Annotated in this window: 48 protein-coding genes, 5 tRNA genes and 2 pseudogenes (2 of these 55 cut by a window edge); 22 read left to right on the top strand and 33 right to left on the bottom strand. The window is 70.3% G+C overall.

The genetic code is table 11. The annotated features are described in order from the left end of the window. The 7 genes from rnc to M2283_RS33150 all read right to left on the bottom strand — a co-directional run. Positions 1–875 carry the 5' portion of a ribonuclease III gene (gene rnc, locus M2283_RS33120; RefSeq protein ID WP_280880156.1) on the bottom strand. It extends 46 nt beyond the left edge of the window, so only the first 875 of its 921 coding nucleotides appear in the window; the start codon lies at positions 873–875; the stop codon falls past the left edge of the window. A 7-nt stretch (positions 876–882) separates the two neighbouring features. After that, on the bottom strand, positions 883–1,056 hold the full coding sequence (gene rpmF, locus M2283_RS33125; RefSeq protein WP_073491177.1) for a 50S ribosomal protein L32: 174 nt from the start codon (positions 1,054–1,056) through the stop codon (positions 883–885). A gap of 2 nt (positions 1,057–1,058) precedes the next feature. Next, the gene (locus tag M2283_RS33130; protein ID WP_280880157.1) at positions 1,059–1,712 is read right to left on the bottom strand and encodes a YceD family protein; all 654 of its coding nucleotides are present in this window, start codon (positions 1,710–1,712) and stop codon (positions 1,059–1,061) included. Between the two features lie 133 nt (positions 1,713–1,845). After that, a complete protein-coding gene (locus M2283_RS33135; protein ID WP_280880317.1) occupies positions 1,846–2,922 on the bottom strand; it encodes a cell division initiation protein in 1,077 nt (358 codons plus the stop codon). 69 nt (positions 2,923–2,991) lie between these two features. Continuing rightward, on the bottom strand, positions 2,992–3,471 hold the full coding sequence (coaD, locus tag M2283_RS33140) for a pantetheine-phosphate adenylyltransferase (protein WP_280880318.1): 480 nt from the start codon (positions 3,469–3,471) through the stop codon (positions 2,992–2,994). A 26-nt stretch (positions 3,472–3,497) separates the two neighbouring features. Beyond that, entirely contained in the window at positions 3,498–4,085 is a 588-nt protein-coding gene (gene rsmD / locus M2283_RS33145) for a 16S rRNA (guanine(966)-N(2))-methyltransferase RsmD (protein ID WP_280880158.1), read from the bottom strand. 80 nt (positions 4,086–4,165) lie between these two features. After that, entirely contained in the window at positions 4,166–7,408 is a 3,243-nt protein-coding gene (locus tag M2283_RS33150) for a helicase-related protein (protein WP_280880159.1), read from the bottom strand. A gap of 169 nt (positions 7,409–7,577) precedes the next feature. On the opposite strand from M2283_RS33150, the gene M2283_RS33155 reads away from it, so the two are divergent. Together M2283_RS33155 and M2283_RS33160 are read left to right on the top strand one after the other, a co-directional pair. Next, entirely contained in the window at positions 7,578–9,455 is a 1,878-nt protein-coding gene (locus M2283_RS33155; RefSeq protein WP_280880160.1) for an HSP90 family protein, read from the top strand. Then, complete coding sequence (locus tag M2283_RS33160) at positions 9,455–12,388, top strand: tetratricopeptide repeat protein (protein ID WP_280880161.1); 2,934 nt, start codon at positions 9,455–9,457, stop codon at positions 12,386–12,388. The genes M2283_RS33155 and M2283_RS33160 overlap by 1 nt, the downstream gene beginning before the upstream one ends. 113 nt (positions 12,389–12,501) lie before the next feature. Here M2283_RS33160 and M2283_RS33165 read toward each other — a convergent pair whose 3' ends face one another. Further along, positions 12,502–14,205 carry a DAK2 domain-containing protein gene (locus tag M2283_RS33165; protein WP_280880162.1) on the bottom strand — a complete coding sequence of 568 codons (1,704 nt, stop codon included), beginning with the start codon at positions 14,203–14,205 and terminating at the stop codon, positions 12,502–12,504. Between the two features lie 210 nt (positions 14,206–14,415). Between M2283_RS33165 and rpmB the strand changes: the two genes are divergently transcribed. From rpmB to M2283_RS33180, 3 genes and pseudogenes are all read left to right on the top strand, one after another. Continuing rightward, a complete protein-coding gene (gene rpmB / locus M2283_RS33170; protein ID WP_004924906.1) occupies positions 14,416–14,601 on the top strand; it encodes a 50S ribosomal protein L28 in 186 nt (61 codons plus the stop codon). Positions 14,602–14,733: 132 nt separating this feature from the next. Next, a pseudogene (locus M2283_RS33175) lies at positions 14,734–17,755 on the top strand (BTAD domain-containing putative transcriptional regulator). Positions 17,756–17,825: 70 nt separating this feature from the next. Then, positions 17,826–19,040, top strand: a complete 1,215-nt coding sequence (locus M2283_RS33180) for an FAD-dependent monooxygenase (RefSeq protein ID WP_280880163.1) — start codon at positions 17,826–17,828, stop codon at positions 19,038–19,040. Here the strand turns inward: M2283_RS33180 and thiD are convergent. Next, positions 19,003–19,815 (bottom strand): bifunctional hydroxymethylpyrimidine kinase/phosphomethylpyrimidine kinase, encoded by an 813-nt coding sequence (gene thiD, locus M2283_RS33185; RefSeq protein ID WP_280880164.1) that lies wholly within the window; start codon positions 19,813–19,815, stop codon positions 19,003–19,005. The genes M2283_RS33180 and thiD overlap by 38 nt on opposite strands. Continuing rightward, positions 19,812–20,777, bottom strand: a complete 966-nt coding sequence (locus M2283_RS33190) for a thiamine-phosphate kinase (RefSeq protein ID WP_280880165.1) — start codon at positions 20,775–20,777, stop codon at positions 19,812–19,814. The genes thiD and M2283_RS33190 overlap by 4 nt, the downstream gene beginning before the upstream one ends. 206 nt (positions 20,778–20,983) lie before the next feature. Here M2283_RS33190 and M2283_RS33195 point away from each other — a divergent pair, with 206 nt between their 5' ends. Next, positions 20,984–21,217, top strand: a complete 234-nt coding sequence (locus M2283_RS33195) for an Lrp/AsnC family transcriptional regulator (RefSeq protein WP_003997603.1) — start codon at positions 20,984–20,986, stop codon at positions 21,215–21,217. Positions 21,218–21,237: 20 nt separating this feature from the next. After that, positions 21,238–21,729 (top strand): DUF3515 domain-containing protein, encoded by a 492-nt coding sequence (locus tag M2283_RS33200; protein WP_280880166.1) that lies wholly within the window; start codon positions 21,238–21,240, stop codon positions 21,727–21,729. A 12-nt stretch (positions 21,730–21,741) separates the two neighbouring features. Here M2283_RS33200 and M2283_RS33205 read toward each other — a convergent pair whose 3' ends face one another. The 3 genes from M2283_RS33205 to M2283_RS33215 are packed head-to-tail and all read right to left on the bottom strand — an operon-like array spanning position 21,742 to position 24,802. Next, the gene (locus tag M2283_RS33205; protein ID WP_280880167.1) at positions 21,742–22,899 is read right to left on the bottom strand and encodes a D-alanine--D-alanine ligase family protein; all 1,158 of its coding nucleotides are present in this window, start codon (positions 22,897–22,899) and stop codon (positions 21,742–21,744) included. A 59-nt stretch (positions 22,900–22,958) separates the two neighbouring features. Further along, positions 22,959–23,969: an NAD(P)H-dependent glycerol-3-phosphate dehydrogenase gene (locus M2283_RS33210; protein WP_280880168.1), complete on the bottom strand. Its 1,011-nt coding sequence runs from the start codon at positions 23,967–23,969 to the stop codon at positions 22,959–22,961. Further along, positions 23,966–24,802: a lysophospholipid acyltransferase family protein gene (locus M2283_RS33215; protein ID WP_280880169.1), complete on the bottom strand. Its 837-nt coding sequence runs from the start codon at positions 24,800–24,802 to the stop codon at positions 23,966–23,968. Before M2283_RS33215 ends, M2283_RS33210 begins: the two co-directional genes overlap by 4 nt. Positions 24,803–24,957: 155 nt before the next feature. Between M2283_RS33215 and cofC the strand changes: the two genes are divergently transcribed. Together cofC and M2283_RS33225 are read left to right on the top strand one after the other, a co-directional pair. After that, positions 24,958–25,596, top strand: a complete 639-nt coding sequence (cofC, locus tag M2283_RS33220; RefSeq protein ID WP_280880170.1) for a 2-phospho-L-lactate guanylyltransferase — start codon at positions 24,958–24,960, stop codon at positions 25,594–25,596. A gap of 261 nt (positions 25,597–25,857) precedes the next feature. After that, positions 25,858–26,061, top strand: a complete 204-nt coding sequence (locus M2283_RS33225) for a hypothetical protein (RefSeq protein WP_280880171.1) — start codon at positions 25,858–25,860, stop codon at positions 26,059–26,061. A 102-nt stretch (positions 26,062–26,163) separates the two neighbouring features. Here the strand turns inward: M2283_RS33225 and M2283_RS33230 are convergent, their stop codons facing one another. From M2283_RS33230 to leuC, 4 genes are all read right to left on the bottom strand, one after another. After that, entirely contained in the window at positions 26,164–26,817 is a 654-nt protein-coding gene (locus M2283_RS33230) for an HU family DNA-binding protein (RefSeq protein ID WP_280880172.1), read from the bottom strand. A gap of 137 nt (positions 26,818–26,954) precedes the next feature. Then, complete coding sequence (locus tag M2283_RS33235; RefSeq protein WP_123997506.1) at positions 26,955–27,185, bottom strand: hypothetical protein; 231 nt, start codon at positions 27,183–27,185, stop codon at positions 26,955–26,957. Between the two features lie 264 nt (positions 27,186–27,449). After that, positions 27,450–28,043 (bottom strand): 3-isopropylmalate dehydratase small subunit, encoded by a 594-nt coding sequence (gene leuD, locus M2283_RS33240; protein ID WP_280880173.1) that lies wholly within the window; start codon positions 28,041–28,043, stop codon positions 27,450–27,452. Positions 28,044–28,048: 5 nt separating this feature from the next. Beyond that, complete coding sequence (gene leuC / locus M2283_RS33245; RefSeq protein ID WP_280880174.1) at positions 28,049–29,473, bottom strand: 3-isopropylmalate dehydratase large subunit; 1,425 nt, start codon at positions 29,471–29,473, stop codon at positions 28,049–28,051. Between the two features lie 186 nt (positions 29,474–29,659). On the opposite strand from leuC, the gene ndgR reads away from it, so the two are divergent. Then, positions 29,660–30,376 (top strand): IclR family transcriptional regulator NdgR, encoded by a 717-nt coding sequence (gene ndgR / locus M2283_RS33250; protein ID WP_123997509.1) that lies wholly within the window; start codon positions 29,660–29,662, stop codon positions 30,374–30,376. A 193-nt stretch (positions 30,377–30,569) separates the two neighbouring features. Here ndgR and M2283_RS33255 read toward each other — a convergent pair. From M2283_RS33255 to M2283_RS33300, 10 genes and pseudogenes are all read right to left on the bottom strand, one after another. Beyond that, a tRNA-Glu gene (locus M2283_RS33255) sits at positions 30,570–30,645 on the bottom strand. Between the two features lie 28 nt (positions 30,646–30,673). After that, positions 30,674–30,745 (bottom strand) — tRNA-Gln (locus M2283_RS33260). A 20-nt stretch (positions 30,746–30,765) separates the two neighbouring features. After that, positions 30,766–30,838 (bottom strand) — tRNA-Glu (locus tag M2283_RS33265). A 62-nt stretch (positions 30,839–30,900) separates the two neighbouring features. Further along, a tRNA-Glu gene (locus M2283_RS33270) sits at positions 30,901–30,973 on the bottom strand. A 42-nt stretch (positions 30,974–31,015) separates the two neighbouring features. Further along, positions 31,016–31,087 (bottom strand) — tRNA-Gln (locus M2283_RS33275). Between the two features lie 91 nt (positions 31,088–31,178). Further along, positions 31,179–31,910, bottom strand: a pseudogene (locus M2283_RS33280) (HAD family hydrolase). 15 nt (positions 31,911–31,925) lie between these two features. Next, on the bottom strand, positions 31,926–32,417 hold the full coding sequence (locus M2283_RS33285) for a hypothetical protein (protein WP_280880175.1): 492 nt from the start codon (positions 32,415–32,417) through the stop codon (positions 31,926–31,928). A gap of 164 nt (positions 32,418–32,581) precedes the next feature. Beyond that, entirely contained in the window at positions 32,582–34,066 is a 1,485-nt protein-coding gene (gene gltX, locus M2283_RS33290) for a glutamate--tRNA ligase (protein ID WP_280880176.1), read from the bottom strand. Next, positions 34,059–34,844: a fumarylacetoacetate hydrolase family protein gene (locus M2283_RS33295; protein WP_280880177.1), complete on the bottom strand. Its 786-nt coding sequence runs from the start codon at positions 34,842–34,844 to the stop codon at positions 34,059–34,061. Before M2283_RS33295 ends, gltX begins: the two co-directional genes overlap by 8 nt. A 134-nt stretch (positions 34,845–34,978) precedes the next feature. Further along, a complete protein-coding gene (locus M2283_RS33300; RefSeq protein WP_280880178.1) occupies positions 34,979–35,167 on the bottom strand; it encodes a hypothetical protein in 189 nt (62 codons plus the stop codon). Between the two features lie 607 nt (positions 35,168–35,774). Here M2283_RS33300 and M2283_RS33305 point away from each other — a divergent pair. The 8 genes from M2283_RS33305 (at position 35,775) to M2283_RS33340 (ending at position 46,532) form a co-directional block, all read left to right on the top strand. Next, positions 35,775–39,680 carry a sensor histidine kinase gene (locus tag M2283_RS33305; RefSeq protein WP_280880179.1) on the top strand — a complete coding sequence of 1,302 codons (3,906 nt, stop codon included), beginning with the start codon at positions 35,775–35,777 and terminating at the stop codon, positions 39,678–39,680. 9 nt (positions 39,681–39,689) lie between these two features. Then, entirely contained in the window at positions 39,690–40,103 is a 414-nt protein-coding gene (locus tag M2283_RS33310) for a roadblock/LC7 domain-containing protein (RefSeq protein WP_030667329.1), read from the top strand. A gap of 111 nt (positions 40,104–40,214) precedes the next feature. Beyond that, on the top strand, positions 40,215–40,610 hold the full coding sequence (locus M2283_RS33315) for a DUF742 domain-containing protein (RefSeq protein ID WP_016432454.1): 396 nt from the start codon (positions 40,215–40,217) through the stop codon (positions 40,608–40,610). Then, on the top strand, positions 40,591–41,166 hold the full coding sequence (locus tag M2283_RS33320; protein ID WP_015657619.1) for a GTP-binding protein: 576 nt from the start codon (positions 40,591–40,593) through the stop codon (positions 41,164–41,166). Before M2283_RS33315 ends, M2283_RS33320 begins: the two co-directional genes overlap by 20 nt. Positions 41,167–41,557: 391 nt before the next feature. Then, complete coding sequence (locus M2283_RS33325; RefSeq protein ID WP_280880180.1) at positions 41,558–44,869, top strand: sensor histidine kinase; 3,312 nt, start codon at positions 41,558–41,560, stop codon at positions 44,867–44,869. A gap of 10 nt (positions 44,870–44,879) precedes the next feature. After that, on the top strand, positions 44,880–45,293 hold the full coding sequence (locus tag M2283_RS33330; protein ID WP_005479603.1) for a roadblock/LC7 domain-containing protein: 414 nt from the start codon (positions 44,880–44,882) through the stop codon (positions 45,291–45,293). A gap of 95 nt (positions 45,294–45,388) precedes the next feature. Then, entirely contained in the window at positions 45,389–45,970 is a 582-nt protein-coding gene (locus tag M2283_RS33335; protein WP_123997516.1) for a DUF742 domain-containing protein, read from the top strand. Continuing rightward, entirely contained in the window at positions 45,951–46,532 is a 582-nt protein-coding gene (locus M2283_RS33340; RefSeq protein WP_026248371.1) for a GTP-binding protein, read from the top strand. Before M2283_RS33335 ends, M2283_RS33340 begins: the two co-directional genes overlap by 20 nt. Positions 46,533–46,596: 64 nt before the next feature. Here the strand turns inward: M2283_RS33340 and M2283_RS33345 are convergent, their stop codons facing one another. The 3 genes from M2283_RS33345 to M2283_RS33355 all read right to left on the bottom strand — a co-directional run bounded on the left by M2283_RS33345 (position 46,597) and on the right by M2283_RS33355 (position 50,839). After that, complete coding sequence (locus tag M2283_RS33345; protein WP_280880181.1) at positions 46,597–46,791, bottom strand: acyl-CoA carboxylase subunit epsilon; 195 nt, start codon at positions 46,789–46,791, stop codon at positions 46,597–46,599. A 57-nt stretch (positions 46,792–46,848) separates the two neighbouring features. Next, positions 46,849–48,438 (bottom strand): acyl-CoA carboxylase subunit beta, encoded by a 1,590-nt coding sequence (locus tag M2283_RS33350; RefSeq protein ID WP_280880182.1) that lies wholly within the window; start codon positions 48,436–48,438, stop codon positions 46,849–46,851. Positions 48,439–48,592: 154 nt separating this feature from the next. Continuing rightward, positions 48,593–50,839, bottom strand: coding sequence for a polysaccharide lyase 8 family protein (locus M2283_RS33355; RefSeq protein ID WP_280880183.1), 2,247 nt, complete (start codon positions 50,837–50,839; stop codon positions 48,593–48,595). Between the two features lie 158 nt (positions 50,840–50,997). On the opposite strand from M2283_RS33355, the gene M2283_RS33360 reads away from it, so the two are divergent. From M2283_RS33360 to M2283_RS33370, 3 genes are all read left to right on the top strand, one after another. Beyond that, positions 50,998–51,606, top strand: a complete 609-nt coding sequence (locus M2283_RS33360) for a YceI family protein (RefSeq protein ID WP_280880184.1) — start codon at positions 50,998–51,000, stop codon at positions 51,604–51,606. Positions 51,607–51,697: 91 nt separating this feature from the next. Beyond that, the gene (locus M2283_RS33365; RefSeq protein ID WP_280880185.1) at positions 51,698–52,516 is read left to right on the top strand and encodes a helix-turn-helix domain-containing protein; all 819 of its coding nucleotides are present in this window, start codon (positions 51,698–51,700) and stop codon (positions 52,514–52,516) included. Then, positions 52,513–52,761: a DUF397 domain-containing protein gene (locus M2283_RS33370; protein WP_280880186.1), complete on the top strand. Its 249-nt coding sequence runs from the start codon at positions 52,513–52,515 to the stop codon at positions 52,759–52,761. Before M2283_RS33365 ends, M2283_RS33370 begins: the two co-directional genes overlap by 4 nt. Here the strand turns inward: M2283_RS33370 and M2283_RS33375 are convergent. The 3 genes from M2283_RS33375 to M2283_RS33385 are packed head-to-tail and all read right to left on the bottom strand — an operon-like array spanning position 52,742 to position 55,985. Continuing rightward, positions 52,742–53,497: an ABC transporter permease subunit gene (locus tag M2283_RS33375; protein ID WP_280880187.1), complete on the bottom strand. Its 756-nt coding sequence runs from the start codon at positions 53,495–53,497 to the stop codon at positions 52,742–52,744. The genes M2283_RS33370 and M2283_RS33375 overlap by 20 nt on opposite strands. After that, positions 53,494–55,047, bottom strand: coding sequence for an ABC transporter permease subunit (locus M2283_RS33380; RefSeq protein ID WP_280880188.1), 1,554 nt, complete (start codon positions 55,045–55,047; stop codon positions 53,494–53,496). Before M2283_RS33380 ends, M2283_RS33375 begins: the two co-directional genes overlap by 4 nt. Further along, positions 55,044–55,985 (bottom strand): ABC transporter ATP-binding protein, encoded by a 942-nt coding sequence (locus M2283_RS33385; protein ID WP_280880189.1) that lies wholly within the window; start codon positions 55,983–55,985, stop codon positions 55,044–55,046. The genes M2283_RS33380 and M2283_RS33385 overlap by 4 nt, the downstream gene beginning before the upstream one ends. A 155-nt stretch (positions 55,986–56,140) precedes the next feature. Between M2283_RS33385 and M2283_RS33390 the strand changes: the two genes are divergently transcribed. After that, positions 56,141–57,092: the 5' portion of a sensor histidine kinase gene (locus tag M2283_RS33390; protein WP_432423166.1), read on the top strand. 191 nt of this gene lie beyond the right edge of the window; the window shows 952 of its 1,143 coding nt (coding positions 1–952); it begins with the start codon at positions 56,141–56,143; the stop codon falls past the right edge of the window.

Here is a 57,092-nt window from a genome sequence, read left to right on the forward strand (position 1 = left end):
TCGTCGACTGCCGGTTCGGCAGCCTTCTCGGCCTCCAGCTCGGCGGCCTGTACGGCCGCCAGCTCGGCAGCTTCCACGGCGGCCTTCTCGACCGCCGCCTTGGCTCGCTCGTCCGCGTCGGCCCGGATGGACCTCCACGCGGACTCGGCGGCCTGCTGCTCCGCCTCCTTCTTGCTGCGGCCGGTGCCGGTGCCGTACGAGACGCCTCCGACGCGGGCGGCAGCAGTGAAGGTCTTCTCGTGATCGGGGCCGGTCTCCGTGACCAGGTACTCGGGCACGCCGAGACTTTCGGTCGCGGTGAGCTCCTGGAGACTGGTCTTCCAGTCCAGGCCGGCTCCCAGATTCGAGGACTTCTCGATCAGCGGGTCGAACAGGCGATGCACCAGTTCGGAAGCCGCGTCGAGGCCTCGGTCGAGATAGACCGCGCCGATCACCGCTTCAAGGGTGTCGGCGAGGATGGACGCCTTGTCCCGGCCGCCTGTGCCCTCTTCACCCCGGCCGAGCCGGATGAAGGAACCCAGGTCGAGACCGCGACTGACCTCCGCCAGCGCACGAGAGTTGACCACCGCGGCCCGCAACTTGGCCAGTTGGCCTTCGGGCAGGTCGGGGTGGGTCGTGTACAGCGTGTCCGTGACCACGAGGCCGAGCACGGAGTCCCCGAGGAACTCCAGCCGTTCGTTGGTCGGCAGACCGCCGTTCTCGTACGCGTAGGAACGGTGGGTCAGCGCACGCACCAGAAGGGCGGACTCGAGCTGGTAGCCGAGCCGCCCTTCCAGAAGCGTGTGGGACGAGGCCGTATTGTCCGACTTTTTCCTGGCGGTTGGGTCCGCCTTGGCGTCATCCGCCTTCTTGGCAGTGGACACGGTGCCTCTCACCAGCCGCTCAGACCTCGAGGACCTGGCGCTTGTTGTAAGTGCCGCAAGACGGGCACGCGATGTGCTGCAGCTTGGGCTCGTGGCAGCGCTCGCACGCAACCAGGTTGGGGACCGCAGCCTTCCACTGCGACCGGCGGTGGCGCGTGTTGCTGCGCGACATCTTCCGCTTCGGAACAGCCACGGCTACTTCTCCTGCTTCTCGGCGGCACGGGCTGAACGAGGCTCGTCGCCGCTCATCTTGTCCTTCTCGCCGTCTTCGAGTGAACCGGCGAGTCCCTGCAGTGCCGCCCAACGGATGTCGACGGCGTCGTGGTGGTGGTCCGGGTCGTCCGTGAGCCGCTCTCCGCACTCGGAGCACAGGCCCAGACAGCCGTCCTGGCACACCGGCTGCATCGGCAGTGCGAGCACCACCGCATCCCGCAGCACGGGTTCGAGGTCGAACAGGCCGTCCTCGATGAAGAGCCTGTCCTCATCTTCCTCGGCGTCGTCGACCGGCTCCGCTTTGGGGCGGCCCCGGTCATCGGCGTCGGGGTAGGAGAACATCTCCTGGAATTCCGCTACGAGCGCCAGCTCAAGCGGCTCCAGACACCTTACGCACTCCCCCTCGGCCTGTGCACGGGCGGTGCCTGTGACAAGCACCCCTTCCATGACCGACTCAAGGCGGAGGTCGAGCTCCACCGGGGCGCCTTCCGGCACTCCGATGACCCCCTGCAGACCGAGGTCCTTCGGGGCGTCGATCGTGCGGGACAACCGCTGCTGCGCGCCGGGTCGCCGCCCGAGCTCGTGTGTGTCGAACACGAGCGGGTCGCGATGGTCTAGGCGCGCGTTGGAGGTCATTCCTGCTTTCGATCTTCTGAACTCAGAGGGACGCTGCCCATCGGTGACTCCGGGCAGCGCTGATCGCGGACGTACACGCGACCGAAGAGCCAGGATACTGGACCTTTCGCTCTCGTCCCAATCCGGATGTCCGTTACTGGCCGCGGCCCTGCTCGTAGGCCCTCAACTGCTCCGGGGTGATCATGCCGGTGTCGAAGAGGCTGGTCTCGTCCAGGGCGTAGGACTGCTGGGCCTGCTGCGCCTGCTGCGCCTGCTGGGCCTGCTGATCCTGGTTCGGGTCGTAGCCGGCCTGCTGCTGGGCGTCGTAGCCCTGGTAGGCGTAGGGGTCGGCCTGCTGCTGGTAGCCGTACGCGTCCTGCTGGCCGTAGCCCTGCTGCTGGTACTGGCCGGCGTAGGGATCGGCCTGCTGCTGGTAGCCGTACGCCGGCTGCGGCTCGGCGTAGCCCTGCTGCTGGGCGGGCTGCTGGGGCGCCGCCGCGGCGTTCTCCTGCTCGGTGAGGGCGGTGAGGTCGGCCAGGTAGTCGGCGTCGCTGGAGTGCTGGAAGGTCGAGTGGTCGTCGGCCAGGGCGCCGAGGTCGTCGGTGGCGATCCGGCCGTGCAGCTTCTGGCGACCGCGGCCGACCGCCTCCAGGGTCTTGGCCAGCACCGCCTCGAAGGCGCCCAGCTTGACGTCCACGTAGGAGTCGGCGTCCTTGCGCAGGGTCTCCGGGTCGTGGCTGCGCTCGGGGGCGTCCTCGTCCTCGTAGCCCTGCTCGTCCAGGCCGGGGCCGGTGCCGAGCAGCTTCTCGCGGCCGCGGCCGACGGAGCCGAGGGTCTTGGTGAGGACGACCTCGAAGTTGGCCAGTTTGGAGTCGACGTAGTCGTCGGCCTCCGCGCGCACGTCCTCGGCCTCCTTGCGGGCCTCGGCGAGGATGCGGTCGGCCTCGGACTGGGAGCGGCGGGCGATCTCGGTGTCCGAGATCAGGGAGCCGCGCTCGGCGTGCGCGTGCTGGATGATCTGCTCCGCCTCCTGGCGGGCCGACTCGACCATGTGGTCGCGGTCGCCGATCAGTTCCTGGGCCTGGGCGAGCGAGCCGGGCAGGGCCTGGCGCAGCTCTTCGAGCAGCGCGAGCAGATCGGCGCGGTTGACCACGCACGACGCCGACATGGGCATGGAACGGGCGCCCGAGACCGAGGCCACGATCTCGTCGAGCTTCTTCTGCACGTCCACCTGTGCGTCCACCGGTACTCGCCACTCTCTACAGCTGTGTTGGAGACGGACGGGACGACTGTAGCCCCATCAGCCTTTGCGCAGGCGCTTGTCCAGAGCCTCCAGGACCAACGGCGGTACCAGGTGGGAGACATCGCCGCCCCAGGTGGCGACCTCCTTGACCAGGGAGGAGGAGAGGAAGCTGTAGGTGGGGTTGGTCGGCACGAAGAGCGTCTCCACGCCGGACAGGCCGTTGTTCATCTGTGCCATCTGCAACTCGTAGTCGAAGTCACTGACGGCGCGCAGGCCCTTGACGATCGCCGGGATGTCGCGCTGCTTGCAGAAGTCGACGAGGAGGCCGTGGAAGGCCTCGACGCGTACGTTGCCGTAGTCGGCGGTGACCTCGCGGATCAGGTCGATCCGCTCCTCGATCTCGAACAGGCCCTTCTTGGACTTGTTGATCATCACCGCGACGTAGACCTCGTCGTAGAGGCGGGAGGCGCGGGAGATGATGTCGAGGTGTCCATTGGTGATCGGGTCGAACGACCCGGGACAGACGGCACGGCGCACTTGTGGTCCCTCGCTCTCCGGTCCGGTCATCGTGCGTCTTCGCACGTAGAGGCGGCGCGACCGTACCAAAACGTCCCTTCGCCGTAGCGACGGGCCCTGATCGCTTCGAAACCGTCCGGCCACCGGAATTCGCCGCCTCGGGTGCTTCGCTCAACGGTGACCAGTGCCTCCGGCGTGAGCCAGCCCCCGGTGCGGAGTGTGAGGAGAATCTCCCGAAGATCGGCGTCCGTGACGGCGTACGGGGGATCCAGGAAGACGAGGTCGTACGGGTCTGGCGGGGCCGGTGACTGGATGATCTGTTCTGCCTTGCCCGCCCTCACCTCGGCGCCCGGAAGGCCCAGGTTCTTGACGTTCTCCTTGATGGTGCGGGCGGCTCTGGCGTCCGCCTCGACCAGGAGGGTGTGGCTCGCGCCCCTTGAGAGGGCCTCCAGGCCGATGGCCCCTGAGCCGGCGTACAGGTCGAGGACCCTCTCCCCGTCCAGGGGGCCGCCGAGGAGGGACTGCCAAGTGGAGAAGAGTCCCTCGCGGGCGCGGTCGGAGGTGGGGCGGGTGCCGGTCCCTGGCGGGACGGCCAGGCGGCGTCCGCCGGCTTCGCCTGCGATCACGCGGGTCATCTTCGGTCCTTGGTTGTGGGCGGCTTCAGGTTTCAGTGTGGCTGGTCGCGCGGTTCCCCGCGCCCCTGGGGTGGCTCGCCTCAGCCCTTTTCCAGGTACTGCTCCCTCTCCTCGTCCAAGAGGGCGTCCAGGGCCGTCCGTAGGCCGGGGAACCCGGTCAGCTCGGGATCTGCCGCCACCACCGCCGCTGCCTCCTCCCTGGCCTCGGCGATGACCTCCTCGTCCTCGATGACCGCCAGGACGCGCAGGCTGGAGCGGGCGCCCGACTGGGCCTGGCCGAGGACGTCGCCCTCTCGGCGTTGTTCCAGGTCGATGCGGGAGAGTTCGAAGCCGTCGGTGGTGGCGGCGACGGCGCCCAGGCGCTGACGGGCGGGGCTGGCCTCGGGCATCTCGGTGACCAGGAGGCAGAGGCCGGGGGCGGAGCCTCGGCCCACGCGGCCGCGGAGCTGGTGGAGCTGGGAGACGCCGAAGCGGTCGGCGTCCATGATCACCATCGCCGTGGCGTTCGGGACGTTCACGCCGACCTCGATGACCGTCGTGGCGACCAGGACGTCGGTGTCACCGGCGGCGAAGCGGCGCATGACCGCGTCCTTGTCGTCGGGGTGCATACGGCCGTGCAGGACCTCGACCGAGAGGCCCTGGAGGGGGCCCTTGGCCAGGTGGTCGGCCACTTCGAGGACGGCCAGGGGCGGGCGCTTCTCGGCCTCGTCCTCGGGGGACTTCTTCTTGGCGGACTTCTTGGGGCCGCCCTGTTCGTCGGCGTCGTCGCCGATGCGCGGGCAGACGACGTACGCCTGATGGCCGTTCTCCACCTCTTCGCGCACGCGCTCCCACGCGCGCGCCAGGAAGTGGGGCTTGTCGGCGGCCGGGACGACATGGGTGGCGATGGGTGAGCGGCCGGCCGGGAGTTGGTCGAGGACCGAGGTCTCCAGGTCGCCGAAGACCGTCATCGCGACCGTGCGCGGGATGGGCGTGGCCGTCATGACGAGCAGGTGCGGGGGCTGCTTGCCCTTGCCGCGCAGGGCGTCCCGCTGCTCGACGCCGAAGCGGTGCTGTTCGTCCACCACGACCAGGCCGAGGTCGTGGAACTGGACCTTGTCCTCGATCAACGCGTGCGTGCCGATCACGATGCCGGCCTCGCCGGTGACGAGATCGAGAAGGGCCTGGCGGCGGCCGGCCATGCCCATGGACCCGGTGAGCAGCACCACCTTGGTGGCCGTCTCCGCGCCGCCCAGCATGCCGCCCTCGGCCAGCTCGCCCATCATCTCGACGATGGACCGGTGGTGCTGCTGGGCGAGCACCTCGGTGGGGGCGAGCATCGCGGCCTGACCACCGGCGTCGACGACGGCGAGCATGGCGCGCAGGGCCACCATCGTGTTGTGGGTCACGGTGAAGTTGTCGGTGACGTAGGCGTGGCTGGGATGCGCGACGCTGATGCACTGGACGGGCTTACGTCCCACGTACTCCACTGCTCGGATTCCGCGTCGGAACATGTTGTATTTCGGCCTCGTCCGCAGACGTTCGGCTTTGCGGGCGAGCCTGAACGGAGCGTATTCCTCGGGTAGGGCCACCGACACGTTGAAGGCGGCCTTCTCCGGCAGAACTCGCGCTCGACCGCCGAGCGACCGCACCAGCCAGGCGACGTCGTTCGCCAGCCTGAGCGAGGCGGAACAGAACGAGATACTCAGACCGTCGGCGTGGACGGTGCCGTCCGTGTCCATCAACCCTTGCAGCAGGGCGAGACGGTTCTTGATCGACGTGTTTCTGAACTCGTCGGGAACGAACTTGCCGTGTGAGGTCACGCCCCAGAGACTCAACTCACGCAGAGTCTGGATCACCGGGTTTCGGACGCCTCCGGCCCGTCGGACCAACTGAATCGTGAAGTCGCAACGTGAGCCCTTCACCGGAACCAGCCGGCAGTCAGGGGCCACAGCCGTCGCCACAGCGTCATGGATCTCGTCGTCGGTCGTGGACAACCGCAGGTTGTGCCGGAACGAGCCGTCTCCCAGAAGGAGACCAAACAGATACGGATCGAGAGGCAGCCCGAAATCACCTCCGAGGTCGACCGGGGAGGCTGCGGGGAGATACCACTTCGAGGATCCGTTGGCCTTGAACGTGTCCCGCCGAATCTCCCGAGTCGTCATGACCTTGGGATCCTGGCCCCGGTGCCACGCGCAACTCGTGCCGACGATCCAGAGATGCTCGTCGTCGCACTCCACCTGGCTGCCGTCGGAAAGGACCAGGCGCCAGACCTCACGCTCTCCTTGGGGGAAGACCCCGTCGATCAGCGCGACCTCCCCGTCCGGCACGACAACCTCGTCCCCCACCTTCAGATCGCCCATGCGACGGAACCCGGCGGGGGTGAGCACGAGCGAGTCCAGTGGCTGAGCCTTTCCCGATCCGACCTCCCCTTGCAGCAGCCGGTGCATCGGATGGTCCGTAGCCAGGTCGTCGAAGATCTCCTTCGAGACCTTCTGCTGGCCGTCGGTGAGGGTGAAGGGGAGGCGGTCGTCGAAGGATGTGAGGAGGCCGTCGGGGGACGGTTTGCGTGGGACCGCCGGGAGTTGGGCGTCGGCGTGGCGGCGGCGGGCGAGGGCGACCTGGAGGACGAAGGCCTCGTCCCACTTGAGGCGGGCGCGGGCGTCGGCGATGTCGGCCTGGGTGCGGGGGCGGTGGATCTTGAGGAGGGCCTCGGGGAGAGAGACCAGGCCGCGGCCTTCGCGCAGGGTGTCAGGGAGGGGGTCGATGGCCTCCTGGGCGCTGGGCAGCACCGTCTGGATCGCCTTGCCGATCTTCCAGGACTCCATCTTGGCGGTGGCGGGGTAGAGCGGGATGAGGGCGCCGGCCCAGGTCTCGACCGGTTCGTCCACGTCGGCGTGCAGCAACTCGTAGGCCGGGTGGGCCAGTTGAAGGCGGCGGTTGAAGACGGAGACCTTGCCCGCGAACATCGCGCGCGTGCCCGGCAGCAGGTCCTTGTGGGGCTTGTGCACGCCGTTGCCGAAGAAGACCAGCTGGATGCGGCCGCTGCCGTCGGTGATGGTGACTTCGAGGCGCTGGCCCTTGCCGCGCGGCGCCTTGGACGAGGCGAAGGTGTGCAGACGGGCGTCGGCGACCTGGGCGACCACCGTGACGTGCTCGTCCATGGGCAGCTCGGCCAGGTGCGTGAGCTGGCCCCGCTCCTCGTATCTGCGCGGGTAGTGGTGCAGGAGGTCGCCGACGGTGTGCAGCCCGAGATGCTCGGCCATCACCTTCGCGGTGGCGGGGCCGAGCACCGATTTCAGTGGCTGTTGCAGCGGTTCTTTCAGTGCGGGCACGAGATCCATTGCACACCACGTCACTGACATTGCCGTATACGTCTGGGGAAACCCCTGGTCAGACGGCTCGTTCGGGCTTTAGGATGGCGCGCTCCGGCCATCCCCCGCGGTCACCACCCCAACCAGGGACCGCCCGACCCCGCGCCGTGTGTATGTTCCCCCCAGCGGCGCTGCGACGATGGACTCCCAGACCTCACAGTCATCCCAGCCGTCCCAGCCACCTCACACGTTCCAGGTCGACCTGCGTGGCCTGGTGGACCTGCTCTCCCACCACCTCTACTCCAGCCCCAAGGTCTATCTGCGCGAGCTGCTGCAGAACGCGGTGGACGCCATCACCGCCCGGCGCGCGGAGCAGCCCGACGCCCCCGCGCGCGTGCGGCTGTTCGCCGAGGCGGGTGCACTGCGTGTCGAGGACACCGGTGTGGGGCTCACCGAGGCGGACGTGCACGACCTGCTCGCGACCATCGGGCGCAGTTCCAAGCGCGCCGAGGGGCTCGAAGCGGCCCGCTCCGACTTCCTCGGGCAGTTCGGCATCGGTCTGCTGGCCTGTTTCGTCGTCGCCGAGCGGATCCGGGTGGTCAGCCGCAGCGCGCGTACGCCGAATGCGGCGCCCGTGGAGTGGACGGCGAGCGACGACGGTTCGTACACCGTGCGGACGCTGCCGCACGAGGCACGGCCCGAACCGGGCACCACCGTGCACCTGGTGGCGCGCGCGGGCGCCACCGAGTGGCTCACACCCGCGCGCGTGCTCACGCTGGCGCGGGACTTCGGGGCGCTGCTGCCGTACGACGTCCGGGTCGGCGACGAGGCGGTCACCGATCTGCCGGCGCCCTGGGACCGTTCGTACCCCTCCCCCGCCAACCGCAGGGTGGCCCTCGCCCGGCACTGTCACGAGCTGTTCGGCTTCACGCCGTTGGACTCGATCGAGCTGTCCGTGCCGCTGGCCGGCATCCGCGGGGTGGCGTACGTGCTGCCGTCGGCGGTCAGTCCGGCGCAGCGGGCGAGTCATCGGGTGCACCTGAAGGGCATGTTGCTGACCGAGCGGGCCGAACAGCTGCTGCCGGACTGGGCGTTCTTCGTGCGCTGCGTGCTGGACACCGACAGTCTGCGGCCCACGGCCTCGCGCGAGTCGCTGTACGAGGACGAGACGCTGGCCGCAGTGCGGGACGCGCTGGGCGAGCGGATCCGGTCCTGGCTGACGGGCCTCGCGGCCGGCGATCCGGAGCGGCTCTCGGCGTTCCTGGCGGTGCACTACCTGGGCGTGAAGTCGCTCGCGCGGCACGACAAGGAGATGCTGCGCACGATGCTGCCGTGGCTGCCCTTCGAGACGACCGACGGGCGGTTGTCCCTGGAGGAGTTCGCGCAACGGCACCCGGTGGTGCACTTCACGCGCACGGTGGAGGAGTACCGGCAGGTCGCGCCGATCGCGTCCGCGCAGGGCATCGGGGTCGTCAACGGCGGTTACACGTACGACAGCGAGCTGGTGGAGGCGCTGCCGTCGGTGCGGCCCGGGACGGTGGTCGCCGAGCTGGACGCGGACACGGTGACCGCGCACCTGGACGCGGTCGATCCGGCGGACGAGCTGGCCCTGTCGGGCTTCCTGGCCGCCGCGCGGGCCAAGCTCGACCCCTTGGGTTGTGACGTCGTCCTGCGCGCCTTCCATCCGCTCTCCGTGCCCGCGCTGCACCTGGACGACCGGGAGGCCCGGCACGAACAGGCCCGCGCGGCGGCCGAGGAGGGCGCCGACGACCTGTGGGCGGGCATCCTCGGCTCACTGCGCGGCAGCGCGCCACGCGCGCGTCTGGTGCTCAACCACCTCAACCCGCTGATCCGCAGGATCAGTTCGCTCGGCGATCCCGAACTCATCGGCACGGCAACGGAGTCGCTGTACGGGCAGGCGCTCCTGATGGCCCAGCGACCGCTGCGACCGGCGGACACGGCGCTGCTGAACCGGTCGTTCATCGGCCTGCTGGAATGGGCCACCCATGGCGAAGCCGACCCCGGTTCCGGGTCCGGGTCCGGCTCCGATTCCGACACCGCGGGGGGCGGTCACTGATGAGTGAGATCACCGATTTCGACTCACTACGCCAGGAGATGGCGGAGAACTCCGAACGGCCGGAGGGACCGGCACGCAACGCGCGCGCGGAGCAACTGCTCGCGGAGGCCGAGAAGTTGGGCATCCCGCTGGCCGTGATCGAGGCGCTCGGACATCAGCTGAAGGTCTACAACTACAGCTCCGAGAAGGACAAGATGTTCGTCCCCTTCGCGCGTCTGCTGCGCATGTGGGACGAGCGGCCCGAGGACTTCGACGAGTACGAGACGCACTCGTTGCACTGGGTCTTCAAGTGGATGTCGTCCGGCATGCTCGACCAGCCGCACGTCCCGCTCGCCTCCGTCGAGAAGTGGCTCGGCGAGATGGAGCACCGCTACCGGCTCGCCGGGCACTCCGAACGGGCGGTGCGCGGCGCCGAGTTCAGCGTGGCCGCGCACATCGGTGACATCCCGCGCGCGGAGCGGGCGTTCGAGGCGTGGCTGGCGGCCGACCGGGACAGCATGGCCGACTGCCACGCGTGCGAGTTGCAGGGGCAGGGCTGGTGGCAGGCGGAGCGCGGCCGGGACGAGGCGGCGCTGGAGCTGCTGCGGCCGGTCCTGGAGGGCGAGTTCACCTGCGCCCACGAGCCGCACACCGCGCTGGCCTCCTCCCTGACGCCCCTGCTGCGCCTGGGCCGCACGGACGAGGCGCGCGCGAACCATCTGCGGGGCTTCCGGCTGGTGCGCTCCATGGAGAGCATGCGGGGCGCGTACGCGGACCACGTCGAGTTCTGCGCGCTGACCGGCAACGAGGCGCGCGGACTTGAGCTGCTCGCGGAGCGCCCGGCGTACTTCACGGACGCCGGGCAACCGCGCAGCAGGCTGGACTTCCTGTCGGTGGTGGCGCTCCTCATGGACCGGCTGGTCGAACTCGGCCTCGGCGAGCGGCAGGTGCCCGGACCGCCCGGCCGGACGTGGACCGCCCGCGAACTCGCCCCGCACGCGCGTGCGGAGGTCCTCGCCCTGGCGGCACGGTTCGACGAACGCAACGGCACGACGTACGTCAGTGAGCGGGCACGCACGCGTATGGGTCAGCGTCCGCTGGTGGAACGGCTGCCGCTCGGGGTACGCGCGGCCCGCCCCGTCTCCGCGCCCGTGGCGCCGGCCCCGGTCGCCGAAACAGCCTCGGAACCGGACCTGTCCGCCCTCCTGACCGAGGCGCGGCGGCTGTCCGACGCTCTCCAGCCGAACGCCGTCCCGGCCTGGGCGGCGGTCTCGCGGGCCGCCGAGGGCGTCGAGCTGGACGCCCGCGACCGCGCGGAGATCGTCGACCACGAGGCGATGGACCGGGGCCCCGAGGGCGCCGAACTGTTCGAGCGGGCCGCCGAGTTGTACGCGGAGGCGGGCGACCCCGGCGAGGCCCTGGCGGCACACGCGCGTGCGGCCTACATCCGCGCCCTGTCCGGCCACGTCGCCGAGGCCGTCGCGGTGGTCACCGACCTCTACGACGAGGTCCTCGCGCTCTACGCCGACGAGGCGACCGGCGTACGGCAGACGGCGTCGGTGCTGATCGGCCGGGCCCGGATCCTGATGCGGCGGGCGCACGAGACGGGCGAGGGCGTCGACGAAACGATCCTCGGTGCCGCCGATGCCGCCGTGCGGGAGTTGCTCGCGCTGGTCGACGGGCGGGGCGGGGGTGATGTGCGGCTGGCTTCCCGGACGGCCGAGGCGCTGGCCATGCTGGCGGAACTCGCGGTGCAGCACGGGGAGTTGGAGGCCGCCGCCGATTTGTTCGGGCGGGCCTCGGAGGGGTTCGTGACGGCGGGGCTGCCGTGGTTCGCGGTGGAGTACGAGGCTCGGCTGGCCGGGCTGGCGCACCATCTGGGCGATGTTCCGGAGGCGGAGCGGGCGTTGCGGGCGGCGCTGGAGCACGGCGGGCCGCATCTGGAGGCGGTCGGACGGGCCCAGCTGCACCTCCAGCTCGGCGAGGTGCTCGGCGGCCTGGGACAGCTCCAGGAGGCCGGGGAGCACGCCCTGGAGGCGGCGCACTGGGCCGACGAGGCGGGCGAGGGCCCGACGCTGGGCGCCTTGGCACGGCACCAGCTCGGCGGGTTCCTGCTGCGCCGGCAGCGGTGGGCCGAGGCCGCGGAGGTGCTGGAGTCCGCGCTGCCCGACCTGAACGCGGAGACGCACGGCGACGGCGCGGTCGTACAGACGCAGTGGTGGCTCGGCGACTGTCTGAGCGAGCTCGGCGAACACCGCGCGGCGGCCGAACGCCGGTTGCAGGCGGCCGAGATCGCCCGGCACTGGCCCGAGCAGCAGGACCACGCGACGCTGGCGCACCTGGCCGCAGAGTCCCTCGGGAACGCCGGGCTGCCGGCCGAGGCGGACCAGGCGTACGCGCGCGCAGGTGACCTGTGGCAGTCGCTCGGCAACGTGCACGGCCTCGTCCGCTCCCTGCGCGCCCGCGCGTGGCTCGCGCTCCGGGTGGAGGACGAGGACGGGACGGACGCGGCACGGGAGTTCATGGCGGACGCGGTCCGCGCCTGCGAGACGGCCCTGGGCGACGGCGTGGACGACGACACGGCGCGGCTGCGGCTCGTCGCCGAACTCGGGCACACCCACCGCCAGTTCGGCGACCTGCTGGCCCGTTCCGCCGCCGAGGACGCCGACGACGAGGCGATCAGGGCGACGCTCGAAGGGGCCCTGGCCCAGGTCACCGAGGCGATCGCGGTCTTCGTCCCGCTCGGCGACGGCGCCCTGGACAGCCGCACCGGCGCCGAACTCGCCGCCGGCTGGCTGGAGTCCGACCTCAGCCGCCCGGCCCGCGCGGCGGCACGCGCCCGTTCGGTCCTCTCGGCGTACGACGGCGCCACCGAGGAGGACACGACGGCGCAGGCCCGCCGGGCAGAGGCGCAACAGATGCTTGAGGTGGTCCAGGAACAGGGGGCGGACTGACGCGCGTAGCGCGGGGCGAGCGTGCGTTACGTCGGGCGGGCGTGGCACGCGACGAGCCTGCGCGGCGGGGCTCCACCCGCCGCCCCTACCTGCCTACGCGCCAGCTGGACGCCCTACTCCACCCCGATCAACAACAACGCCCCCTGCCGTCCACCCCGATACACCACCGTGTCGACCGCGAGGTACGCCTCACGCACGCGTGCTTCGAGGCGGGTGGTGACGGAGTCGGGGGCGTCGTCGCCGAGGACGAGGGTGACGAGTTCGCCGCCGGCCGAGAGCATGCGGTCGAGGACGGCCTCGGCGGTGGCGGTGACGTCGGAGCCGATCACGGCCACGTCGCCGTCGATGAGGCCGAGGACGTCGCCGGCCTGGCAGATGCCGGCCATGGTCCAGGACTGCCGTTCGGCGACCTCGACCTCGGCGTACCGGGTCGCGCCGGCCGCCGACGTCATCGAGACGACGTCCTCGTCGAAGCGCCGCTCCGGCTCGTGCACGGCGAGTGCCGCGATGCCCTGGACCGCGGAGCGGGTCGGGATCAGGGCCACCCGGATGCCCTCGGCGCGGGCCTGCTCGGCCGCCGCGGCGGCGGTGTGGCGCAGGTCGGCGTCGTTGGGCAGCAGCACCACCTCGCGCGCGTGGGCCCGCCGTACGGCCTCGACGAGTTCCCCGCTCGCGGGCGGCTCCCCGGGGCGCGCGAGCACGATGGTCGCGCCGGCCTCGGTGTACAGCCCGGCCAGGCCCTCGCCCGGCACGACCGCCACCACGGCCCGCTGGGCGCGCTCCCGGGGCGGCCGCTCGGCGCCCGTCGTATGGACGTCGCCGAGCCCGAAGTGGGTGATCCGGATCCGGTACGGCCGTCCGGCCTCGACGCCCGCTTCGACGGCGGCGCCGGCGTCGTCCACGTGCACATGGACGTTCCACAGTCCGTCGCCGCCGACCACGACCAGCGAGTCCCCGAGGGCGTCCAGGCGGGCCCGCAACCGGGCCACGGCCGCGTCGTCGGCCTCCAGGAGGTAGATCACCTCGTAGGCGGGGCCGCCCTCTTCAGGGGAGTCGGGAGAGGGGGCACATTCCTCGACGGCTACGGAGTCGGCGGCAGCGGCCGTATCGGCCTCCACGCGTGCGTGCCCCCCGAAGACCACGACCGCCCCCGGTGTCTCCCCCGTGAACGTCTCCACCAGCGCGGCCAGCACCGCCACCAGCCCGCGCCCTCCGGCGTCCACCACCCCGGCCCGGTCCAGCACGGCCAGTTGTCCCGGGGTCTCGGCGAGTGCCGTGCGCGCCCCTTCGTAGGCGGCCCGCGCGACCGTCCCGCAGTCCCCCTCGGCTCCCTCGGCCGCGTCGGCGGCGGCCGAGGCGACCGACAGGACCGTGCCCTCGACGGGGTGCGCGACGGCCTGGCGGGCGGAGTCGGCGGCCTGCCGCAGGGCGAGGCGGAGACCGGATCCGTCGGTGTGAGGCGTCTCACCGTCGGCGGCGAGCACCTGGGCCATGCCGCGCAGCAGTTGGGCGAGGATCGTCCCGGAGTTCCCCTGGGCGCCTATCAGCGCGCCGTGCGCCATCGCGTGCGTGGTGTCCGCGAGCGTCGGCTTCTCCGGCGTCCCGGGGCCCATCTCGTGCGCCGCGAACACCGCCTCCACGGCCGTGACCGCGGACTCCATCGTCAGATACAGGTTGGTGCCGGTGTCCCCGTCGGCCACGGGAAAGACATTGATCGCGTCGATCTCCTCGCGCGCCCGGCCCAGTGCCGTGAGCGCGAGGCCGCACCAGGTGCGTACCGCGAGAGCATCGAAGAATGTCTGCGGCACCTGCGCCACCTGCGCCTCCCTGAGCTGCTGGACTGCAGGAAGCGTAGAGCAGCCGTGGTAGTTTCGTTCTACTGGCGCAGCCGTTGTATGCTGCTCCGGTTGCCCGATCCACATCGGGCCATTCCCCTGGCAGCGCCACCAAGATCTCTGAATTCAGTGATCTCGATCCCGGCATGCCGGGATCAACCGTAAGTGCATCTGAAGTCTTTGGAGTGACCCGTGGCTGCCAACTGCGACGTCTGCGGCAAGGGCCCGGGCTTCGGCAACAACATCTCGCACTCGCACCGCCGTACGCCCCGTCGCTGGAACCCGAACATCCAGCGCGTACGTACCGTGGTCGGTGGGACGCCGAAGCGCGTGAACGCCTGCACCTCGTGCATCAAGGCCGGCAAGGTCTCGCGCTGACGCACTGTTGAGCGCGTAGCCACTGCTGGTTCGCCGCACTGAGCCGGTCCACCTCGTGTGGACCGGCTTTTTGCTGTGCCCGATCCCTGAAGCCTCAGCCGACAGGCGGGGTGAGCTGCCAGAATCGCAGGAATGCGCTTCGGCATCCTGGGCCCGCTGGACGTCCGCACCGACGACGGCACCCCCGTCGACCCCGGCGGCCCCCGCCCCCGCGCCCTGCTGACGCTCCTGCTCCTGGACGCGGGCCGCGCGGTCTCCACGCAGCGCCTCACAGACGGCCTGTACGGCGCCGAGCCACCCTCCGGAGCCGCCAACGCCCTCCAGTCGCAGATATCCCGCCTGCGCAGGCGGCTGGCCCCGCACACGGACATCGAGGCGGTCCCGGCCGGCTACCGCGTCGCCGCCCCGCCGGACTCGGTCGACGCCCACCGCTTCGAACACCTGACCAAGGAGGGGCGTTCCGCGCTCGCCGCCGGTGATCCCGCGCGGGCGGCGGCCAAGCTGCGCGAGGCGCTCGCCCTGTGGCGCGGTCCGGCGCTGGCCGACCTCCCGGACGCGCACGCCGAGGCCGCCCGCCTGGAAGAGCTCAGGCCGGCCGCCGTACAGGACCGGATCGAGGCGGATCTCGCGCTCGGCGGCGGACCCGAACTCGTACCGGAGCTGCGGGCGCTGCTGTCCGTCCGGCCGCTGGGCGAGCGGCTGTACGGGCAGTTGATGCGGGCCCTGCACGCGGCCGGGCGGCCCGCGGAGGCGCTCTCGGTGTACGAGGAGGCCCGGCGCGCGCTCGCCGACGAGCTCGGGGCCGATCCCTCGCCTGAGCTGTCCGCGCTGCACCTGGAGCTGCTCCGGGGCGGCCCCGAGCCCGTGCGGCTCCGGTTCCCGGTCCAGCTCACCCGGTTCGTCGGACGTGAGCCCGAACTCGCCCGGATCTCCGCCCTCCTGGCCGACGCGCGTCTGGTCACGCTCACCGGCCCCGGCGGCGCGGGCAAGACGCGGCTGGCGATCGAGGCCGCGAGCGGGCACGCCGAGGCCTGCTTCGTCGAGCTGGCGCCGCTCACCGACGGCACGCGGATCCCGTACGCCGTGCTGACCGCGCTCGGCGTGCGCGAGGGCTTCCGCGGTCCCGCGACGGACAGCACGGACCGACTGCTCGCCTCCCTGGCGGACCGCGCTGTCCTCTTGGTGCTCGACAACTGCGAACACCTGGTGGCGGACGCCGCCCGGCTCACCGCGCTGCTCCTCGCGTCTTGCCCCGGGCCTGCGCGTCCTCGCCACCAGCCGCGAGTCCCTCGGCATCACCGGCGAGATCCTGGTCCCGGTGCCACCGCTGGCACCGGAACCGGCGGTACGGCTCTTCGTGGACCGCGCCCGGGCCGTACGCCCCGGTTTCGAGACCCACGCGCGCGTGCCGGACATCTGTGCGGCCCTCGACGGGCTGCCCCTCGCCATCGAACTGGCGGCGGCCCGGCTGCGCACGCTGGACCCCGACGAGCTGGCAGAGCGCCTGGACGACCGGTTCCGGCTGCTGTCCCGCGGCGACCGCTCCAAGGCGCCCCGGCACCGCACTCTTCGGGCGGTGGTGGAGTGGAGCTGGGATCTGCTGGACGACGAGGAGCGGGAGCTGGCGCGACGGCTGACGGTGTTCTCCGGGGGCGCGACGCTGGCGGCGGTCGAGGCGGTGTGCGGGCTGCCGTATCCGGAGGACCTGCTGGCCTCGCTGGTCGAGAAGTCGTTCCTGGAGGTGTCCGAGGGGCGCTACCGGATGCTGGAGACGCTCCGGGCCTTCGCCGCCGAGGAGTTGGCCGATACCGAGGGGCTGCGGGACGCGCACGCCGCGTACTTCCTGCGGCTGGCCGAGCGGGCGGAGCCGGAGCTGCGCGGCGGCGGTCAACTGCCCTGGCTGGCCCGGCTGACCGCCGACCACGCCAACCTGGACGCGGCACTGCGCCACCTCGTGCGGACGCGCCCCGAGGACGCCCTGCGCCTGATGGCGCTCCTGTCCTGGTTCTGGCGGCTGCGCGGACTGCACGGCGGTCAGGTGGCGACGGCCCGCGAACTGCTGGCCGCCGTGGGGGACGCGCCGCTGCCGGGGCTTGAGGAGGCGTACGTGCTGTGCGCGATCAACTCGCTCTCCGGGGACGGAGGCGGGGACGGGGACGGAGGCGGCGACCGGTCCGACGAGATCGTCGCGCGGGTGGACGACGTTCTGGCCGCGTACGAGGGACCGCTGCGGCTGCCGTACGTCCTCGTGCTGTGGTCGGTCGCCGCCGGGCCCCGGCCCGCCACCATGGACCATGCCCTCGCGCTGGCCGGTGACGACGCCTGGGCGCGTGCGCTGCTGGACGTGGGGCTCGGATTCCGGGAGCAGTTCGTGGGACGGGCGCGGGAGGCCGAGGAGCGCTTCGCCCGCGCGCTCGCCGGGTTCCGCGCCACCGGCGACCGCTGGGGCATGGCCAACTCCCTCGATCCGCTCGGGCTGTACGCCCACGCGCGCGGAGACGCGCGACGGGCGCTGGAACTCCTCGACGAAGGCCTGGAGTACGTGCGGGAGCTGGCCGCCCCCGAAGAGACCTCCGACCTGCTGCGCAGCCGCGCGACCGTACTGCTGCACCAGGGCGACCCGGCCGCCGCCGTCGCCCACTTCGAGCAGGCCCTCGCGCTGGCCCGTACCGCCGGGATGCCCGACAAGGTGGCGAGCGCCTGGCGCGGTCTCGGTGACGCGGCCCGGCTGTCCGGGGACACGGCACGCGCACGCGTGCAGTACGAGAACGCCCTGGAGGCGTGCGCCGCCAACTGGTTCAGCGTCGGCGAGACCGTCCGCATCCTCATCGGCCTGGGCCGCACGGCCGCCGCCGAGGCGGACCCCGGTACGGCCCGCGACTGGTTCCGGCAGGCCGCGGAGCTGGCCGCCGAGGGCCCGGGCGACCTCGAACTCGCGGACGCGGCCGAGGCGTTGGCGTCCATCGCCGAGTCCCCGGAGCGGGCCGCGGTGCTCCTCGGCGCCGGCTCGGGCCTGCGGGGCGCCCGTCCCGAGGGCGACCGCGATGTCGTACGCACCGATCGGGACGTACGCGCGAAGCTGTCGCCCGAGGCGTACGGGCAGGCCTTCGAGCAGGGCCGGAAGCGGCGGTCAGCGGCGGTCAGCGAACGGTAGGAGGACGGTCAGCGGGGCCGCCGAAGCTCTCCCCATGACGAACACACACGGCAAAGCCAACGCATGTGACATGACGAACGCACCCGACCTCAGGCACCTCACCGTCCTCGTCTCCGGCGCCAGCGTCGCCGGTCCCGCCCTCGCCCTGAACCTCGCCCGGCGCGGCGCCCGCGTCACCGTCGTCGAGCGGGCGCCCGAGCTGCGCGGCGGCGGCTTCGCGGTCGACTTCCGGGGCCACGTCCACCGCACGGTCCTCACCGCCATGGGCATCTGGGACGAGATCCACGCCCGCCAGACCCACATGGGCCGCCAGACCGTCGTCGACGCGGACGGCGACCCGCGCGTGGACCTGCCCGCCGAGCTGATGAGCGGTGACGTGGAGATCTTCCGCGGCGAACTGGCTCAGATCATGTACGAGCGCACAAAAGATGACGTCGATTACGTCTTCGGCGACTCGGTCACCTCGCTCACCGAGACCCCCGACGGCATGGACGTCACCTTCGAGCGGGGCGCGCCCCGCCGCTTCGACCTGGTCGTCGGCGCCGACGGCCTGCACTCCACCACCCGCCGCCTCGCCTTCGGCGACGAAGCCGGCCACCTGCGCTTCTTCGACCACTACGTGGCCGCCTTCGAGGTTCCCAACCACCTGGGCCTGGACCGCGCGGGCCGGCTCTACAGCGAGCCGGGCCGGGCGGTCGTCGTCGGCAACTACGACGGCGATCCCGACCGCGCGGGCGCCCTGCTGGTCTTCCGGTCCGAGGAGCTGTCGCACGACCGCCGGGACGTCACCGCGCAGAAGCGGATCCTGATGGACCGGTTCGCCGGGATGGGCTGGGAGGCGCCGGCCGTCCTCAAGGCCCTCGAAGAGACCGACGACCTGTACTTCGACGCGATCGCCCAGATCCACGTCGACCGCCTCACCCAGGGGCGGGTGGCGCTGCTCGGGGACGCCGGGTACGGGGCGACCATGGGCGGCATGGGGACGGGCGTGGCGATCGTCGGAGCGTACGTCCTCGCCGGTGAACTCGCCCTCGCGGGCGGCGACCACCGCATCGCCTTCGCCGAGTACGAGTCCCGGATCCGGGACTTCGCCAAGGGCTGCCAGAAGATCTCCGGGAACGCGGGCCCGTTCTTCGCCCCGGCGACCGAGCGCCGCATCCGCAACCGGGACCGCGTGTACCGGCTGCTCGGCTCGCGGCTGCTGGCCGGCTTCTTCAAGCGGCTCACCGAGAAGGCGGCCACGGACATCACCCTGCGGGAGTACCCGGCCCTGCCTGCGGCCTGAGGGCCCAGCCGTGGTCCACGGGCCCGATCCCGGCGCCGAGCGCGAACCCGGCCGCGATCGCCCCGGTGACGTACTCCTTCGCGTCCCGCACCGCCTCCGGCACGGACCGCCCCTTCGCCAGCTGCGACGCGATCGCCGACGCGAGGGTGCAGCCCGTGCCGTGCGTGTGCCGGTTGTCGTAGCGGGGCGCCCGCAGCCAGTGCTCCTCGGTGCCGTCGGTGAGCAAGTCCACGGCGTCGCCCGCCAGATGACCGCCCTTGATCAGCACCCACCGCGGCCCGTACGCCAGCACGGCCGCGGCGGCCTCCGGCAGCTGTTCCTCCGACTCGACGCGCACGCCGGTCAGTTGGGCCACCTCGTCCAGGTTCGGGGTCGCCACGGTGGCCACCGGCAGCAGCCGCTTGCGTACCGACTCCAATGCGCTGGCCGCCAGCAGCGGGTCCCCGTGCTTGGAGACGCCCACCGGGTCGACGACGGCCGGCGCGTCCGTACCGCCGATCAACTCCGCGACCGCCTCGACCAGTTCGGCCGAGGCCAGCATCCCGGTCTTCACCGCCTGGACGCCGATGTCGTCCACGACACTGCGGTACTGCGCCCGCACCGCCTCCACCGGCAGCTCCCAAGCCCCTTGCACACCGAGGGAGTTCTGCGCGGTGACCGCCGTGAGGACACTCATGCCGTGCACGCCGAGCGCGAGCATCGTCTTCAAGTCGGCCTGGACACCGGCCCCTCCACCGGAGTCGGAGCCCGCGACCGTGAGGACGTTGGGCCTCACGACTCGATGTCCCCGAAGTGGTCCCAGCCGCCCTTGCTGGTCCACGGCGCCCCGTCCACCGTCACCTGGGGCAGCGCCGAGGGGTTGAGCACCTCGCCGATGACCTTCCAGCGGGCCGGCAGCTTCACGTCCGGCGCGAAGGTCGCCACGATCGCGTGGTCCTCTCCCCCGGTCAGCACCCACTGCATCGGGTCGACCCCGACGGCCTGCCCGATGTCGTTCATCTGCGACGGGATGTCGATCGCGCCGGACCGGATGTCGATACGGACCTTGCTGGCCTCGGCGATGTGCCCGAGGTCGGCGATCAGCCCGTCGCTGACGTCGCACATCGCGGTCGCACCGAGCGCGGCGGCGGCCGGACCCGCGTGGTACGGCGGCTCGGGACGCCGGTGCGCCTCCACGAAGGCGCGCGGCGAGCGGAACCCGCGGGAGAGCACCGCGAACCCGGCCGCCGACCAGCCCAGCCAGCCGGTCACCGCGACGATGTCGCCGGGCTGGGCGCCGCCCCGGGTGACGGGCTCGTGGTTGCGCAGATCGCCGAGCGCCGTGATCGACACCATGATCGTGTCGCCTCGTACGACATCGCCGCCGACCACGGACGCGCCGGCCACCTGGCACTCGTCGCGCAGCCCGTCCATCAGCTCGCTCGGCCAGGTCACCGGCAGTTCGGCGGGGACGACGAGACCGAGCAGCAGCGCGGTCGGCACGGCGCCCATGGCCGCGATGTCCGCGAGGTTCTGCGCGGCGGCCTTGCGGCCCACGTCGTACGCCGTGGACCAGTCCCGGCGGAAGTGCCGCCCCTCCAGGAGGATGTCGGTGCTGGCCACGACCCGTCGGTCGGGGGCGGCGACCACCGCGGCGTCGTCGCCGGGGCCGACCCGGACCGCCGGGGTGGTGGTGAGACGGGAGGTGAGCTCCCTGATGAGCCCGAACTCTCCCAGCTCACCAACAGTGCCCTTCATGTCCCCAGCTCCCCTTCTGTCCCTGGCCGTGCCCGGTCGCGCGTCATCAGTGTCCTCGATACGGTCGAAAGGACCGTCAACCTCTGTCGTGCCCGCGTCTCGGCACACGGTCCTCGGTCGCCGCGGGTCTCCCCGCGGTGAGCGACGACGCGATACCGTGGCGTTCCTTTTCCCCACATGATCCTCGTGGCCGCCCTGGAGGTTCCGTGGTACAGGCGTACATCCTGATCCAGACGGAGGTCGGCAAAGCGTCGACCGTCGCCGAGACGATCAGCAAGATTCCTGGGGTGATCCAGGCCGAGGACGTGACAGGACCCTATGACGTGATCGTGCGCGCCCAGGCCGACACCGTGGACGACCTCGGCCGCATGGTGGTCGCGAAGGTCCAGCAAGTGGACGGCATCACCCGCACCCTGACCTGCCCGGTCGTGCATCTGTAGCCCCCGTCTACCCTTGGCCGGTGAACTTCTTCCGTCACCGGCACCGCACTGTCCTGGGGCCGCCGGCCCTCGCCCTGCTGCTCGCCGCCACGGGCTGCTCCTCAGCAGACGACAGCCCGTCGGCGGCGGTTCCCTCGCCGGGTACGAAGGTCACCGAGCTGTGCCGGAAACTGGACAGTGCGCTGCCGTCGAAGGTCGACGGTCAGGCCCGCCGGGATCCCGGGCCCGCGTCTTCGCTGACCGCGGGGTGGGGGAACGCGGCGATCATACTGCGCTGCGGTGTTTCGCGGCCCGCGAAGATGAGCGATCCGGAGGCCGACGGGGTCGAGGTGAACGGGATCGGCTGGCTTCTGGAGAAGCAGGACGACGGGTCGTTCCGTTTCACCACGACGTTGCGCAAGGCGTACGTGGAGGTCACCATCCCGAAGGACCGCACGGGAGACGGCATGGCACCACTTGTGGACCTGGCACCGGCAATAAAGAAGGCGATCCCCGAGGGGATCGCCGACTAGCCGAAGCGTCAATCAGCGCAGGCCTGTTGAGCGGCGCAGGGCGGCCTGCACCAGCAGGTCCACCAGTTCGGGATAGCTGACGCCGGCCGCCGCCCACATCTGCGGGTACATCGAGATCGGCGTCATGCCGGGCATCGTGTTGATCTCGTTGATCACGAACTCGCCGTCCTCGGTGAGGAAGAAGTCCGCGCGGACGAGTCCCTCGCAGGAGGCCGCTTCGAAGGCGTCCACGGCGAGTTGCCGTACCTCGGCGGTCTCCTGCGGCGTCAGCGGCGCCGGCACGATCCCCGGGGTGGAGTCGATGTACTTGGCCTCGAAGTCGTAGTACGCGTGCGTGTCCGGCGACGGAATCTCCGAAGGCACGCTCGCCCGCGGTCCGTCCTCGAACTCCAGCACCCCGCACTCGATCTCGCGCCCCCGCAGTGCCGCCTCGACGAGGATCTTCGGGTCGTGGCGATGGGCCTCGGTGATCGCGTCGTCGAGGCCGGAGAGGTCGTCGACCTTGGTGATGCCGATCGAGGAGCCCGCGCGCGCGGGCTTCACGAAGAGCGGCCAGCCGTGCTCCGCGGCGAAGTCGACGATCTTCTTGCGGGCGGCCGACTCGTCGCGCTCCCACTCGCGCGGCCGGATCACCACGTACGGGCCGACCTTGAGCCCGAAGGAGGTGAACACCCGCTTCATGTAGTCCTTGTCCTGGCCGACGGCCGAGGCGAGCACACCCGAACCGACGTACGGGACACCGGAGAGCTCCAGCAGGCCCTGCAGGGTGCCGTCCTCGCCGTAGGGGCCGTGCAGGACGGGGAAGACGACGTCGACCTCACCGAGCGCCTTGGGCACCGATCCCGGTTCGCTGTAGACGACTTCGCGGTTGGCGGGGTCGACGGGGAGCACCACGCCGCCCTCGCTCGACTCGGCGAGTTCCTCGACGTTGGGCGTACGGCGGTCGGTGATCGCCATGCGCTCCGGCTCGTCGGCGGTGAGCGCCCAACGGCCGTCCTGGGTGATGCCGATCGGCAGGACGTCGTACTTGGTCCGGTCGATGGCCCGCAGCACGGCACCGGCGGTGACCACGGAGATCCCGTGTTCGGAGCTGCGACCGCCGAACACGACGGCCACACGCGGCTTACGAGCAGGCTGCTCAGGGCTCTGGGAGAGGTTGTCGGTGCTCATATCGCGTTGAGAGTACCCGTTGGTAGTGGCTTGAGTCAGCGTCCGCAGGGCGGGGTCGCTCAGCGTCGTTCCGGCTTCGCGCTGCGCGACATCAGCTCCTTGAGGGCGACCACCGGAGGCTTGCCCTCGTGCACGATGTCGACGACCGTCTCGGTGATCGGCATGTCCACTCCGTGCCGGCGGGCCAGATCCGCCACGGACTCACAGGACTTGACGCCCTCGGCGGTCTGCTTGGTGACCGCGATGGTCTCCTGCAGGGTCATGCCCTTGCCGAGGTTGGTGCCGAAGGTGTGGTTGCGCGACAGCGGCGAGGAGCAGGTCGCCACCAGGTCGCCCAGACCCGCGAGTCCGGAGAACGTCAGCGGGTCGGCGCCCAGCGCCATGCCGAGCCGGGTGGTCTCGGCGAGGCCGCGCGTGATGAGCGAGCCCTTGGCGTTGTCGCCCAGGCCCATGCCGTCCGCGATGCCGACGGCGAGCCCGATGACGTTCTTCACCGCGCCGCCCAACTCGCAGCCGACCACGTCGGTGTTGGTGTACGGGCGGAAGTACGGCGTGTGGCAGGCGGCCTGGAGGCGTTGGGCGACGGCGTCGTCGGTGCAGGCGACCACGGCGGCGGCCGGCATGCGGGCGGCGATCTCCCGGGCCAGGTTGGGTCCGGTGACCACGGCGATGCGGTCCGCGCCGACCTTGGCGACGTCCTCGATGACCTCGCTCATCCGCATGGCGGAGCCGAGTTCGACGCCCTTCATGAGGGAGACGACGACCGTGTCGGGCGCGAGGAGGGGCGTCCACTCGGCGAGGTTGGCGCGCATCGTCTGGGACGGCACCGACAGGATCGTGAAGTCCGCGCCTGCGGCGGCCTCCGCGGGGTCGGTGGTGGCCCGCAGGTTCTCCGGGAGTTCGACGCCCGGGAAGTAGTCGGGGTTCGTCCGGCCGGAGTTGATGGCTTCGGCGACCTCCTGGCGGCGCGCCCACAGAGTGACCTCGCACCCCGCGTCGGCCAGCACCATGCCGAACGCCGTACCCCATGAACCGGCGCTGAACACCGCCGCCTTGACGGACTTGCTCACGCGCCCTGCTCCTCTTCCTGTCCGGCTTTTGCCTGTTCGGCCTTCTCGTGTGCGGCCCTTTCCCGCTCGGCCTTCGCGTGCGCCTGTGCCTGCCGGGCCTGCTCGGCGGTCCTGCGCCGCTGCTCGATCCGCTCCTGGCGCGGGTCGTAGTGGGTGGCGGGCGCCTTCTCGCCGCGGATGTCCTCCAGCAGGACCGTGACGGCGGCCATGATGGCCTCGGTCGCCTCCTTGAGGACGTCCGGGGACATCTCCTTGTCGTAGAAGGGCGACAGGTCGACGGGCGGGCCCGCGAGCACGTGCGAGGTCTTGCGCGGCAGGACGTGCAGCTTCTTGGCGTACGGCGGCAGCAGTTCGTTGGCGCCCCACTGCGCGACGGGAATCACCGGGCACTTGGTCTGCAGGGCCACGCGCGCGGCGCCGGTCTTGCCGGTCATCGGCCACTGGTCGGGGTCCCGGGTGATGGTGCCCTCGGGGTAGAACGCCACGCATTCACCGCGCTCCACGGCGTCGATCGCGGCCCGGAAGGCGCTCAGCGCGTCGGTGGTCTCGCGGTAGACGGGGATCTGCCCGGTGCCGCGCATCATGGCGCCGACGAATCCCTTGTTGAAAAGACCGCTCTTCGCGAGGAATCGCGGAACGCGGCCGGTGTTGTACTGAAAGTGCGCGTACGCGAAGGGGTCGATGTGAGAATTGTGGTTCACCGCGGTGATAAATCCACCGTCGGCCGGAATGTGCTCCATTCCTCGCCAGTCCCGCTTGATCAGAACCACCAGCGGCGGTTTGGCGATCACCGCTGCGAGGCGGTACCAGAAGCCGATTCTGCGGCGGGACACGCGAACACCTTCCTCCAGGGCCCGGGGGGCCGCACAAGTGTCGCCCCAGGCCGTCGGTCTGTCGAGAACACCGTACGCCCCGACGGCGCGACCGCCAGATGGACCAGGTGACGGCTGAGTGACAATGGCCGCGACAAGAGAGGGACGTAACGCTCGTGCAGTGGACCTTGGTCATACCCCTGAAAGCCCTGGCTCGGGCCAAGAGCAGGCTCTCGGACACCGCGGCCGACGCGCTGCGCCCCGGCCTCGCCCTGGCCTTCGCCCAGGACACCGTGGCAGCGGCCCTGGCCTGCCCCGCGGTCCGGGATGTGGCGGTCGTCACGGGCGACGCCCTGGCCGGCCGCGAGCTCGCCGCACTGGGCGCGCGGATCGTCGCCGACGAGCCGCCGGGCGGTCTGAACAGCGCCCTGGCGCACGGCGCGTCCGTCATACGCGCCCAGCGCCCCGCAAGTCCCGTGGCGGCCCTCAACGCCGATCTCCCGGCACTACGTCCCCTGGAATTGGCCCGGGTACTGGACGCGGCCGCCGAATTCCCCCGCGCCTTTCTCGCCGACGCGGCCGCAATCGGCACCACCCTGCTGGCCGCGGCACCGCACCGGGAATTGCTCCCGGCATTCGGCACGGAATCCCGCTCCCGCCATCGCGCGTCCGGCGCGGTGGAGCTCCGGCTCGACGCGGTGGATTCGGTACGCCAGGACGTGGACACCGGCGACGATCTGCGCGCGGCGCTCGCGTTGGGCGTGGGACCCCGGACGGCCGCGGTGGCCGCGCAGTTGCTGATTCCGGGGCAGTAGGCGGGCCGACGACGAGAGGCCGGCGAAGCGCGTGGCACTCGGAATCGCGCCGGGGACGCTGCGGGCGGCACCGGCCCCTGCGGTGACACCCCGGGACGGCCCCCGTGACCGAGCAGTTGCCGATCCCCGGGCACTAGGCCTGCCGACGACGGAAGGTCCGCGGAGTTGCCAATCGCGAGGCCCTGGGCGGGCGGCGCCGGGCGGGCGGCGGCGCGCCGGGCCGTCGTCCCCTCGCCCACCGCGGAGCACTAGGCTGCGGCCATGCAGGCGACCGCGTACACCTACGACTCCGAGACCCGCAGCGGGCAGGTACTGCTCGACGACGGCACTCCGGTGCCCTTCGACGCGCCGGCCTTCGACGCGGGCGGGCTGCGGCTGTTGCGGCCCGGACAGCGGGTGCGGATCGAGACCGAGGGCGCGGGCGAGGCCCGCCGCATCACCCTGGTGACGCTGCAGACCTTCTGAACGCACCCTCCAGAACCCCCGGAACCTTCTGAACGCACCCCAACGCGCCGCGGGCCGGACTCCGTTGAGGAGTCCGGCCCGGCGCGTGAGTGCCCTTGTGCCTTACCGCTTGCGGGCGGTGGCCTTCTTGGCGGTGGTCGTGCGCGCCGCCGACTTCTTGGCGGGGGCCTTCTTGGCCGTCGCCTTCTTCGCCGGGGCCTTCTTGGCCGTCGCCTTCTTGGCGGTGGTCTTCTTCGCCGCGGCGGTCTTGGCGGTGGCCGAGGTCTTCTTGGCCGTGGCCTTCTTCGCGGTCGTCTTCTTGGCGGCGGCCGTGGTCTTCTTGACCGCCGTCTTGCGCGCCGTCGTCTTCTTGGCGGCGGCGGACGCCTTCTTCGCGGGAGCGGCCTTCTTGGCCGCGGCCTTCTTGACCGTCGCGGAAGCTCCGCCGGTCAGGCTGCCCTTGGGCGCCTTCTTGACGGCGACGTCGTTCTTCGGGAGCTTCTTCGAGCCGCTCACCAGGTCCTTGAAGCCCTGGCCCGCACGGAAGCGCGGAACGGAGGTCTTCTTGACCCGAACCCGCTCGCCCGTCTGGGGGTTGCGGGCGTAGCGGGCCGGACGGTCGACCTTCTCGAACGAGCCGAAACCGGTGACCGAGACCCGGTCCCCCGCGACGGTCGCGCGGACGATGGCGTCCAGGACCGCGTCCACCGCCTCGGCGGCCTGCTGACGGCCACCGACCTTGTCGGCAATCGCTTCTACGAGCTGCGCCTTGTTCACGTCTTCCCCTTCGGAGACATTGCCAGAACGAAAGTGTTCAAGCTTTTTCGCACGTTAGGCAGATATATACCGCAAATCAAACACGAAACGGGCTTATCACCCTTGTGCCGCAACGGTTTCGACTGCCTGGGACGTGTTCAGCGTTCCTCTTCGGGGAATCGACCCTCGTCGAGGTCCGACCTGAACCGCTCCAGACGCCTTGCCGCGTCGGCGAGATCGTGCTTGGCCGCGGCCGTAATGACCAGCAGCTTCCGGGTCAGCGCCATCCGTACGCCCTCCGGGACTTGCAGTGAGCGCACCCTTGTGTGCGCTTCCTTGAGTTGGTCCGCGACTGCCGCATAGAGCTTGAGTTGGCCGTCGTGTTCCATGCACAGATTGTGCCATCTGGGGCGAGTTGTCGCCTGCGGGGGTCGCAACTGATGCCTCAAACGGCCTTCCGAGCGGTTGCGGAAGTCACGGTTACAACCTTCGACTACCCCTGCAACAGCCCCTATAACGTGGGAAGTTGAGCGCGACTGCGAACGCTCGCAGGGCCGTTCGGGTACAGACACGGCTGTACCCCCGATCGGGCTGATCGGGGGTACAGGAAGGGTCCGTGGTGGCCGAAACTCGTCAGGCTGCGGCTCGCTGGGTCAGACCGGAAGCGTCCGCGGCTTGTACGAGGGGCGCTTGGCCTCGTAGGTGGCGATGTCGGGCTCGTTCTGAAGGGTGATGGAGATGTCGTCCAGCCCGTTCAGCAGCCGCCAGCGGGCGTTCTCGTCGAGTTCGAAGGCGGCGGTGATGCCTTCGGCGCGCACCTCGCGGGCCTCCAGGTCGACCGTGACCTCGGCCTGCGGGTCCTTCTCGGTGAGTTCCTGCAGCGCGTCCACGATCTTCTGCTCCAGAACCACTGTGAGCAGGCCGTTCTTGAGCGAGTTGCCGCGGAAGATATCGGCGAACCGGGAGGAGATGACAGCCTTGAAACCGTAGTTCTGCAGCGCCCACACGGCGTGCTCACGGGAGGAGCCGGTGCCGAAGTCGGGGCCGGCGACCAGGACCGTCGCGCCCTTGCGCTCGGGGCGGTTGAGGATGAAGTTCTCGTCCTTGCGCCAGGCCTCGAAGAGCCCGTCCTCAAAGCCGTCCCTGGTCACCTTCTTGAGCCAGTGAGCTGGGATGATCTGGTCGGTGTCGACGTTGGAGCGGCGCAGCGGAACGGCCCGGCCGGTGTGCGTGGTGAATGCTTCCATGGCTCTCAGACTCCAGCGGGCACGGGTGCGTCGGACAGGTCGTCGGGCGAGGCCAGATGGCCCAACACGGCGGTCGCGGCGGCGACCTGCGGCGAGACCAGGTGCGTACGACCGCCCTTGCCCTGCCTGCCCTCGAAGTTGCGGTTGGAGGTGGACGCCGAGCGCTCACCGGGCGCCAGCTGGTCCGGGTTCATGCCCAGACACATCGAGCAACCGGCGTGCCGCCATTCGGCGCCGGCGTCCTTGAAGACGACGTCCAGGCCCTCGGAGACCGCCTGCAGACCGACCCGCGCGGAGCCCGGGACGACCAGCATCCGTACGCCGTCGGCGACTTTGCGGTCCTTGACGATCTCGGCGGCCGCACGCAGGTCCTCGATACGGCCGTTGGTGCAGGAACCTACGAAGACGGTGTCCACCTTGATGTCGCGCAGCGGCTGACCGGCCTCCAACCCCATGTATTCCAGGGCCTTTTCGGCGGCGAAGCGCTCCGAAGCGTCTTCGTACGAAGCAGGATCGGGGACGGACGCCGAAAGCGGCGCGCCCTGACCGGGGTTGGTGCCCCAGGTGACGAACGGCGCCAGCGAGGGACCGTCGATGACGACCTCGGCGTCGAATTCCGCGTCCTCGTCGGTCTTCAGCGTCTTCCAGTACGCGACGGCGGCGTCCCAGTCCTCGGCCTCGGGCGCGTGGGCGCGGCCCTTGATGTACGCGAAGGTGGTCTCGTCGGGGGCGATCATGCCCGCGCGGGCGCCGGCCTCGATCGACATGTTGCAGATGGTCATGCGGGCCTCCATCGAGAGTTTCTCGATGGCCGAGCCGCGATATTCCAGGATGTAGCCCTGGCCGCCGCCCGTACCGATCCGGGCGATGATCGCCAGGATCAGGTCCTTGGCGGTGACGCCGTCGGGCAGTTCGCCGTCGACCGTGATGGCCATGGTCTTCGGGCGGGCCAGCGGCAGCGTCTGGGTGGCCAGCACATGCTCGACCTGAGAGGTGCCGATGCCGAACGCCAGGGCGCCGAAGGCACCGTGCGTGGAGGTGTGGGAGTCGCCGCACACGACCGTCGTACCGGGCTGGGTCAGACCCAGCTGCGGGCCCACGACGTGGACGACGCCCTGCTCGACGTCGCCGAGCGAGTGCAGGCGTACCCCGAACTCGGCGCAGTTCTTGCGCAGCGTCTCCAGCTGGGCGCGGGAGACCGGGTCCGCGATGGGCTTGTCGATGTCGAGGGTCGGGGTGTTGTGGTCCTCGGTGGCGATGGTGAGGTCGAGTCGGCGCACGGGACGCCCCGCCTGCCGCAGCCCGTCGAAGGCCTGCGGGCTGGTCACTTCGTGCAGCAGGTGAAGATCGATGAAGAGGAGGTCGGGCTCGCCCTCGGCGCGCCGGACGACGTGGTCGTCCCAGACCTTCTCCGCGAGTGTCCTACCCATCGCTTTCCCTCCGGCCGGCCATGACGCGCCGGCCCAACTAGAGATCTGTGGAGGCGACGCCCACGCCCCTGTACCCGGGCACCCGCCACCAGGCCCGTCGGTCTTCGGGCCGCCATGCATCCAGGGTTGCGCGTCTCACGGAAAAATGAACTTGCGTTTCACAGAGTGAGACGGGAGTATCGTTTCATGGACAACAGTAGCGGCGTGGGCGTTCTGGACAAGGCGGCCCTTGTCCTGAGCGCCCTGGAGTCCGGCCCGGCCACCCTCGCGGGGCTGGTCGCGGCCACCGGACTCGCACGACCAACGGCCCACCGACTGGCCGTGGCCCTGGAGCACCACCGCATGGTGGCACGTGACATGCAGGGCCGTTTCATTCTCGGCCCCCGCCTGGCGGAGTTGGCCGCGGCGGCGGGCGAGGACCGTCTGCTCGCGACCGCGGGCCCGGTGCTCACGCACCTGCGGGACATCACGGGCGAGAGCGCCCAGCTCTACCGCCGCCAGGGCGACATGCGCATCTGCGTCGCCGCCGCGGAACGCCTGTCCGGACTGCGGGACACGGTCCCGGTCGGTTCGACGCTGACGATGAAGGCCGGCTCCTCGGCCCAGATCCTCATGGCCTGGGAAGAACCGGAGCGCCTCCACCGAGGCCTCCAGGGCGCCCGCTTCACGGCAACGGCCCTTTCGGGCGTACGACGCAGGGGCTGGGCCCAGTCCATCGGTGAGCGCGAGCCGGGCGTAGCGTCCGTCTCAGCCCCCGTACGGGGCCCCTCCAACCGCGTGGTGGCCGCCGTCTCCGTCTCCGGCCCCATCGAGCGCCTCACCCGCCACCCCGGCCGCATGCACGCCCAAGCAGTGATCGACGCCGCGGGCCGCCTCTCAGAGGCCCTACGCCGCACAAGCTGAAGCCCACACCCCACCCAGGGCCAGCCTCAACGCCGCGGCAGCCCTGACCGGGTCCGACTTTTCAGCAGGGGCCCACTGGTCCCACTTAAAGGGGCGCGGGGGACTGCGCGACAAGCCCCCACGAACCCGCAGCCGCCAGACAACAGAAACGGCCCCCCACCTCAGCGTCTGCCAAGGCGAAGAGCCATCGTGGTGGTACCCCCGACCGGATTCGAACCGGCGCTACCGCCTTGAGAGGGCGGCGTGCTAGGCCGCTACACAACGGGGGCCTATATTCTGCGTTTCCGCAGATCAAAGCTGGTCTACCAGGACTCGAACCTAGAATGACGGTACCAGAAACCGTAGTGTTGCCAATTACACCATAGACCAATGCAATTCAAGTAAAACCGTACCCCCGACCGGATTCGAACCGGCGCTACCGCCTTGAGAGGGCGGCGTGCTAGGCCGCTACACAACGGGGGCCCTAGCGATCCTGCATGGGAGACAGCGGGTGCGACCCGTACTGCTTCCCCGGGAAGGATCTGTACCCCCGACCGGATTCGAACCGGCGCTACTGCCTTGAGAGGGCAGCGTGCTAGGCCGCTACACAACGGGGGCTTCATGGAGTTGATCTCCACGTGTGCAGATGAGCTCTGCGAGCTGGCCTACCTGGACTCGAACCAAGACTAACGGAACCAGAAACCGTCGTGCTGCCAATTACACCATAGGCCACTGGAACTCAAGCCCCTGCGGGGATCTTGTTCTAGTGTGCACCTCCGGTTTCCGGCCTTTCGGCCCGCTCCCCGGCGGCGCAGGAAGAACATTACCTGAAGGTGGACGGGGCTCCAAAACGGGTATCCGAGCCGAGGATCATGGGGAGTTCGGCGAGCGAGGCGATCCGGTGGGGGCCCGTGGGGGCGTCCCCGCCGGTGTATACGCCGCCGCGGTCGATCCACACCGACAGCAGCCCGGCGTCCGCCGCACCGCGGCCGTCGATCTCCGGGTGGTCCCCGACGTAGGCGACTTGGTCAGGGGTGAGTTGCAGGGCGTCGCAGGCGGCCAGGAAGGCGCCGGCCTCGGGCTTGGAGACGCCGAGTTCGGCGGCGCAGAGGATGACCTCGAAGCGGTCGTACACGCCGAGGGCACGCAGTTTGGGGTCCTGGACGATGAGGCTGGAGTTGGACAGCACCGCATGCCGGTGGGTGGCGGCGAGGGCGTCCAGGACGGGCAGCACGTCCGGGAAGAGGGCTCAGGCGGACTCGTAGTGTGTCCGGTACCGCCGGAACCAGTCGTCGGCCTCGGCGTCGGTCAACTCGGCGCCCAGAAAGACCCGTACCCGGTCGCGCCGCTGCCCCTCGAAGGACGTCTCCCCCGCGGAGAACCTCGCCCACTGCCGGTCGGTGATCTCCCGCCAGTGGGCGAGGGCCTGTTCGACGGTGGCGTACCCGTCGAGCAGGCCCTCGGCGGCGAGATGCGCCCCCATGCCGGTCCGGTCCGCGCTCGTGTAGTCGAAGAGGGTGTCGTCGACGTCCCAGACCACGGCGCGGATGTTCATGGGGCGACGTTAGCGTCAGTCGTGGACGCCCCACCAGACGAAGGAACTGGGGTCGATGTTGTGGCTGTCCACGACGCTGTAGTAGTCGGTGTAGACGGCGCTGCCGTTGTCGGACGTGCGCAGTTCCATCTCATTGTCGTTCTCGAGCCGGTGGCTGTCGCCGCTCCAGAACTGATTGTCGTTGCGCCCGCAGGCCGACGTGAAGACGGGGTTCGCCAGGGCATCGCTGTCGACCCGCGTGCCGAGGCAGTCGCCGTTGGCGTTGCTCACCAGTCGGCGCATGACCTGCCCCGTGGGCGTGGTGATCGAGTCCGCACCCCAGTGCCAGGACACCCAGCTGAACGTGCCGTGGCAGTCGGCCGTCCAGACGCTGCTGGTCGTGGGTGACGAGGCGAGGCACGTGCCTTCGTGCTCGCTCGAGTACTGCCAGTTGGTGGCGGCGGACGCGGTCGACAGGGAGCCTGCGACGGTGAGCATGAGGGCGCTGAGCCCGACGGGCACGGTCACACTCAGGGTTCTTCTCCGCGAATTCATGATCGCGAGGGTCGCGCGGAGAGAAAGCCCCCATCTGAATCAACCATGAACACGACACGTCGGTCGGCCCACTCGGACATGGAGAAAAGCGGAAGGGCGGCGGCCGTATCGGCCGCCGCCCTTCACGCGTGCGTGCGTTACGCGGCCAGCTTCGCCAGGGCCGCGTCGATGCGGGTCAGCGTCTTCTCCTTGCCCAGGATCTCCAGGGACTCGAAGAGGGGCAGGCCGATCGTGCGGCCGGTGACGGCGACGCGGACCGGGGCCTGGGCCTTGCCGAGCTTGAGGCCGTGGGCCTCGCCGGCGGCCAGGACGGCCTCCTTGAGGGACTCGGGCGAGGTCCAGTCCGCGGACTCCAACTTCTCGCGGGCCGTACGGAGAAGGGCGTCGGAGCCCTCCTTCATCGCCTTCGTCCAGGACGCCTCGTCCTCGACCGGCTCGGCCAGGAACAGGAAGTCGACGTTGTCCGTGATCTCCGAGAGGACCTTGAGGCGGGTCTGCGCGTGCGGGGCGACCGCCTGCCACTTGGCCTCGTCGAAGTCCTCCGGCGCCCAGGGGGCGAAGGGGGCCCGCAGCCACGGGGCGCAGCGCTCTGTGAAGTCCTTCACGTCGAGCAGGCGGATGTGGTCGGCGTTGATCGCCTCGCACTTCTTCAGGTCGAAGCGCGCCGGGTTGGGGTTCACATCGGAGATGTCGAAGGCCGCGACCATCTCGTCCATCGCGAAGACGTCCCGGTCCGCCGAGAGCGACCAGCCCAGCAGGGAAAGGTAGTTGAGCAGTCCCTCGGGCAGGAAGCCACGCTCGCGGTAGAGGTTGAGGGACGACTCGGGGTCGCGCTTGGAGAGCTTCTTGTTGCCCTCGCCCATCACGTACGGCAGGTGCCCGAAGGAGGGGATCCGCTCCGCGATGCCCAGGTCGATCAGCGCCTTGTAGAGCGCGATCTGGCGCGGGGTGGAGGAGAGCAGGTCCTCGCCGCGCAGGACGTGGGTGATCTCCATCAGGGCGTCGTCGACCGGGTTGACGAGCGTGTACAGCGGGGCGCCGTTGGCTCGTACGATCCCGTAGTCCGGAACGTTCTCCGGGGTGAACGTCAGCTCGCCGCGGACCAGGTCCGTGAAGGTGATCGTCTCGTCGGGCATGCGGAAGCGGACGATGGGCGTGCGGCCCTCGGCCACGTACGCGGCCTTCTGCTCGTCGGTCAGATCGCGGCAGTGGCCGTCGTAGCCGGAGGGCTTGCCGGCCGCGCGGGCGGCCTCGCGGCGGGCGTCCAGCTCCTCGGTGGAGCAGTAGCAGTGGTACGCGCGGCCGGCGTCCTGGAGCTTCTGCGCGACGTCCTTGTAGATGTCCATCCGCTGCGACTGGCGGTACGGCGCGTGCGGGCCGCCGACCTCGGGGCCCTCGTCCCAGTCGAAGCCCAACCAGCGCATCGCGTCGAGGAGTTGGCCGTAGGACTCCTCGGAGTCGCGGGCCGCGTCGGTGTCCTCGATGCGGAAGACCAGCGTGCCCTGGTGGTGCCGGGCGAACGCCCAGTTGAACAGGGCGGTGCGGACCAGGCCCACGTGGGGGTTGCCGGTCGGCGAGGGGCAGAAACGGACACGGACTGCTGGGGCGGATGCGCTAGCCACGCTTGACAACCTTGTTGGTGAGAGTGCCGATGCCTTCGATGGTGACGGCGACCTCGTCGCCGACGGTGAGCGGTCCGACGCCTGCCGGGGTGCCCGTGAGGATCACGTCGCCGGGGAGCAGCGTCATGGCCTCGGTGATGTTGACGATCAGATCCTCGATCGAGTGGATCATCTCGCTGGTGCGGCCGAGTTGGCGCTGGGCGCCGTTGACCGTGAGCTGGACGGTCAGGTCGGATGCCGTCGCGAGGTCCAGGTCCGTCTCCACCCAGGGGCCGAGCGGGCAGGAGGTGTCGAAGCCCTTGGCCCTGGCCCACTGCTTCTCACGCTTCTGGACGTCGCGCGCGGTGACGTCGTTCGCGCAGGTGTAGCCGAAGATCACGTCCTGGACGCGCTCGCGCGGGACCTCACGGCACAACCGGCCGATGACCACGGCCAGTTCGGCCTCGTGGTGGAGTTCCTCGGAGAAGGGCGGGTACTGGATCTCGTCGCCGGAGCCGACCACCGAGGTGGAGGGCTTGAAGAAGGCGAAGGGGGCGTCCGGTACCTCGTTGCCCAGTTCGCGCGCGTGCTCCGCGTAGTTGCGGCCGAAGGCCACGACCTTGCTGGGGAGCACCGGCGGCAGCAGCCGGACCTTGCTGAGCGGCACCTTCGTACCGGAGAGCTGGAAGTCCGTGAACGGGATGCCCTTGATGATGTCGAGGACGAGCTCGTCCGGCTTGTCGCCCTCTACCGCGCCGAAGGCGACGTTCCCGTCGATGGAGAATCTGGCGATGCGCACGGGATCCTGGCGCCCCTCACTGAGCCGGCTGGAGTCTGACGCTCCAGGCTAACGCGGTGAAGGAGGCCGGGCCGCGCGCATTACGGCGCGCGGCCGACCGTGCACTTCTGAATCGCCCGCCCCCGCGCCGCGTACTACTGCGCGACGGAGGCCGTCTCGGGCAGCTCCATGAGGATGGTGCGCCGGGGGTTGGCGGTGTGGGCGGGGAGTTCGACGGAGTGTTCCGGCTGCTCCAGGGTCTGCAGTTCGCCGGCGTCGTCGAGGTCCACCAGCGTCGTGCGCCGCGGGTTGGCTATCGTGCGGAACATCATCGTCGTCTTCACCGTTGTACGTGACCTTGTCGTGTCCGGGCGCCCGGACCAGGCCCAATACGGCTTCTGGCGGGCGCAGTTGTCAAAGTGTTACGTCTTGTAAAGCGTCAGGCTAAACATGCAATTCCCCTCCGAAGACACCAGGACCCCCGGATCCCCGTGTGAGTTTGCTCACGGACCCATGGGCAAACCGGTCAATTCAGGCCCGCAACCGACCCTGACGAAAGGGACATTGGGCACCTGAAGGCATCATTCCGCTCCTGATCATGGCGACTGGGACACCCCCCTAACGTGGTCGACTCGCGGACATAAGTCCGATATGCGGGAGATCCCTTTCTACGTCCGGTGACTCGCCACTCACATGCTGTCACGTAGGTCACGGCATGGCCCACGGGCCTTGTTGGAGATCCGGCACTGTGCTGGAATTCCACGGACCGCCGCAGGATCGAGCCGGCGCACAGGGGGCGTGAACGCAGCGCCAGTGGCGGCGAGAGGGGGAACCAGCGCCGGTCACTCACGACCAAACATTGGGGGGCGCGTTCAGGGCGCTCCCCAAGACGCCGACACCGTGTCCTTCCGTTTACCCGGAGGGGTGCCTGGTCCAGAGGTTGCGACGCTAGTGCAGGGACGTTTCAAGAGGGATGGCAGTGCTTCGGCGGAGCCGGAGCCGCACGGCGGGGCTGGCCCCAAGGCTGGCAGCTCCTCGCCCCAGCACGCCCAGAACCCGGGCCCGGCCCCGTCCAGTGACGGCGGAGATCGCGCCGGGCGCCCTGGTGCGTCGACAACCGGAGGGCCGGCGGGCACGCCCGCTCCCCCGGTCAAACCGCCCAAGAGCCCGAGTGGCCCCGGACCGCGTGTAGCGCTGCGCAACTGGCGAATCTCCACCCGCCTGGTGTCGCTGCTCGCGCTGCCCGTGGTCGCGGCCACCTCGCTGGGCGCCCTGCGCATCAGCGACAACATGGACGACATCCAGCAGCTGGACAACATGAAGCTGCTGACGGACATGACCAAGCAGGCGACCGAGCTGGCCGCCGCGCTCCAGGAGGAGCGCGACCAGTCCGCCGGTCCGCTGGCGCACGGCTCCAAGGCGAGCGCGTACACGGTCAAGGGGTACCGGGAGAAGTCGGACCGGGCCGTCCAGAACTTCGTGGACGCGGCCGAGGAGATCGACACCTCCAGCAAGGACGGCAACCTCCAGGGCGTCCGCGAGAGCCTGGTCGGTGTGGTCAGCGACCTCGACCAGCTGGCGAAGATCCGCTCCACCGCCTACGAGGCCAAGGGCAACTCCACGCAGACGGTGGAGGCCTACCACCGCCTCATCACGCACCTGCTCGACCTCTCCCAGGACATGGCCGAGGCCACGAGCAACCCCGAGATGATCCAGCGCACGCGCGCCCTGGCGTCGTTCTCCTCCGCCAAGGAGTACGCGTCGATGCAGCGCGCGGTCCTGGCGGCCGCGCTGCCGGTGACCAACAACACCTTCGGTGACCTGTCGGACAACGACCGGCTCTACGCCCAGTCGGCCCTGCAGAGCCAGACCTCCGAACTGCGCAGCTTCAAGAGCATCTACGGCACCGAGTCCGCGGCCAACCTCCTCAAGCCCATCGAGGAGAACAACGCCACGATCAAGGCCACCGACACCTACGCGGGCCGCGCGCTGGCCAGCACCGACGGCCTCGACGACCTGCAGAAGCGGTCCTACCAGGACTGGGTGGACGACAGCTCCACCAAGATCGACCAGATGAAGAAGATCGAGCACACGCTGCTTGAGGACATGGAGCAGAAGGCCCGCGAGCTGCGCTCCGCCTCCGAGCGCGAGGCGATCATCTCCGGTGCGCTGATCCTGCTCGTGCTCGGTGTCTCCCTGGTCGGCGCCTTCGTCATCGCCCGCTCCATGATCCGCTCGCTGCGCCGCCTCCAGGAAACGGCCAACAAGGTCGCCCAGGACCGGCTGCCCGAGCTGGTCAAGCAGCTCTCCGAGTCGGACCCGCAGGACGTCGACACCTCCGTCGAGTCGGTCGGTGTGCACTCCCGGGACGAGATCGGCCAGGTGGCCGCGGCCTTCGACGACGTGCACCGCGAGGCGGTCCGCCTCGCCTCCGAGCAGGCCATGCTGCGGGGCAACGTCAACGCGATGTTCACCAACCTCTCGCGCCGTTCCCAGGGCCTCATCCAGCGTCAGCTCTCGCTCATCTCCGAACTGGAGTCCCGCGAGGCCGACCCGGACCAGCTCTCCTCGCTCTTCAAGCTCGACCACCTCGCGACCCGCATGCGCCGTAACGGTGAGAACCTCCTGGTCCTCGCCGGTGAAGAGCCCGGCCGCCGCTGGACCCGTCCGGTCCCGCTGGTCGACGTGCTCCGCGCCGCCGCCTCCGAGGTGGAGCAGTACGAGCGCATCGAGCTGGCCTCCGTGCCGACCACCGAAGTGGCCGGCCGTGTGGTCAACGACCTCGTGCACCTGCTCGCCGAGCTGCTCGAGAACGCGACCTCCTTCTCCTCGCCGCAGACCAAGGTCAAGGTCACCGGTCACGCGCTGCCCGACGGCCGCGTGCTGATCGAGATCCACGACACCGGTATCGGCCTCTCCCCCGAGGACCTCGCGGCGATCAACGAGCGGCTCGCCTCGCCGCCCACCGTGGACGTCTCCGTCTCCCGCCGCATGGGTCTGTTCGTGGTCGGCCGCCTGTCGCAGCGCCACGGCATCCGCATCCAGCTGCGCCCGTCCGACTCCGGTGGTACGACCGCGCTGGTCATGCTGCCCGTCGATGTCGCCCAGGGCGGCAAGAAGACGCAGGGCAAGCCGGGTCAGGGCGCCGTCGCCGGCGGTCCGGCCGCCGCGCAGGCCGCCGCCGGTATGGCAGCGGCCCGACGTCAGGCCGGTGCCGGTGCTCCGGCGGGCGGTGCTCTCGGCGCCGGTGCGCCGGGCGGTGGCGCCCTCGGTGCCGGTGCCCCCACCGGTGGCCGGCTGGCCGCGGGTCAAGGTCCGCGGGCCGCGCTGCCCGGTGCGGGCCAGGGCAGCGGTCGTCCGGGTGGACCGGGCGGACAGCGTGGACCGCAGTCTCCGGGCGGTGCCCCCCAGGGCCGGCCGGCTCCCGCGGGCGCCGGGTCCGGTCAGGGACCGGGCTCGACGCAGGGCATGCAGCAGGTCTCGGGGCAGGACGGCCTCGGCCAGGACAGCTTCGGCGGCGCCCGTGGTGCCGTACCGCCGCAGTCCGGTCGTGGGAACGCGCCTTCCGAGCAGGGGCAGGGTGGTGGCGGCCGGCGTGGTCGTCAGCCGCTGCTGCCGGGCCGCGGTGGTCCGCGGGCCGAGCTGCCGGGCGGCAACCAGCAGCAGCCCCGCACGCCGAGCTGGAGCGACGAGAACGCTCAGCCGCCGGTGCCGCGGGCCTCGCTGGACACCCCGCGCGGCCATGACGAGACCTCCCGGATGCCGCGGATCGACGCGACGAGCGAGATGCCGGCGGTCCCCCGCTACGACGAGCGGCAGGGTCCGGCTTCCACCTCCGAGTTCGCGCGCCCCGACTTCGGTGCCAACGGCAACCCGCAGCAGACGGGCCAGTTCGCCCGTCCCGGCGCGGAATCGCCGCAGCACACCGGCCAGTTCCCGCGTCCGGACCTCGACGCGCCGCAGCAGGGCGCGAACGGCTCGCAGAACACGGGTCAGTTCGTCCGCTCGGACGTCTTCGGCAGCCCGAACCACGGACAGAACAACCAGAGCAACTCCAACAACCCGAACAACCCCGCCAACACGGGTCAGTTCGCCAGCCCGCAGGCCTACGACCCCGGTTCCACCGGGCAGTTCGCGGTGCCGGGCTACGACAACGGCTCCACCGGTCAGCACTCCCTGCCGGGCCGTCAGAACCCCGGTGGTACCGGGCAGTTCGAGCGCCCGCAGGCGAACGGCAGCGGCAACGGCGGCGGCGACTTCGGTCCGCCGCGTCAGCCGGTCCCGCCGCGCCCCCAGCAGCGTCCCACCCGTCCGGAGCCCGAGGCACTTCCGCCGGCCGGTCCCGGTGACGGTCGTACCCCGCTGTACGACACGCTGGAGACCAACTGGTTCCACGGTCAGGGCCAGAACGGACAGGGCGGGCAGAACGGGACCGGCTCCAACGGGGTCGTCCCGAACGGCCAGCAGAACGGCCAGCCGAGCAGTCGGCCGACCACCAACGGGAACGGCTCCGCGCCGGCCCCCCAGCCGCAGGCTCCTGCGGCTCCCCCTCAGCGTCCCGCTCCGACTTCCTGGCGCACGTCTCCGAACGACGACCTCGTTCGACAGGCGGAGCGTGTACGGCAGCCGGCCGCGGGCGGCGTCACCACCTCCGGCCTGCCGCGCCGGGTACCCCGGGCGAACCTCGTCCCGGGCACGGCTCAGCAGCAACAGCACCAAGCCGGTCCGCAGGTCTCGCGTGCGCCTGATGACGTACGCGGCCGGCTGACCAATCTCCGTCGGGGCATCGCGCAGGGTCGGGCCAACACCGGCCAGACCGGCAGCTTCCCGAGCCCCACTCACCAGCAGGAGCGTTAGTTGAGCCAGATGAGCCAGGCGGCACAGAATCTCAACTGGTTGATCACCAACTTCGTGGACAACACCCCAGGTGTGTCCCACACCGTCGTCGTCTCCGCCGACGGTCTCCTTCTGGCGATGTCGGAAGGCTTTCCACGTGACCGTGCCGACCAGTTGGCGGCCGTCGCGTCCGGGCTCACCTCGTTGACGGCCGGGGCCTCCCGGATCTTCGAGGGCGGCGACGTGGCGCAGACGGTCGTCGAGATGGAACGCGGTTTTCTCTTCCTCATGTCCGTCTCGGACGGCTCGTCGCTGGCCGTGCTCGCACACCCCGACTGCGACATCGGCCTCGTCGGCTACGAGATGGCGCTCCTGGTCGACCGCGCGGGCGCGGTGCTCACACCCGACCTGCGCGCCGAACTACAGGGCAGTCTGCTCCACTGATCGGCACCGGCACCACCCGTCTCACCAAATCACCGTCCGGCCGCCACAATCCCCCCACCGGCCTCGTCAGACGGCACGACTGACCGACTTGCTGTCCCGCCCGGAGGATTCATGACCCCGCCCACCGCCTCTCATGATCCGTACGCGGAGCCGTACGAGGATGAGGGCGACCAGCCGCTGGTACGTCCTTACGCGATGACCGGCGGCCGGACCCGGCCGCGCTATCAGCTCGCGATAGAGGCGCTGATCAGCACCACGGCCGACCCGGCAGCGCTCATGGGGCTGCTCCCGGAGCACCAGCGCATCTGCCACCTGTGCCGTGAGGTGAAGTCGGTCGCGGAGGTGTCGGCGCTCCTGGCCATGCCGCTGGGCGTGGCCCGGATCCTTGTCGCGGACCTGGCCGAGGCCGGGCTCGTCGCCATCCACCAGCCTGGTGGGGACGAGACGACCGGTGCGCCGGACGTGACCCTGCTCGAAAGGGTGCTCAGTGGACTTCGCAAGCTCTGACGGAGGGCGGGCAACCACCTCCGCGAAGATCGTGGTGGCGGGTGGCTTCGGCGTCGGCAAGACCACGTTCGTGGGCGCCGTCTCCGAGATCAACCCGCTGCGCACGGAGGCCGTCATGACGTCCGCGTCCGCGGGCATCGACGACCTCACCCACACCGGGGACAAGACCACCACCACGGTGGCCATGGACTTCGGCCGTATCACGCTCGACCAGGACCTGATCCTGTACCTGTTCGGTACGCCGGGTCAGGACCGTTTCTGGTTCATGTGGGACGACCTGGTGCGCGGTGCCATCGGCGCCGTGGTGCTCGTGGACACCCGGCGCCTGGCCGACTGTTTCCCGGCCGTGGACTACTTCGAGAACTCGGGTCTGCCGTTCGTCGTCGCCCTCAACGGCTTCGACGGGCACCAGCCCTACGCTCCCGAGGAGGTGCGCGAGGCCTTGCAGATCGGGCCCGACACCCCCATCATCACCACTGACGCCCGGCACCGGTCCGATGCCAAGAGTGCGCTGATCACCCTGGTCGAGCACGCTCTCATGGCACGGCTGCGGTAGCCGGCATCCAAGTCGGCAATGCCATACGGCAGTTGTCGTAGATGTCCCGGAGCCGACTGTGGCCTTTGACACGGTCGGCCTCGGTGTTCATAACGTTTCGGCAGAGGAATCGGGTGGTACGGCCACGCGTCGTTGTCAGTCGGTGTCGCTGTGCGCACGGAAGCCCCGTCTTTTGACGGGGCTCGTTCTTTATGACCGTTTTATCTGGGGCTTACATCACGTGGAAACCGTGCTTTCCGCTGTTTGGAAGAGCGCTGGTCGTCGTGCTGGAATGCCTGAACTGCCCATTAGTGAAAGACGTACTCAGTAGTACTGCGTACTCATGGGTGAACTGGGCTCTGAGACACTGCGGCACACCGTTGGTGCCGACCGCCGGAAGGTTGTTGGTCGAGTGAGGCGAAGCAAGAACGGTCCCGAGCCGTCGGCCCGGGGCAACTTCACCCCGCCGTCGCGCGGAGCGGCGCCCGCCCCTATGCCTGGCCCGGAGCCAACGGCCGCGCCTCCATCGAGCGGCGGCCGTTTCTCCCCCCGCAACTGGCGAGTGCCGACGCGACTGAACGCGATCCTGCTCATACCCGTGCTGGTCGGCCTCGTCATGGGCGGCTTCCAGGTGAAGAGCTCGATCGACACCTGGCAGGACGCCGAGGACGCGGCGGACACCGCGCGTCTGGTGCGCGCCTCGCTGACCTATGGCGACGCCCTCTACAACGAGCGCGACATCAGCGCGGCCCCGCTCCTGAAGGGCTCGTCGCAGAACGCGACCGACAAGGCGACCGTCAAGACCGTACGCGCCAATACGGACAAGGCCGCCGACGCCTTCGACGAGGCGGCGCAGAACATGCCGCAGAAGGCCGGCCTGCTGCGCCGCCTCAGCCTGTTCCGGGCCCAGGAGCCCAAGCTGCAGGCGATCCGCGCGGCGGCGTACACCAACAAGCTGCCCGGCGTGCAGACCGAAGAGGGCTACACCCTCATCGCGCACCCCCTGATGGAGTTCGCCAACGAGCTCGGTCTGGGCACCGGAAACATCACCAGCTACGGCCGTACCGTCTACGCGATCTCGCTGACGAAGGCCGCGCTGTCCCTTGAGCGCTCGATCGGCATGCACCTGCTGATCAACCCGGGCCCGTCGGCCGACTCGCTTGGCAAGCAGCGCGTCGCCATCTCCTCGTACGCCTACCTCGAAGGCATCGCCATCGAGGAGTACGTCGGTGGTGGTACCGCCGCGGACGCGAAGAAGCTCGACGTCGCCACGGCCAAGATCAAGACCGAGGGCGCCGCGCTGGCGCAGAAGGCCGCCGCGGAGGCGAAGGCCAAGAACGAGACCTACGTGCCGCCGCCGGCCAACCCGACCGACATGGTCACGGACCTGGCGACGCTGCAGACCACCGACCCCAGCGCCCGTGCCGCGCTCGCCCAGGAAGGCACCACCGCCGAGAACTGGTGGGCGGTCAACACGCTCAAGTACAACGCCTACCGCCAGATCGAGTCGGACCTGGCCGACAAGGCGGTGAGCGAGGCGACCGACATCGCCGACAACGCCAAGCGGGACGCGCTGATCACCGGTGCCGCCGTCGTGGTCGCCCTGCTGCTGGCCTTCATCCTGGCCGGCGCGGTGGCCCGCCAGATGTCCCGCGCCATGCGCCAGCTGCGCAACGCCGCCTTCGGCATCGCCGAACAGCGGCTGCCGATGCTGGTCGACCAGCTCTCGCGCACCGACCCCGGCCGCGTCGACACCCGGGTCGCCCCGATCCCGATCACCACCAAGGACGAGATCGGCGAGGTCGCCCGTGCCTTCGACCAGGTCCACCGCGAGGCGGTCCGGCTCGCCTCCGAGCAGGCCCTGCTCCGTGGCAACATCAACGCGATCTTCACCAACCTCTCGCGCCGCAACCAGTCGCTGATCGAGGGCCAACTGACCCTGATCACCGAGCTGGAGAACAACGAGGCCGACCCGGACCAGCTGGAGAACCTCTTCCGCCTGGACCACCTCGCGACCCGTATGCGCCGCAACGGCGAGAACCTCCTGGTCCTCGCCGGCGAGGAGCCCGGCCGCCGCTGGGACCAGCCGGTCCCGCTGGTCGACGTGCTGCGCGCCGCCTCCTCCGAGGTGGAGCAGTACGAGCGTGTCGAGCTGTCGGGCGTCCCGGAGGCCGAGATCCACGGCCGCGCGGTCACCGACCTCGTGCACCTGCTCGCCGAGCTGCTGGAGAACGCGACCACGTTCTCCTCGCCGCAGACCAAGGTCCGCGTCACCGCGACCCGGCTGCCCGACGGCCGCATCATGATCGAGATCCACGACAAGGGCATCGGCCTCACCGCCGAGGACTTCGCGGACATCAACCACAAGCTGGCCAACCCGCCGACCGTGGACGCCGCGATCTCCCAGCGCATGGGCCTGTTCGTGGTCGGCCGGCTGTCCGACCGGCACGGCATCCGCGTCCAGCTGCGCCCCTCGGGCGAGCAGGCCGGTACGACCTCGCTGGTCATGCTGCCGGACGCGATCACCCACGGTGGTGGTGGCGAGCAGCAGCTGGACCGCGACGAGTTCACGGTCTCGCAGATCATCCCGGAGCAGAACTTCGGCGGCGAGGACTTCAACCTCGCCCCGCTGCGCACGGCGGCCGAACTCGGCTTCGACGACAGCCGCTACGCGGAGGTCCCGGACGACATACGGGAGCTGGACCCCGTAGGCCGCTCTCTGATGCGTGAGGAGCGGCGGGCGGCCCTGGAGGCCCAGACGGGGCAGCAGCCCGGTCAGGAGTCCGCTGAGGGCTCGCAGTACCCCGACTCGTTCGACGCGCAGCCCGCGTACGACAACGGCCAGGGCGGCTACCCGGAGCAGCCGGGGGCCTACGAGGTCGGTCCGGCGTACGAGGAGCCGCAGCAGGCCCCGTACGAGGAGCACCAGCAGCCGTCGTACGACGAGCCGTACTACGCGCCGAACGGCGGGCTGCCGCAGAACGACACCTTCTCGCCGGGCGGCGGCTACCCGGAGCCCACTTATACGGAACCCGTCCAGGACGAGCGGCCGGCCGACCGTGCCGGGGCCGCTCCGGCCTTCGCGGCGTTCGAAGAGCGCCGCTACCAGGACGACTGGCCGCAGCAGGACGGTTACCAGAACGGTTATGCCGACCAGTACGCTCCCGAAGCGGAATCCACGCAGGCCGCTGACGTGGGTGAGCGCGAGCACGTAGGCTTCGACCGTCCGGGACCGGCTCCCTCCGTCGGCCACGACCTGACCGACGCCGGGCTTCCGCGCCGTGGGTCCACGGCCACCGGAACGAATGGTTCGAACGGTGTGCGGCACGCGAGCCTGGAGGCGTCGGCCCCCGCTCCGGCAACGGAGAGCAATGCCAACGGAAACACCAACGGCACCGGCACCGGCACCGGCACCGGCACCGGCGACAGTTGGCGCTCGGCGAACGACGCGCGCTGGCAGCAGGCCTCGACGCTGAAGAAGCCCAAGGCGGGCGGGGTCACCTCCTCAGGTCTGCCGCGGCGGGTGCCCAAGGCCAACCTGGTCGAGGGCGCCGCCGAGAGCACCCCTCAGGGAGGCCCACAGGTCTCCCGTGCCCCGGAGGACGTCCGGGGCCGGCTGAGCAACCTGCGGCGGGGCGTCCAGCGCGGGCGCAGCGCGGCGGGCAGCAGTGAAACGAACGGCCAGGGCTTCGGCTCTGACAGCACCTACAACCAGGAGCGTTAGTGTGAGCCCGATGAGCCAGGCGGCACAGAACCTGAACTGGTTGATCACCAACTTCGTGGACAACACCCCGGGGGTGTCCCACACGGTGGTGGTCTCCGCCGACGGACTCCTTCTGGCGATGTCCGAAGGGTTTCCCCGCGACCGTGCCGATCAGCTCGCGGCCGTCGCCTCCGGTCTGACCTCGTTGACCGCCGGTGCCTCGCGCATCTTCGAAGGCGGCAGCGTGAATCAGACAGTTGTGGAGATGGAGCGGGGATTCCTCTTCATCATGTCCGTCTCCGACGGTTCCTCGCTCGCGGTTCTCGCACACCCCGAGGCGGACATCGGCCTCATTGGGTACGAGATGGCCCTTCTGGTCGACCGGGCCGGTACGGTCCTGACCCCCGACCTTCGTGCGGAGCTCCAAGGCAGCCTGCTCAACTAACAGTCAGACGGTGCGTATTGGCGTCCCGGGGCCGTAAGGTTTCGGGACGCGGCTCCACAGGGATCGGGTGCCCGGCACAGTCGGAGGAGGAGAAAGTGGCAACACCCCCAGGCGGTTCTAATTCGGGCAACTGGTCGTACGGCCCTGCCCAGGGCCAGGGCGACGGTTCCCAGAACCCGAACCGTTACAACTTCCCCTCCGCGCCCAGCCATCGGCGTCAACAGCCGTACGCGCCCCAGGGTCCTGGGCCGTCGCCGTACGACCAGCCGCCGGCGCCGCGTATCCAGCCCGTGCAGCCGCAGCGACGCTCCGAGCCGTCGCCCGCAGGGGCGGCGAACAACCCGCTGGTGCGTCCGTACGCCATGACCGGCGGCCGGACCCGCCCGCGCTACCAGCTCGCCATCGAGGCGCTGGTGCACACCACCGCACAGCCGCACCAGATGCAGGGGCAGTTGCCCGAGCATCAGCGGATCTGCAATCTGTGCCGCGAGATCAAGTCGGTGGCCGAGATCTCGGCACTGCTGACCATCCCTCTCGGCGTGGCCAGGATCCTCGTCGCCGACTTGGCGGAGGCGGGCCTGGTCGCCATTCATCAGCCCGGCGGCGACGAGAACGCCGGCGGTCAGCCAGACGTGACACTGCTCGAAAGGGTGCTCAGTGGACTTCGCAAGCTCTAGCGGCGGTCCTTCCCGCTCCACCACCTCGGCGAAGATCGTGGTGGCGGGTGGCTTCGGCGTGGGCAAGACCACGTTCGTCGGGGCCGTCTCGGAGATCAACCCGCTGCGTACCGAGGCCGTGATGACGTCCGCGTCCGCGGGCATCGACGACCTCACCCACACCGGGGACAAGACGACCACCACGGTCGCCATGGACTTCGGGCGCATCACCCTGGACCAGGACCTCATCCTGTACCTGTTCGGCACCCCGGGGCAGGACCGGTTCTGGTTCATGTGGGACGACCTGGTGCGCGGTGCGATCGGTGCGATCGTTCTCGTGGACACGCGTCGTCTCGCCGACTGCTTCCCGGCGGTCGACTACTTCGAGAACTCCGGTCTGCCGTTCGTGATCGCGCTCAACGGGTTCGACGGCAACCAGCCGTACAACCCGGACGAGGTTCGCGAGGCCCTGCAGATCGGCCCCGACACCCCGATCATCACGACTGACGCGCGGCACCGCGCGGACGCGAAGTCGGCGCTGATCACGTTGGTCGAGCACGCGTTGATGGCTCGCCTCCGGTAGACCGGACACGAAGAAGGGCCCCTCCGCGAGGAGGGGCCCTTCTTCGTGCGCGCGTCCAGTGCGCTCAGTGCCAGCTGTGCGGGGCCCTGAAGCCGCCCTCGCGCTCCAGGCGGCGCCAGCCTGCCTTGGGCTTCGGAGGGGCGCTGTCGGCCGGGTCTGCGGGCTGGGCGGCGGCGCGGGCGAGGAGGACGGCCGTGATGGCGGCGACTTCCTCGGGCTCGGCGTGGCCCTTCTCGACGCGGATGTCAGGCGTGGTCATAGGTCTCAGTCTCCGTGAGAGAGGTTTCCGCACGGGTAGCGCGGAGGGTCCGCTGGGTTACTGCGGGGGGTTGCCGTGCTTGCGGGACGGCAGGTCGGCGTGCTTGGTCTGAAGCATCGCCAGGGACCGGACGAGGACCTCGCGGGTTTCGGTGGGGTCGATGACGTCGTCGACCAGGCCGCGCTCGGCCGCGTAATACGGGTGCATCAGCTCGGACTTGTACTCCTTGACCATGCGGGCCCGCATGGCGTCGGGGTCCTCGGCCTCGGCGATCTGCCTGCGGAAGATGACGTTGGCGGCACCCTCGGCGCCCATCACGGCGATCTCGTTGGTGGGCCAGGCGTAGGTGAGGTCGGCGCCGATGGACTGGCTGTCCATGACGATGTAGGCCCCGCCGTAGGCCTTGCGCAGGATCAGCGAGATCCGGGGCACGGTCGCGTTGCAGTAGGCGTAAAGGAGCTTCGCGCCGTGGCGGATGATGCCGCCGTGCTCCTGGTCGACACCGGGAAGGAAGCCCGGCACGTCCAGGAAGGTGACGATCGGGATATTGAAAGCGTCACACATCTGGACAAAGCGCGCAGCTTTTTCACTGGCCTCGATGTCCAGGACGCCGGCCAGGCTCTGCGGCTGGTTGGCGACGATGCCGACGACCTGGCCGTCCAGGCGGGCCAGCGCGCAGATGATGTTGCGCGCCCAGCGCTCGTGGACCTCCAGGAACTCGCCGTCGTCGACGATCTCCTCGATGACCTTGGCCATGTCGTAGGGACGGTTGCCGTCCGCCGGGACCAGGTCGAGCAGGACGTCGCTACGGCGGTCCGCCGCGTCCGTGGAGTCGACGCGGGGCGGGTTCTCGCGGTTGTTCTGCGGGAGCAGCGAGAGGAGGTAGCGCACCTCGGCGATGCACGTCTCCTCGTCGTCGTAGGCGAAGTGACAGACGCCGGAGGTCTCGGCGTGCACGTCGGCGCCGCCCAGGCCGTTCTGTGTGATCTCCTCGCCGGTGACCGCCTTGACGACGTCCGGCCCCGTGATGAACATCTGCGAGGTCTCGCGGACCATGAAGACGAAGTCGGTGAGGGCGGGGCTGTAGGCCGCGCCGCCCGCGCACGGGCCCAGCATCACCGAGATCTGCGGGATGACGCCGGAGGCCTTGGTGTTGCGCTGGAAGATGCCGCCGTAGCCGGCCAGGGCGCTGACGCCCTCCTGGATACGGGCGCCGGCGCCGTCGTTGAGCGACACCAGCGGGGCGCCGGCCGCGATGGCCATGTCCATGATCTTGTGGATCTTCGTGGCGTGGGCCTCGCCCAGCGCGCCGCCGAAGATGCGGAAGTCATGGGCGTAGACGAAGACCGTACGGCCCTCCACCGTGCCCCAGCCGGTGATGACACCGTCCGAGTACGGCTTCTTGGCCTCCAGGCCGAAGCCGGTCGCCCGGTGCCGGCGCAGTTGCTCGACCTCCTGGAAGGTGCCCGGGTCCAGGAGCAGCTCGATGCGCTCGCGCGCCGTCAGCTTGCCCTTGGCGTGCTGCGCCTCGGTCGCCTTCTCGCTGGGGCCGGCCAGAGCCTGCGCACGGATCTCGTGCAGCTCGGCCACCCGCCCGCGCGCGTCCGTCGGCTCGCCGGGAGATACAGCCTCATCCAAAACGGTCATGTAGCGACCTTACGAAGGAGAGCGAGGTAAGCGGGACGTCGACTCCGTACAGTCTCCGACCCGTTTTCCTGGTAGCACTGAACAGAACCTCGACGGCATGCAGCCGTTCCGACTGCTCAGGGGGCTCTCGCCTTGTAGGGGTCACACAAACCCGTCAGCTGAGAGTCAGCTCACATTCATGGGTGGTACATGCCATCCCCGGAGTGACGCGGAGCCGGAGCCGGCGGCCCGTGGCGAGGATGTCGACCGTTTCGTCGGCCCGCACGACCCCGCCTACCGGGTGGTCCCACGTGATCTCCAGCGGCTCCCCCGTGCGGGGCGGCTCGCTCACGCAGAGGGTAGCGGTACGGCCCCGGCGGCGGACCAGCACGCTCGCGCCGGCGGAGGCGGTGAGCGGGCCCGCGGTGCCCGCCTGCCAGAAGTTCGCGGCGGTCAGACCGAGGGAGTGGACGTGGACGGCCTGGCTCACACTGTCGTTGGCCAGGACCGACAGCCAGTGGTGGTCGGCGGCGCGGGCCTGGACCTCCTCGCGGGTCGCGCCCGGCATGAGGAGGTAGTGGTAGCGGGCGTCGACCGGGTCCGTGCCGTGGTCGAGCCAGAGGGTCTGCCAGCGGCGGGTGGCCCGCTCGGTGGTGCTCGTGGTGTTGATGTCGGACCACGCACCGGTCCGGTCCTCGCGCAGGCTCCTCAGCCCGCCCTCCTGGACCACCCAGCCGCCGTGCCCCGTCAGGTGCGCCCAGCCCGGCCGCTGGACCAGCCGCGCGCTCCCACCCTCCCCCAGGTTCCGGTTGTCCACGATCGTCTCGACCGGCACCCCGTCCGCGCAGCTGATCCCGGTACCGAGGCAGATCACCGCGTCCGCCACGCAGAACCAGGACTTGCGGGCCTCCAGCGTCGAGGCGAGCCCCTTGAAGTGCTGGCCGACGGCCGCGTACTCGCCGTCGGTCGTGCCGCCGACCCAGCGCACGTCGGGTCCGGGGGCGCCCCACTCGCCGCCGGCGCGGTCGGGCAGCCGCTTGGTGGAGACGGTGGTGCCGGGCAGCCGGTACCAGTCGACCGTCGGCCAGAACCAGTCCGTGTACTGATCGCTCGCACCCTCGGGCCACCAGGAGAGCATTCCGGCGCCGGTGTGCCAGCCGCGCGGGTTCTCGCCGTTGCCGCACTCGTAGTACGCGATGCGGTCGCTGGCCATCGCGAGGCTCACGGTGAAGCCCGGACGGCGGTGTGCGGCCCGGTCCATGGCCGGGAAGAGGCGGTGGCCCACGGGTTCGGGTACGGGCGTGAGCGGCCGGGAGGCGACCGCGTGCAGCCGCGCGAGGTCGGCCACGTCGAACTGAGGCGCCGTCAGAATCGGGGTGACCGTGTCCCGTTGGATCCAGCCCTTGATCATGCCGTGCCACCGGTCGCGCTCGGCCGGGCTCGCCGCGTCGGCCAGCAGGGCGATCGCGGCGATGACGCCCTGCCCGTGGAAGTGGTCGCTGCGCATGACGTGCAGCTCGTCGTTCCTGAGGTAACCCCGGCTGATGGCACGGCCGTTGACGCTGTCCATGATCAACCCGTCGTGGATCAGGGGCGCGTAGGCATGCTCGACGCTGTCGAGGACGAACTGCCGGTTCGGGTCCGTGACCTCCCACTCGGACCCGGCGAGCAGCGCGAAGAGGCGCCCCAGGCCGTCGAGCATGACCTGTCCGTACGTCCCCGAGTACGGGACGCGGGTGTGCTGCACGAACGAGCCGTCGGCGTACAGCCCGTCCCCCTGGGTGACGTACGGGAAGACCGGCGAGAGGGCGTCGCGGGCGAGGGCGATCTTGGCGGGCGCGCGGCCCAGGATGCCGCGCAGGGCGACCGAGCGGCACAGGTCGACGCGGTTGGCGCCGGTCGAGGTGCCGGAGTAGTCGGCGAGCATCGTGTCCGGGATGAAGTGGTCAACTGCCGCGCAGGCGGCGGTGATTCGTACGTCCGTGAGGTGGTCGTACAGGGCCGCCACGGTGTCCAGGAGGAGCCGGGGGCTGCCGATCTGCCACTCCCACCAGTTGCCGTAGCGGGTGGTGCCGGGGTGGTAGACCGTGGCGGAGAGGTGGTCGAGGCCGCGCAGGATGTCCGCGAGGAGGTCCGGGTCGGCGGTGGAGCCGGTGCCCGGCTGGACGTAGGCCCGGGCCATCGTCTCCAGGCGGGCGTAGCTCTGGGTGATGCCGGACGGCGGATCGAAGGGGTGGTCCGGCCACAGGGAGACCGGGGTCGGGGCCATGGTCGCGCGGAAGGCACGGGCCCGTTCGCCGGTGCCGGTGAGACGGGCGGCGTACGGTTCGGCTCCCGGGTCGTAACCGGTGCCGAGGGCGAAGTCGAGCCAACGCAGGCGGAGCACGTCGTAGGGGTCGGAAACGGTCCCGTTCTTGGCCATGCAGCACTCCTTCGGAAGTCCGGAATCCGCCAACGGAGTGTAATTCCATGAATACGCGTGGATGATGTTGAAACCCGAACGGAATAGGTCTACGGTCTTCCGTGTTGGCAAAGTTGAACATTCAACATCACCGCCTATCGTCCCCACAGGAGCACATCATGGGCATCTTCGGCCGCAAGGACAGCACCGAGACCGAGACCGCCGCCCCCTCCGCGGTCAACCCCGAGCTTGCCGCGCTGACCGGCGAGTACACCATCGACCCGGCGCACTCCACGCTCGGTTTCACGGCCCGCCACGCCATGGTCACCAACGTCAAGGGCAAATTCCTCGACTTCAACGGCACGCTGCACCTGGACGGCTCCGACCCGGCCAAGTCCACGGCCTCCATCGACGCCAAGATGGACAGCATCGACACCGGTTCCGCGGACCGTGACGGTCACCTCAAGAGCGCGGACTTCTTCAAGATCGAAGAGTTCCCGACGATGACCTTCCGGTCGACCTCCGCCGAGTCCCTGGGCGGCGACGACTACCGCATCACGGGTGACCTGGAGATCCTCGGCACCACCAAGCCGCTCACCATCGACCTTGAGTTCAACGGTGCCGCGAAGGACCCGTTCGGCAACGAGCGTGTGGGCTTCGAGGGCAAGGCCGAGATCCTGCGCTCTGAGTGGGGCCTCTCCTGGAACGCGGCGCTGGAGACCGGCGGCGTGCTCGTTTCCGACAAGATCAAGCTCAACTTCGACATCTCCGCGATCAAGAACGCCTGATCCTGCGATGACCTCGTCCGCGGAGTCGTAGTTCCCATTACTACGACTCCGCTACGGGGGTTTCGGGTGCCGATGGGGGAAAAGCACCCTCATGCACTCGGAGAAGCCCAAGAAGGTCGGTTCGTGGCAGGCGGTCGGAGCCGTACTGGCCCACTTCAGGAAACGGGCCCGGTTGACGCAGGAGCAGTTCGCCGAGCTGGCGAGACTGTCCGTCGACACGGTGGCGTCCATCGAGCAGGGGCGGTTGGCTCTGCAGCTCGATCAGGCCGAGGACTTCGATGAACTCCTCGACACGGGTGGGGTGTTGTTCGTCCTCGTGTCCAAACTGCCGGTCCGGGAGCGGATCGTGCAGTTCGCGCAGGGGCTGGTGGATCACGAGCAGGAAGCGGTGGGTGTTCTCTCCTACCAGAGCCAGGTGGTTCCTGGACTCCTGCAGACCAGGGAGTACTGTCGCGCCGGCTTCGACTTCCGGCATCCGGCACTCGGTAGCGAGACCGCCGAGCAGTGGGTCGACGCCCGTATGGAACGGCAGTTGATCTGGCAGCGGGACCGGCCGCCCGTCGGGCACTTCATCCTGGAGGAGAGCATCCTCCGTCGGGCGGTGGGCGGGCCGGACGTCATGCGGGAGCAGCTCCAGCAGATCGTCGAGTACACCGAGCCCGTCCACATGAGCTTCCAGATCATGCCCATGGATCGGACACCGCACGCCGGCCTCGACGGGCCGATGGTGCTGCTGGAAACCCCCGATCACGAGCGTCTCGCCTACCTGGAGATTCAGCGCGCCAGCTTCCTCGTGGACGACCCCGACGAGGTCAGCGAATACCACTACAAGTATGGAATGCTGCGGTCTCAGGCGCTCTCTCCCGACGAGAGCGTGCGCCTCTTGAACGGACTGCTAGGAGAGTCATGAACACCGCAGCGCTGGCATGGTTCAAGTCGAGCTACAGCAGCAACGAGGGCGGCAACTGCCTGGAGACCGCCTGCACTTGGCGCAAGTCCAGCTACAGCGGGAGCGAGGGCGGCGACTGCCTGGAATTCGCCGCCCACCCCGCCGCCGTCCACATTCGCGACTCCAAGAACCCCGACGGTCCGGTTCTCACCCTCTCCCCCGGTACCTGGAGCGAGTTCCTCGCTGTCACGCGTCCCGGGTCCTGAACAGGACGCCCGCGAGGAGCAGCAGGCCTGCCGCGTACGCCGCCAGGACTCCCAGGCCCGGCCAGGGGGCGATCGGGAGGTCGGCGAGGTGGCGGGTGGACTGGATGGAGAGGGCCGCCGGCATGGGGGCCCAGCGTTCCAGGCGGTGTTGCCAGGTGGGGGACGGGATGAGTGTGACCAGGAGCGGGACGACGTAGAGGATGCCCAGGCCCAGGGTGATCGCCCCTGACGTGTCCCGGAGCATGGTCGCCAGGGCCAGGCCCAGCAGGGCGACCAGGGTCAGGCAGAGGACCGAGCCGAGCGTGGGGCGCAGGGCGGGGGCGTAGTCCGGGAGGAGTGCGTCGGCCAGGAGGATGGAAGCCAGGACGGCCAGCGCTCCCCCGGCCGCCGTCAGCAGGGCCAGTACCGTCGCCTTGGACGCCAGGACCCGCCAGCGGGTTGGCGTCGCGGCGAGGGTCGTGCGGATCGTGCCCGTGCCGTATTCCGCGCCCATCGTCAGGACGCCCAGGATCAGACAGGCGGCCTGTCCCATCCAGACTCCGGTGAGGCTGAGCTTCACCGTGTCCTCGTCGCAGGTGCCGCCCGGGCACACATCGGCGGCGACCGGGGCGATCGCGGCGGCGCCGACCGCGAGGGTGAGGGCGACCAGGGCCGCGAGCAGCCACCAAGTGCTGGGCAGGGTACGGAGTTTCGTCCACTCGGCGTGGAGCGGGCGCAGCGCGTGGTGCGCTCTCACGCGTCCCTCCTGCGTACGGTCCAGGCCGCCAGGAGCAGGGCCGCCGCCGTGTAGGCGGCCAGGACGGTGAGGCCGTTGCCGGGGGACAGTGGGTAACAGCCGCCCTCCGGAAGGCAGTTGTGCGAGGTGAAGTCGTACTTCTTCACGCCCTGCTGGACCGCGAAGGCCGCCGCCGGGGTCACCCGCAGGAGCCAGCGGGCGGCCGGGAGCGGGAAGGCGAAGGACAGGATCTGCGGGAGGATGACGAGCATGACGACCGTGGCGATCGCGCCCGCGCTGTTGCGGAGCACGACCCCGACCGCCAGGGCCAGCACGGCGACCAGGGAGAGCAGCGCGGCGCTGCCCAGCACCGCTCGCAGGGCCGGGTTCTCCAGCAGGGGGTAGTCGGGGAAGGCCGGGGGGCCGAAGCCGTTGCCGCGCAGGGTGCTCTGGGCGAGCGTGTAGCCGACGGCGACGGCCGCGAGGCCCGCCACGAAGGTCACGGCGCCGATCACGGTCGTCTTCGCCGCCAGCACCTTCAACCGGGCCGGCGTCGCCGTGAACGTCGTACGGATCAGGCCCCGTTTGTATTCGCCGGTCACGAAGAGCGCGCCCAGGGCGATCATGAACAGGATGCCGACGAAGACGCCCTGGAAGCTCATCTGGACGATGTCGGGGCCGCCCTGGTCGGGGGCGATGTCGCCCTGGCCGGTGAGGGTGTAGGTGCCGTCGGTGACGGTGGTGGTGGAGTCCGGCCGGGCGTTGTGGGGGGCGGGGGCGTTGGGGGTGGGGGCGCCGACGTCCGTGCTGGTCCAGGGGGTGGTGGTCGAGGTGCCTCGGAGGGTCAGGTGGTCGTAGGTGGCGGTGGCGCGTCCGCCGCCGGACGACTGGCTCGAACCGCCGAAGGAGCGGTGCACGTCCTGGTGGCCGGGGGTGGCCAGGACCAGGCCCACCTGGACGGTCTTCGGCAGGCCGGACAGGCTGACGTCCTCGATCTTCGACCAGTTGGCGCCGTCGGCGGACTCGTAGCCGGTGAGGCGGTCGCCGGTCCGCGTCAGGCGGAGCCAGCGTGGGGCGGTCGTCACGGCGGAGTCCGAACCCGCCGTGTCGTGGGTGAAGTTCCACTGCATGCGGACGCCGTGGCCCGGGGTGGCCAGCACCGCCGCGTAAGAAGAGCCTTGCCGCAGGCTCGACTTGACGATGAGCCCGGCCTTCGCCCAGGGCTCCACGCTTCTGTCGTCGGCGGTCTTCAGGCCGGTGACCCGGGCCGTGACGCTGCCGTCGCCGGTGAGCGGGCGGTGGGTGAAGCGGAAGGAGTCGGTGACCGTCGTGCCGTCGGGGCCGTGGATGGCGTCCGGTCCCCCGCTGGTGACGGAGCCGCTCGCGCTCAGCTGGGTGATCAGTACGGTGGCCACGGCTGCGGCCACCAGGACGAGCAGCCAGGCGCGGACCGTACGGAACTTGGTCCACTCGGCGTGCAGGAGGCGGGGGAAGCCGGCGTGGGTGGGGTGGAGGTGGGAGCGGTAGGGGGTGGGCGTGGTCTCCGGCTCCGTGTTCGTGCTCGTCGTCATCGGGTCACCTCGTCGGCCGTTTCCGTGGCGCTCGTGAACTCGGCCTTGTCGCGGGTGAGTTCCATGTACGCCTCCTCCAAGGTGGCTCGGTGGGCGCCCACTTCGGCGAAGGGGACGCGGGCCTCGGTCAGGAGTTCCACCACGCGGCTCGCGGGGAGGCCGGTGACGATGAGGGTGTCGCGGTCGGTGACGGCGACCCGGCCGCCCTCGCGGGCGAGGAGTTCCATCGCCTGTGTACGGGCCTCGGTGCGCAGTCGGACGCGGTCGCCGGAGGCGGCGTGCAGCAGCTCGGAGACCGAGGTGTCGGCGATCAGGCGGCCCCGGCCGATGACCACCAAGTGGTCGGCGGTGTCCTCCAGTTCGCTCATCAGGTGGCTGGAGACGAGGATGGCGCGGCCCTCGGCGGCCAGGCGGCGCAGCAGGCGGCGGATCCACTGGATGCCCTCGGGGTCGAGGCCGTTGACGGGCTCGTCCAGGAGCAGGATCGGCGGGTCGCCGAGGAGGGCCGCCGCTATGCCGAGGCGCTGGCGCATGCCGAGGGAGTAGCCGCCGGCCCGGCGTCGGGCGGCGGACTCCAGGCCGACCTGGGCGAGGACGTCGTCCACGCGGCGGACGGGCAGTCCGTGGGAGTGGGCGAGCCAGCGCAGGTGGTCGCGGCCCCGGCGGGCGGGGTGCAGGGCGGCGGCGTCCAGGAGCGCGCCGACCTCCAACAGGGGTGTGCGCAGGGCGTGGTAGGGGCGGCCGGCGATGAGTGCCTGGCCCTCGTCGGGGGCGTCCAGGCCGAGGAGGGCCCGCAAAGTGGTGGACTTCCCGGCGCCGTTGGGGCCGACGAAGCCGGTGACCGTGCCGGGCTCGACGGTGAAGGAGAGGCCGTCGACCGCGAGGGTCCGGCCGAACCGTTTGCGCAGACCGCGGACTTCGATGGTTGCGTCGCTCATGGTGAGGGAGGCTAGGGGCGGCCGTGCGGGGGTGTCGTCACGCCGGGGAGGTCCCTCCCGTAGGGGATGCGCGCGGGAGGCGGCTCGGGACAATGGCGGACGTGGGTAAGAAGGCTTCGACCTCAGCAGGGGCGCGCGGTGCCGTGCCGGCACGGATGCGTGCGGTCCGCGTGCGGATCGCAGGTGCGGAGCGGGTGCTGCCCGCCGTGCTGACGGTGCTCGCGGTGGGCGAGGGTCTGGTGCGCAGCGGTGATCCGCAGAGCAGCCTCGCCGTCATGCTGCTGCTCGCGCTCGCCACGACGGGTCCGCTCTCCTTCGTCCTGGGGAGCGGGCGGGGCAGCCGGGTCGGGGCCGCGATCGCCGTGAGCGCCGCCTGCGTGCTCGCGCTCGTGCCGTTCCAGGCGCTCACCGCGGGTGCCGCCGTCGCACAGTTGATCTGCGTGTACGTCCTGGCGCGGACGGGGTGGCCGCTGCTGGGCGGGCTGCTCGTCGTGCCGTACGTCGTCGTCGCGCTGTTCAGTCACGAGGACGCCACCCGGATCGTCGCCGTCCTGCTGGCCACTCTCGCGTCCGCCGCGGCGGCGACCGGTATCGCGCATCACGTGCGCAGCACCGTGCTCGCGCACAGCGCGACCGAGCAGGCGTTCGCGGACACGCTCCTGGAACATGCCGCCCGGGGCGAACGGGCGCGGATCGCACGGGAGTTGCACGATGTCGTCGCCCATCACATCTCGATGATCGCCGTGCAGGCGGAGACCGGCCGGCTCACCACGCGCGGGCTGCCGCCGGAGGGCGCGGACCGTTTCCTGGCCATCGGGGACACCGCGCGCACCGCCCTGACGGAGATGCGGCGGCTGCTCGGCGTGCTGCGGGAGGACGCGGACACCGGCGTCCAGCGGGCGCCGCAGCCAGGGCTCGGCCAACTCCTCGACCTGATCGACGAGTCACGGGACGCGGCCGGCGCGGCGACCCGGCTGATCGTCAGCGGGCCGGTCGCCGCGCTCGACCCGGGCGTCGAGGTCACCGCGTACCGGATCGTCCAGGAGGCGCTGACCAACGCCCGCCGGCATGCGCCGGGTGCCGCCGTGGACGTGGAACTGCGGTACG

This window comes from Streptomyces pseudovenezuelae (genome assembly GCF_029892565.1).
In the GTDB taxonomy this organism is placed as follows: domain Bacteria; phylum Actinomycetota; class Actinomycetes; order Streptomycetales; family Streptomycetaceae; genus Streptomyces; species Streptomyces pseudovenezuelae_A.

What these genes read in the sequence shown, in the direction of transcription:
- M2283_RS33365 (WP_280880185.1), top strand. Translation starts at nt 51,698, where the DNA reads ATGCACTCGGAGAAGCCCAAGAAGGTCGGTTCGTGGCAGGCGGTCGGA.
- M2283_RS33380 (WP_280880188.1), bottom strand. Translation starts at nt 55,047, where the DNA reads ATGACGACGAGCACGAACACGGAGCCGGAGACCACGCCCACCCCCTAC.
- M2283_RS33225 (WP_280880171.1), top strand. Translation starts at nt 25,858, where the DNA reads ATGCAGGCGACCGCGTACACCTACGACTCCGAGACCCGCAGCGGGCAG.
- ndgR (WP_123997509.1), top strand. Translation starts at nt 29,660, where the DNA reads ATGGACAACAGTAGCGGCGTGGGCGTTCTGGACAAGGCGGCCCTTGTC.
- M2283_RS33360 (WP_280880184.1), top strand. Translation starts at nt 50,998, where the DNA reads ATGGGCATCTTCGGCCGCAAGGACAGCACCGAGACCGAGACCGCCGCC.
- M2283_RS33385 (WP_280880189.1), bottom strand. Translation starts at nt 55,985, where the DNA reads ATGAGCGACGCAACCATCGAAGTCCGCGGTCTGCGCAAACGGTTCGGC.
- M2283_RS33160 (WP_280880161.1), top strand. Translation starts at nt 9,455, where the DNA reads ATGAGTGAGATCACCGATTTCGACTCACTACGCCAGGAGATGGCGGAG.
- M2283_RS33315 (WP_016432454.1), top strand. Translation starts at nt 40,215, where the DNA reads ATGACCCCGCCCACCGCCTCTCATGATCCGTACGCGGAGCCGTACGAG.
- rsmD (WP_280880158.1), bottom strand. Translation starts at nt 4,085, where the DNA reads ATGACCCGCGTGATCGCAGGCGAAGCCGGCGGACGCCGCCTGGCCGTC.
- M2283_RS33190 (WP_280880165.1), bottom strand. Translation starts at nt 20,777, where the DNA reads ATGAAGGGCACTGTTGGTGAGCTGGGAGAGTTCGGGCTCATCAGGGAG.
- M2283_RS33355 (WP_280880183.1), bottom strand. Translation starts at nt 50,839, where the DNA reads ATGGCCAAGAACGGGACCGTTTCCGACCCCTACGACGTGCTCCGCCTG.
- leuD (WP_280880173.1), bottom strand. Translation starts at nt 28,043, where the DNA reads ATGGAAGCATTCACCACGCACACCGGCCGGGCCGTTCCGCTGCGCCGC.
- M2283_RS33130 (WP_280880157.1), bottom strand. Translation starts at nt 1,712, where the DNA reads ATGACCTCCAACGCGCGCCTAGACCATCGCGACCCGCTCGTGTTCGAC.
- M2283_RS33180 (WP_280880163.1), top strand. Translation starts at nt 17,826, where the DNA reads ATGACGAACGCACCCGACCTCAGGCACCTCACCGTCCTCGTCTCCGGC.
- M2283_RS33155 (WP_280880160.1), top strand. Translation starts at nt 7,578, where the DNA reads ATGGACTCCCAGACCTCACAGTCATCCCAGCCGTCCCAGCCACCTCAC.
- M2283_RS33235 (WP_123997506.1), bottom strand. Translation starts at nt 27,185, where the DNA reads ATGGAACACGACGGCCAACTCAAGCTCTATGCGGCAGTCGCGGACCAA.
- M2283_RS33330 (WP_005479603.1), top strand. Translation starts at nt 44,880, where the DNA reads ATGAGCCAGGCGGCACAGAACCTGAACTGGTTGATCACCAACTTCGTG.
- M2283_RS33350 (WP_280880182.1), bottom strand. Translation starts at nt 48,438, where the DNA reads ATGACCGTTTTGGATGAGGCTGTATCTCCCGGCGAGCCGACGGACGCG.
- M2283_RS33150 (WP_280880159.1), bottom strand. Translation starts at nt 7,408, where the DNA reads ATGGATCTCGTGCCCGCACTGAAAGAACCGCTGCAACAGCCACTGAAA.
- leuC (WP_280880174.1), bottom strand. Translation starts at nt 29,473, where the DNA reads ATGGGTAGGACACTCGCGGAGAAGGTCTGGGACGACCACGTCGTCCGG.
- M2283_RS33205 (WP_280880167.1), bottom strand. Translation starts at nt 22,899, where the DNA reads ATGAGCACCGACAACCTCTCCCAGAGCCCTGAGCAGCCTGCTCGTAAG.
- M2283_RS33370 (WP_280880186.1), top strand. Translation starts at nt 52,513, where the DNA reads ATGAACACCGCAGCGCTGGCATGGTTCAAGTCGAGCTACAGCAGCAAC.
- M2283_RS33345 (WP_280880181.1), bottom strand. Translation starts at nt 46,791, where the DNA reads ATGACCACGCCTGACATCCGCGTCGAGAAGGGCCACGCCGAGCCCGAG.
- M2283_RS33310 (WP_030667329.1), top strand. Translation starts at nt 39,690, where the DNA reads ATGAGCCAGGCGGCACAGAATCTCAACTGGTTGATCACCAACTTCGTG.